General features: G+C 38.9%; 56 protein-coding genes, 2 pseudogenes and 1 riboswitch (1 of these 59 cut by a window edge). Of the genes and pseudogenes, 30 read left to right on the plus strand and 28 right to left on the minus strand.

Translation table 11 applies throughout. The annotated features are described in order from the left end of the window. Positions 1-877: pseudogene (locus ASF99_RS17015) on the plus strand (IS3 family transposase); the annotation flags it as partial. 693 nt (positions 878-1,570) lie between these two features. On the opposite strand, the gene ASF99_RS00175 reads toward ASF99_RS17015, so the two are convergent. The 4 genes from ASF99_RS00175 to ASF99_RS00190 form a co-directional block, all read right to left on the minus strand. Beyond that, positions 1,571-2,473 (minus strand): ATP-binding cassette domain-containing protein, encoded by a 903-nt coding sequence (locus ASF99_RS00175; protein ID WP_055966285.1) that lies wholly within the window; start codon positions 2,471-2,473, stop codon positions 1,571-1,573. Next, entirely contained in the window at positions 2,470-4,362 is a 1,893-nt protein-coding gene (locus ASF99_RS00180) for a hypothetical protein (RefSeq protein WP_156357168.1), read from the minus strand. The genes ASF99_RS00175 and ASF99_RS00180 overlap by 4 nt, the downstream gene beginning before the upstream one ends. A gap of 252 nt (positions 4,363-4,614) precedes the next feature. Further along, on the minus strand, positions 4,615-5,007 hold the full coding sequence (locus ASF99_RS00185) for a hypothetical protein (RefSeq protein ID WP_055966292.1): 393 nt from the start codon (positions 5,005-5,007) through the stop codon (positions 4,615-4,617). Positions 5,008-5,124: 117 nt separating this feature from the next. Continuing rightward, positions 5,125-5,856 carry a hypothetical protein gene (locus ASF99_RS00190; RefSeq protein ID WP_055966296.1) on the minus strand — a complete coding sequence of 244 codons (732 nt, stop codon included), beginning with the start codon at positions 5,854-5,856 and terminating at the stop codon, positions 5,125-5,127. A 1,318-nt stretch (positions 5,857-7,174) separates the two neighbouring features. Here ASF99_RS00190 and ASF99_RS17505 point away from each other — a divergent pair. After that, positions 7,175-7,402 (plus strand): hypothetical protein, encoded by a 228-nt coding sequence (locus tag ASF99_RS17505; RefSeq protein WP_158024773.1) that lies wholly within the window; start codon positions 7,175-7,177, stop codon positions 7,400-7,402. Between the two features lie 234 nt (positions 7,403-7,636). After that, complete coding sequence (locus tag ASF99_RS00200; protein WP_055966300.1) at positions 7,637-7,876, plus strand: DUF1883 domain-containing protein; 240 nt, start codon at positions 7,637-7,639, stop codon at positions 7,874-7,876. 65 nt (positions 7,877-7,941) lie between these two features. Here the strand turns inward: ASF99_RS00200 and ASF99_RS00205 are convergent, their stop codons facing one another. The 4 genes from ASF99_RS00205 to ASF99_RS00220 all read right to left on the minus strand — a co-directional run bounded on the left by ASF99_RS00205 (position 7,942) and on the right by ASF99_RS00220 (position 12,557). Next, a complete protein-coding gene (locus ASF99_RS00205; RefSeq protein WP_055966303.1) occupies positions 7,942-9,045 on the minus strand; it encodes an Abi family protein in 1,104 nt (367 codons plus the stop codon). A gap of 674 nt (positions 9,046-9,719) precedes the next feature. Continuing rightward, on the minus strand, positions 9,720-10,388 hold the full coding sequence (locus ASF99_RS00210) for a DUF1643 domain-containing protein (protein ID WP_055966306.1): 669 nt from the start codon (positions 10,386-10,388) through the stop codon (positions 9,720-9,722). 87 nt (positions 10,389-10,475) lie between these two features. Then, positions 10,476-11,696 (minus strand): HNH endonuclease, encoded by a 1,221-nt coding sequence (locus ASF99_RS00215; RefSeq protein ID WP_055966311.1) that lies wholly within the window; start codon positions 11,694-11,696, stop codon positions 10,476-10,478. 87 nt (positions 11,697-11,783) lie between these two features. Further along, positions 11,784-12,557, minus strand: coding sequence for a hypothetical protein (locus ASF99_RS00220; RefSeq protein ID WP_055966315.1), 774 nt, complete (start codon positions 12,555-12,557; stop codon positions 11,784-11,786). 451 nt (positions 12,558-13,008) lie between these two features. Between ASF99_RS00220 and ASF99_RS00225 the strand changes: the two genes are divergently transcribed. Further along, positions 13,009-13,764, plus strand: coding sequence for a hypothetical protein (locus ASF99_RS00225; protein WP_055966318.1), 756 nt, complete (start codon positions 13,009-13,011; stop codon positions 13,762-13,764). 64 nt (positions 13,765-13,828) lie between these two features. Here the strand turns inward: ASF99_RS00225 and ASF99_RS00230 are convergent, their stop codons facing one another. The 13 genes from ASF99_RS00230 to ASF99_RS00290 all read right to left on the minus strand — a co-directional run bounded on the left by ASF99_RS00230 (position 13,829) and on the right by ASF99_RS00290 (position 26,745). Beyond that, positions 13,829-14,632: a hypothetical protein gene (locus tag ASF99_RS00230; protein WP_055966320.1), complete on the minus strand. Its 804-nt coding sequence runs from the start codon at positions 14,630-14,632 to the stop codon at positions 13,829-13,831. Continuing rightward, on the minus strand, positions 14,629-15,408 hold the full coding sequence (locus ASF99_RS00235; RefSeq protein WP_055966323.1) for a ParA family protein: 780 nt from the start codon (positions 15,406-15,408) through the stop codon (positions 14,629-14,631). Before ASF99_RS00235 ends, ASF99_RS00230 begins: the two co-directional genes overlap by 4 nt. After that, positions 15,405-16,091, minus strand: a complete 687-nt coding sequence (locus tag ASF99_RS00240) for a DUF3102 domain-containing protein (protein WP_055966325.1) — start codon at positions 16,089-16,091, stop codon at positions 15,405-15,407. The genes ASF99_RS00235 and ASF99_RS00240 overlap by 4 nt, the downstream gene beginning before the upstream one ends. Beyond that, on the minus strand, positions 16,075-16,863 hold the full coding sequence (locus ASF99_RS00245; RefSeq protein WP_075643117.1) for a ParA family protein: 789 nt from the start codon (positions 16,861-16,863) through the stop codon (positions 16,075-16,077). Before ASF99_RS00245 ends, ASF99_RS00240 begins: the two co-directional genes overlap by 17 nt. A 647-nt stretch (positions 16,864-17,510) precedes the next feature. Next, complete coding sequence (locus ASF99_RS00250) at positions 17,511-18,587, minus strand: hypothetical protein (protein ID WP_055966330.1); 1,077 nt, start codon at positions 18,585-18,587, stop codon at positions 17,511-17,513. A gap of 1,125 nt (positions 18,588-19,712) precedes the next feature. Continuing rightward, a complete protein-coding gene (locus ASF99_RS00255; protein ID WP_055966333.1) occupies positions 19,713-21,146 on the minus strand; it encodes a hypothetical protein in 1,434 nt (477 codons plus the stop codon). 172 nt (positions 21,147-21,318) lie between these two features. Beyond that, positions 21,319-21,618, minus strand: a complete 300-nt coding sequence (locus ASF99_RS00260) for an SDR family oxidoreductase (protein WP_235515853.1) — start codon at positions 21,616-21,618, stop codon at positions 21,319-21,321. 491 nt (positions 21,619-22,109) lie between these two features. Beyond that, a complete protein-coding gene (locus tag ASF99_RS00265; protein WP_055966347.1) occupies positions 22,110-22,625 on the minus strand; it encodes a DinB family protein in 516 nt (171 codons plus the stop codon). Between the two features lie 79 nt (positions 22,626-22,704). Next, complete coding sequence (locus ASF99_RS00270) at positions 22,705-23,610, minus strand: helix-turn-helix transcriptional regulator (protein WP_055966350.1); 906 nt, start codon at positions 23,608-23,610, stop codon at positions 22,705-22,707. Positions 23,611-24,283: 673 nt separating this feature from the next. Continuing rightward, entirely contained in the window at positions 24,284-24,529 is a 246-nt protein-coding gene (locus ASF99_RS00275; protein ID WP_055966353.1) for a DUF2164 family protein, read from the minus strand. 110 nt (positions 24,530-24,639) lie between these two features. Then, positions 24,640-25,053: an SRPBCC family protein gene (locus ASF99_RS00280; RefSeq protein WP_055966355.1), complete on the minus strand. Its 414-nt coding sequence runs from the start codon at positions 25,051-25,053 to the stop codon at positions 24,640-24,642. Positions 25,054-25,163: 110 nt separating this feature from the next. Then, positions 25,164-25,943 carry an O-antigen polymerase gene (locus tag ASF99_RS00285; RefSeq protein ID WP_055966358.1) on the minus strand — a complete coding sequence of 260 codons (780 nt, stop codon included), beginning with the start codon at positions 25,941-25,943 and terminating at the stop codon, positions 25,164-25,166. A gap of 619 nt (positions 25,944-26,562) precedes the next feature. After that, on the minus strand, positions 26,563-26,745 hold the full coding sequence (locus tag ASF99_RS00290; protein ID WP_055966359.1) for a hypothetical protein: 183 nt from the start codon (positions 26,743-26,745) through the stop codon (positions 26,563-26,565). Between the two features lie 592 nt (positions 26,746-27,337). Here ASF99_RS00290 and ASF99_RS00295 point away from each other — a divergent pair. From ASF99_RS00295 to ASF99_RS00325, 7 genes are all read left to right on the plus strand, one after another. After that, entirely contained in the window at positions 27,338-27,724 is a 387-nt protein-coding gene (locus tag ASF99_RS00295; RefSeq protein WP_055966362.1) for a GntR family transcriptional regulator, read from the plus strand. Then, positions 27,717-28,397: an ABC transporter ATP-binding protein gene (locus ASF99_RS00300; protein ID WP_055966364.1), complete on the plus strand. Its 681-nt coding sequence runs from the start codon at positions 27,717-27,719 to the stop codon at positions 28,395-28,397. Before ASF99_RS00295 ends, ASF99_RS00300 begins: the two co-directional genes overlap by 8 nt. Next, positions 28,394-29,212 carry a hypothetical protein gene (locus ASF99_RS00305; RefSeq protein ID WP_055966366.1) on the plus strand — a complete coding sequence of 273 codons (819 nt, stop codon included), beginning with the start codon at positions 28,394-28,396 and terminating at the stop codon, positions 29,210-29,212. Before ASF99_RS00300 ends, ASF99_RS00305 begins: the two co-directional genes overlap by 4 nt. A 19-nt stretch (positions 29,213-29,231) precedes the next feature. After that, positions 29,232-30,314, plus strand: coding sequence for a hypothetical protein (locus ASF99_RS00310; RefSeq protein ID WP_055966368.1), 1,083 nt, complete (start codon positions 29,232-29,234; stop codon positions 30,312-30,314). 117 nt (positions 30,315-30,431) lie between these two features. After that, positions 30,432-30,532: riboswitch (TPP riboswitch) on the plus strand. 135 nt (positions 30,533-30,667) lie between these two features. Further along, positions 30,668-31,420 (plus strand): 3-oxoacyl-ACP reductase, encoded by a 753-nt coding sequence (locus ASF99_RS00315; protein ID WP_055966371.1) that lies wholly within the window; start codon positions 30,668-30,670, stop codon positions 31,418-31,420. 55 nt (positions 31,421-31,475) lie between these two features. Further along, on the plus strand, positions 31,476-32,780 hold the full coding sequence (locus ASF99_RS00320) for an LLM class flavin-dependent oxidoreductase (protein ID WP_055966373.1): 1,305 nt from the start codon (positions 31,476-31,478) through the stop codon (positions 32,778-32,780). 330 nt (positions 32,781-33,110) lie between these two features. Continuing rightward, positions 33,111-33,407, plus strand: coding sequence for a hypothetical protein (locus ASF99_RS00325; RefSeq protein ID WP_055966374.1), 297 nt, complete (start codon positions 33,111-33,113; stop codon positions 33,405-33,407). Positions 33,408-33,416: 9 nt separating this feature from the next. Here the strand turns inward: ASF99_RS00325 and ASF99_RS00330 are convergent, their stop codons facing one another. From ASF99_RS00330 to ASF99_RS00355, 7 genes and pseudogenes are all read right to left on the minus strand, one after another. Then, positions 33,417-34,001 carry a transposase gene (locus ASF99_RS00330; RefSeq protein ID WP_082486922.1) on the minus strand — a complete coding sequence of 195 codons (585 nt, stop codon included), beginning with the start codon at positions 33,999-34,001 and terminating at the stop codon, positions 33,417-33,419. Further along, positions 33,941-34,246, minus strand: a pseudogene (locus tag ASF99_RS17760) (IS30 family transposase); the annotation flags it as partial. The gene ASF99_RS00330 and the pseudogene ASF99_RS17760, both read right to left, overlap by 61 nt. Positions 34,247-34,636: 390 nt before the next feature. Then, complete coding sequence (locus tag ASF99_RS00335) at positions 34,637-35,656, minus strand: tyrosine-type recombinase/integrase (RefSeq protein WP_055966379.1); 1,020 nt, start codon at positions 35,654-35,656, stop codon at positions 34,637-34,639. A 598-nt stretch (positions 35,657-36,254) separates the two neighbouring features. Further along, the gene (locus tag ASF99_RS00340; protein ID WP_055966381.1) at positions 36,255-37,211 is read right to left on the minus strand and encodes a sensor domain-containing diguanylate cyclase; all 957 of its coding nucleotides are present in this window, start codon (positions 37,209-37,211) and stop codon (positions 36,255-36,257) included. Between the two features lie 216 nt (positions 37,212-37,427). Beyond that, complete coding sequence (locus tag ASF99_RS00345) at positions 37,428-37,877, minus strand: DUF1569 domain-containing protein (RefSeq protein WP_055966384.1); 450 nt, start codon at positions 37,875-37,877, stop codon at positions 37,428-37,430. Between the two features lie 392 nt (positions 37,878-38,269). Next, on the minus strand, positions 38,270-38,572 hold the full coding sequence (locus tag ASF99_RS00350) for a hypothetical protein (RefSeq protein WP_055966386.1): 303 nt from the start codon (positions 38,570-38,572) through the stop codon (positions 38,270-38,272). Positions 38,573-39,028: 456 nt separating this feature from the next. Further along, the gene (locus ASF99_RS00355) at positions 39,029-40,117 is read right to left on the minus strand and encodes a GGDEF domain-containing protein (protein ID WP_055966389.1); all 1,089 of its coding nucleotides are present in this window, start codon (positions 40,115-40,117) and stop codon (positions 39,029-39,031) included. Between the two features lie 307 nt (positions 40,118-40,424). Here ASF99_RS00355 and ASF99_RS00360 point away from each other — a divergent pair, with 307 nt between their 5' ends. The 19 genes from ASF99_RS00360 to ASF99_RS17735 form a co-directional block, all read left to right on the plus strand. Further along, the gene (locus tag ASF99_RS00360; RefSeq protein WP_055966392.1) at positions 40,425-41,399 is read left to right on the plus strand and encodes a helix-turn-helix transcriptional regulator; all 975 of its coding nucleotides are present in this window, start codon (positions 40,425-40,427) and stop codon (positions 41,397-41,399) included. Positions 41,400-41,470: 71 nt separating this feature from the next. Continuing rightward, positions 41,471-42,118: a type 1 glutamine amidotransferase family protein gene (locus tag ASF99_RS00365; RefSeq protein WP_055966394.1), complete on the plus strand. Its 648-nt coding sequence runs from the start codon at positions 41,471-41,473 to the stop codon at positions 42,116-42,118. 116 nt (positions 42,119-42,234) lie between these two features. After that, positions 42,235-42,756 carry a MepB family protein gene (locus ASF99_RS00370; RefSeq protein WP_055966397.1) on the plus strand — a complete coding sequence of 174 codons (522 nt, stop codon included), beginning with the start codon at positions 42,235-42,237 and terminating at the stop codon, positions 42,754-42,756. Positions 42,757-43,396: 640 nt separating this feature from the next. Further along, positions 43,397-43,777 carry a GntR family transcriptional regulator gene (locus tag ASF99_RS00380; RefSeq protein WP_200934657.1) on the plus strand — a complete coding sequence of 127 codons (381 nt, stop codon included), beginning with the start codon at positions 43,397-43,399 and terminating at the stop codon, positions 43,775-43,777. Continuing rightward, positions 43,770-44,450 carry an ATP-binding cassette domain-containing protein gene (locus tag ASF99_RS00385; protein WP_055966405.1) on the plus strand — a complete coding sequence of 227 codons (681 nt, stop codon included), beginning with the start codon at positions 43,770-43,772 and terminating at the stop codon, positions 44,448-44,450. Before ASF99_RS00380 ends, ASF99_RS00385 begins: the two co-directional genes overlap by 8 nt. Then, a complete protein-coding gene (locus ASF99_RS00390) occupies positions 44,447-45,265 on the plus strand; it encodes a hypothetical protein (protein WP_055966408.1) in 819 nt (272 codons plus the stop codon). The genes ASF99_RS00385 and ASF99_RS00390 overlap by 4 nt, the downstream gene beginning before the upstream one ends. 17 nt (positions 45,266-45,282) lie before the next feature. Then, positions 45,283-46,380 carry a hypothetical protein gene (locus ASF99_RS00395; RefSeq protein ID WP_055966411.1) on the plus strand — a complete coding sequence of 366 codons (1,098 nt, stop codon included), beginning with the start codon at positions 45,283-45,285 and terminating at the stop codon, positions 46,378-46,380. A gap of 877 nt (positions 46,381-47,257) precedes the next feature. After that, positions 47,258-47,746 carry a helix-turn-helix domain-containing protein gene (locus tag ASF99_RS00400; protein ID WP_055966414.1) on the plus strand — a complete coding sequence of 163 codons (489 nt, stop codon included), beginning with the start codon at positions 47,258-47,260 and terminating at the stop codon, positions 47,744-47,746. Between the two features lie 358 nt (positions 47,747-48,104). After that, positions 48,105-48,293 (plus strand): hypothetical protein, encoded by a 189-nt coding sequence (locus tag ASF99_RS00405; protein ID WP_055966418.1) that lies wholly within the window; start codon positions 48,105-48,107, stop codon positions 48,291-48,293. Between the two features lie 14 nt (positions 48,294-48,307). Next, positions 48,308-48,532 carry a hypothetical protein gene (locus tag ASF99_RS00410; RefSeq protein WP_055966421.1) on the plus strand — a complete coding sequence of 75 codons (225 nt, stop codon included), beginning with the start codon at positions 48,308-48,310 and terminating at the stop codon, positions 48,530-48,532. Between the two features lie 90 nt (positions 48,533-48,622). Continuing rightward, positions 48,623-49,714, plus strand: a complete 1,092-nt coding sequence (locus ASF99_RS00415) for a hypothetical protein (RefSeq protein ID WP_055966424.1) — start codon at positions 48,623-48,625, stop codon at positions 49,712-49,714. Positions 49,715-49,736: 22 nt separating this feature from the next. Next, a complete protein-coding gene (locus ASF99_RS00420) occupies positions 49,737-52,112 on the plus strand; it encodes a VirD4-like conjugal transfer protein, CD1115 family (RefSeq protein WP_055966426.1) in 2,376 nt (791 codons plus the stop codon). A 12-nt stretch (positions 52,113-52,124) separates the two neighbouring features. Next, the gene (locus ASF99_RS00425; RefSeq protein WP_055966429.1) at positions 52,125-52,430 is read left to right on the plus strand and encodes a hypothetical protein; all 306 of its coding nucleotides are present in this window, start codon (positions 52,125-52,127) and stop codon (positions 52,428-52,430) included. Further along, the gene (locus tag ASF99_RS00430; protein ID WP_055966432.1) at positions 52,397-52,825 is read left to right on the plus strand and encodes a hypothetical protein; all 429 of its coding nucleotides are present in this window, start codon (positions 52,397-52,399) and stop codon (positions 52,823-52,825) included. The genes ASF99_RS00425 and ASF99_RS00430 overlap by 34 nt, the downstream gene beginning before the upstream one ends. A 15-nt stretch (positions 52,826-52,840) precedes the next feature. Beyond that, positions 52,841-54,748, plus strand: a complete 1,908-nt coding sequence (locus tag ASF99_RS00435) for a pLS20_p028 family conjugation system transmembrane protein (RefSeq protein ID WP_055966436.1) — start codon at positions 52,841-52,843, stop codon at positions 54,746-54,748. Between the two features lie 4 nt (positions 54,749-54,752). Next, a complete protein-coding gene (locus tag ASF99_RS00440) occupies positions 54,753-55,064 on the plus strand; it encodes a DUF5592 family protein (protein WP_055966439.1) in 312 nt (103 codons plus the stop codon). Between the two features lie 4 nt (positions 55,065-55,068). Continuing rightward, complete coding sequence (locus tag ASF99_RS00445; RefSeq protein WP_055966442.1) at positions 55,069-55,704, plus strand: hypothetical protein; 636 nt, start codon at positions 55,069-55,071, stop codon at positions 55,702-55,704. 7 nt (positions 55,705-55,711) lie between these two features. Then, the gene (locus ASF99_RS00450) at positions 55,712-57,655 is read left to right on the plus strand and encodes a VirB4 family type IV secretion system protein (protein WP_055966445.1); all 1,944 of its coding nucleotides are present in this window, start codon (positions 55,712-55,714) and stop codon (positions 57,653-57,655) included. Then, on the plus strand, positions 57,655-57,671 hold the beginning of the coding sequence (locus ASF99_RS17735; protein ID WP_055966448.1) for a lysozyme family protein. It continues 1,090 nt past the right edge of the window; only the first 17 of its 1,107 coding nucleotides appear in the window; it begins with the start codon at positions 57,655-57,657; its stop codon lies off the right edge, out of view. The genes ASF99_RS00450 and ASF99_RS17735 overlap by 1 nt, the downstream gene beginning before the upstream one ends.

Below are 57,671 nucleotides of genomic sequence, written 5' to 3' on the forward strand. Positions count from 1 at the left end.
CCATCAACACCGTCATCCGCATCGCACAGATTAAGAATCTCGTCTGCCCACTATGTGAGATTGCCGGAGTGACCGCAGTGGCTATTACGCTTGGTTGAACCGTGCCGAGGCGGATTCCCTTCGGGAAGAGCATGATTATCTAGATGCGACACTCCTCAAGAAAATCCATGATAGCCACAAAGGCAAAGTCGGTTATCGGAGGCTGTACATGGAGGTGTTCGCTACCCTCGGTTTCCCGATCAACCATAAACGGATTCTTCGGCTGATGCGCAAATATAACACCGTGACCAAAATCCGGAGGATGAACTCTTATCACAAGCTCTCTCGGGCGACGCACGCCGCGTCGTGCCGAACCGATTGAACCGCGAGTTCCCGGCAGAGCGAGCCCGGGAAGGTATTCGTGACCGATATCACCTACCTCCCTATCGCCTCCGGCGAGAACGTCTATCTGTCTTGTGTGAAGGACGTCGCCACACGCGGGATCGTGGCACACCAATTGTCCATGAGTCTTCACATGGACCTCGTCTTTCAGACGATGAAAAAGCTCGAAGAGCATCTCCAAGAGAAGCGACATCCCGAGGCGATGATTCATTCAGACCAAGGCTTTCACTACACCCATCCGAGCTACCAGCGACTCATTGGCGACCTCGGACTGGTTCAGTCCATGTCCCGTCGGGGCAACTGTCTCGACAACGCACCGATCGAATCGTTCTTCGGTCATTTGAAGGACTATGTCACCAACCGTTCGTGCGAATCAATCGAGGAGGTCCGAGAGATAGTCGGGGACTACATCAGCTATTACAACTGCGAGCGCGGTCAATGGAACCTAAAAAAGATGACCCCGAAACAATATCGGAACCATCTGATCGCAGCGTAGAAAACTTGGTCTTTTTATTAAACTGTCCATTTTACGGGGCTCAGTTCATTAAAAAGGACAAGTCATTTTTGATTTATACTTATTTAAATAAATGGAATTCTTCTTTCAATCGTTCTCAAATATTTTATAGAAATCCATGTGCATATACTTAAATAGATCAAAGTAACAAATAAATTTATAATAATTATTTTGATGGTAAATTGAGTATCAAAATAAAAAATATGTGGCCATGGAATTAATTTCCCACCCGTCAACCCCTCTGATCCACAGTACATAATTACTATTAGTAAAGACACCTCAACACTTTTAAAAAGTATACTACTTAAAAATGAAGTAATTGATAGTATCAAGGACTGAGTAAATAATAATAAAAATAAGCTGATAAAAGAAAAACTTTCGCTCTTAATACAAAATATAGTAACTAAAATAATGATCAATAGTGAAAATAGGCTTATAAAATAAGCATTATATTTAGCAATTTTTTGACTTGGTAGTTGAATCATTATTTCTTCTGAATTTTCATGATAGAGACTGTACACTAAAAGTGACGACCATAATGAAATTGACGGAACAAAAATGATCTGAAGAACTAAAAAGAACTGTGCATCAAATTTAGAGTTATAGAAACCTAAAAGATAAATCATTAATGATAAAGCTATAATAATAGGAATATAAAAATTAAAGCCAATACTTTTAATTTGAAATTTCACTAAACTGTTCACCACCTAGCTCTTTAATAATAGATACATAACCATCTACAAAACGAGGATTTACTGCTACCGCGCCTCCTGGATTTTCTGTAGAAATAATTTTCACTTTTATTGTATCTATATTGATCTCATCAACTTCAATAACCATATATTTATTTAATATTTCATTTAAACTATCATGATTTATTTTCATTTCCCAAACTAACCCTTTCGCATAGCTAGCAAGCGCTTGGGGGGTTGATTCAACAAGTAATTTCCCCTCTTTAATGATCCCTACTTTTGTACATAAAAATTCAATATCTTCTACAATATGCGAAGAAATAATTACAGTTTTTTCTCTAGAAAGTTCCTTCAATAAGTTTCTAAAACGTATTCTTTCGTAAATATCTAATCCAGATGTCGGCTCGTCAACTATGATAATTTGAGGATCAGTTAAAAATAATTGTGCAATCCCAAGTCTTTTTCTCATTCCACCAGATAAATTTCCAACTTTTTTAGTTTTTGATTCAAGTAAATTTACTTTTTTTAGTACATAATCAATTCTCTTTGCTCTTTCATCACTATTTTTTAACCCTTTAAGTATTGCAATATGATTTAAACAATCTTGTACAGTTGCTTTCGGGTATAAATTAAAATCTTGTGGAAGATAGCCAATCAGATTCCGAATGTCTTTAATCTTCTTAGGTTTTATACTAAGATCATCTGAATGCTCTAAGTCAATCGTTCCATTATCAACACTAATAATGCCTGCAATAGCTCTCATCAATGTTGTTTTTCCAGCACCGTTTGGTCCAATTAACCCGTATATTCCTTCAATATTTAGTGAAACATCATCTAAAATACTTTTTTTATTTTTGATTTTTGAAATGTTTTTAATATAAATCATTTGTTACCTCCTGATTTAATCAATTGATTTTTTAATTGATACCATGTGAGTTCTTTGTTCATCATTAAATCGTTCCATCTTCTTAATAATCTTGCAGCTTTGTCATCATCACTTGTGCTAATAAAGTTGATTATTTCTTCAATATATTTTTTATTTTTTTTAGATTCATTGTCATATACTTCACTGATCCAAAAATCACCTTCCGAATACTCTTCTTTTGCTATTTTATGCATTTTATTAATGTAATTTGTTGTTAAGACATTAAATATGATTGGAATATTGTCATTTTCGGTATAGTTATTTTGTATTTTCCATGTCATAGCACCTACGAGTTGATATGAAATATCTTTGCTCATGATATCAAAAGTTAATTTATTGTGATGTTCATAAGGACTTACTAAAATAAATAGATTTTTGTTTTTTTGGTACCACATAGTTTCTGTAGGTAAAACATCATTTGCGCCTCTTCCAGGTACAATATAAATATTTTCAGGAAATTTATAAGCTTTTTTATGAAAAACTTGATTTATAAGATTAAATGTCTCTCTTAATTTGTCAATGTATTTAGCTATAGTCTCAATATTATTTTCCCAAGTAATCGGGTACACAACACGATAATTATTAATGGTTTTGTCTTTGAGCTCACCATAAATAATGTTTATCCCGCTATCACTTGTTATTTGATACGTATTATTGTTTTTTTCTCCAAGACTATCCATTAATTGAACGTTGCCATTCAATTTTAAATTGAACTTTATTTTTGATGTATCATACACTGATAATCGCGTATTTGAATTGTAAACACTTTTCATTGCAGGATTTACTGATTTTACAGGGTACCACGAGAAATAAAATGGTAAGTATGCATGTGATGCTTTAGCTTCCATAAACGGAGATGAACTACCTTTATAATTAATAACAATGGACTTTGTCGGTCTATCTAAGTAAATTTTTAAAAAGTCCTTATCTTGCTTAAATCTAACTACTTTTCTCTCCTCATCTTTTATAGAAGATACAGAAAATTGATGATATAAAGAAAAAACTTTTTCACCCTTTTCTTCGTCTTTAAAGTAAATCTTCACTTCGCTTTTTAACTGATTCTCAATGCTCAATTGAATATCGTATTGTTTAATGTCGTAATCAAAGTTCTTTAACGAGTTTACTTTTTCAGGAGTATAGTTGTAATAGTAATCCAACTCGTTGATATTTCTTTTGTTAAATTTTTCAGGTGTAATTTTTTCATTTTTTTGAAAATTTGAAAATCCTACTACTAACACCGGTATAATGAGCGTTAGTGCTAAACTTTTTTGGAATTTAAAAAACGAATACGAATTATTAAATAATTTGATTGCTATTAATAGAAACAGCATTAACGTCCAAACGTATTTATTTGTTAGATCTCCTTGCGGAAATAAAAACCCGCTTAATGCGTTGTAAGACATTTGAGGATTATCAATTCCAAGATGAATAAAGGCAGGGATCTCTTTCACGCCGAGTATATTAAAAAATGGTTCTAAAACATAAACGTTTGTAGGAGAAAGGACCAGCCATATTAAAATTAGTACGGAATAATTAATTTTACTATTTGAAATTTGTCCGATGTAAAATCCAATTAAAGAAATAATTAAATTTGGGAAGAACCAATACAGCATAATAAATTTGATTGAGTTAACGTAGATTTCTGATTCTCTGTATCCTGAAAAATAGAATATCATCAATATTATCAGTGTAGATCCTACTGAGAATAAGATGTTATTTACAAATACAAAGAAATAATTTGAAATACTTTTGACACTTATACTATTAGGTATCGAGCTAAAAAAGTTATTAATATCTTCTTTTGTTTCAGTAATTGCAGCATGATAACCTAAAAAAACAAATACTAGCATGCTCCCCTGTATTAAGAAAGACGACAATTGTAGAAAGTTCCCGGGGTTAGAGATCTCGGACAACGTGTATGTATAGATCATTATTGATAGATAGATAAAGCCAAAAAGTGAAGATACGATAAATAATGGATTTTTGTAATTAATCTTTGAATAAAATACGAATGAATTTATGATTTTCTTCAAATTATTCACACCTTCTATATGAAATTAGTATAATAAGACCTTTCTAATTATTAGAAAGGTCTTATATCATTAATCTGTAATCTTTACAGTTCCGCGGATATCTTTAGAACTATATTCTGCCCATGCTTCTGCGTAATATGTGGATGGTGCTGGAGAAAATGATGATTTTACCTCTGTAACAGGGCGAGCATAGCTAGTATGAACAGTTGGATCAGGTAAAACTACAATACTTTTTTTAGCGTATCCGATTAATTGGAATGGTCCTCCACCGCTATTAGTTACTGTCATACGTGACGAGCCATCGTGAATATTAATTTTTCCGCCCTCAGCACTTGCTGTATAGTTTAGTGATGCTGTAGATGTTGCTGCTGAAACACTCGTTGTTGCTAGTAAAACTGCCAATGCACCTAGTGCTAACATTTTAGGTGCAGTTTTTTTGTTGCTAACTGCTAAATTAACCATTTGTCTATTTCCTCCTTTTAGTTTTTATAAGAACGTTGTCTTATGTCTTAAAAAGAGGTAATTTATACGATAATAACAACTTGCTGATTAAAATGTCGTTTTTAATTTTTTATTACATTAAACTAATGGATTTGTTTCTTTAGTATCTACTGGTGAAGTTTTAGTCATTGCAGATTCAATTTCAACTGAAAGTTTCTTCTCATTTTTTCTTTCCTCTTGATCTAAAATAGTGACAGTTTCTCTTGAACGATCATTTAGCCACTCGATTTGAATTTCCCTTAAAAAACTAATCAATGTAGCCACACGATCTGCATACAAATTAAAAAATGGCTCACAAATTTTTAAGATAGCATGTATCACTAAGGCGGCAAAAAAATAGATTACAAAATATAAAGCTAATGTTTCATTAGTGACTTGCCCCTTATTGGAAAGAGTCGAAATTAAGGTGACGCCTAGAACGACGAATGGAAAAGCGACACCTAACTGTTTCTGATTTCCATCTCGCTCTTCAGTTAATGTTTTTATAAGTACATCAAGTTGAGCACTGTTAACTATACTTTCTTCATTTAACTGTTTTTTTAATGCTATTTTGTATTCCTCATTCTTATTTACAAAAAAATCTGTTTCTCTTTCTAAATAATTAAAGTAACGATATGTTCCTATCGCAAAACCAGCTGGTAGTATCCATGAGACAAGAAGTACAAAATAATTAGATAATAGTGGGATAAGAAGAATGCTCACTAAAAAACCACATAATAAAAGAATACTAAATAAAAACTCTTTCGTTTTAAATCTCTCTTTAGTCTTTGGATTGTAATTATTTTGATGGAATATAATCAGTTTTCGCATTTAATCAGCTCTCCTTGCACATGTATTTTTAAGTTCACATTTAAGTAGATTGTTTGACGATTAATTAAACCATCTATCATTCTGACTACTTGCACTCCTAATTGATGAATCGGCTGATCGATAGTGGTAATATCGATTGCTTCAGTAATCAATTGATTATCAAATCTGTCACAGCACATTTTTTTGGAATCTTTATCTTTAACAGTCTCGCTTGGTGAATGATTCCTGCTGCCACATAATCGTTTCCGACTAAAATTACTCTAATGGATATACTTATAAAATACATTTTTACGACTTTTTCCAACACTGCTATCTGAATTTCTTAAACAAAGCGCTACGCTTTGATATCTACTCTCCTAAAGGTGATTCATGGCTAGTTCAATTCCATCGGAATGATCAATGTATATTTGAGAATGATCTCCTTCCGACCACTCACATGATACTATCGAACCGAATTTACTGATTTCCGGCAAGGCTGATGCTGAAGTCACTATTGAAGCAACCATTAGCCCATCAATTTGTTTGTATCGTAATTGGTCAAACGAATGGCCTCTAAAACAGCTTCTCTTTTTGCTCTGTTACACAAAGATGATTATTTAGTACGCGTGGTACAGTGGATCGTGATACGATAGCTAATCAATCAATTTTTGTTATTTTTTCCATTAGACCCCTTTCTCGTGTCAATTTTTTGGTATTTTAATCATATCAAAAATGCGAGACACTATATCAATTAAAATATCTAAAAAACAATGGACGAATAACGTTCCGATACCACTTGATCCATTTAAAACGCGATACAAAAGACTGTACACTCTCCGCATGTCTTTTTTATTGCCAGCTTCCAGCTTGTTCGCTTGCTAAGTTTAATCATAAATTCATCATTAAGAACAGCAAGTAAAGAAGAGCATATATACAAAGCAAGTCCACAACTTATTATCAATATCCCAATAAAAAAATAATAATCAGCTAGTAGATCGATTCTCTGAATCAATCTCATTCGTAATATGAATATTTAATCCATCTACTAACAAACAAATAATGAAAATATGTATAAAACTTAACAGATTAGATATACCTTGTTTAATTAGACCATTGGTAAAAATCAGTTCACTCCCTATTGTGAACACTCAAAAACCAATACTCATTCCTATATTTCGCTCTAATGCGATATTCAGTGTATCTCAAGGTGCTATGTATACGTGGAGAGTGGAGAACATCAGAAGGAAAGAAAGTCAGACTACATGAGTTATACGATTCAGAAATCCAAAAATGGTCGCTTGATAATATTTGCGAGAAAGTAAGACAAGTTCCGGGAACGTTGATTAAAGCTGCTGCTGCTGGAGATATCACTATCTGTATGAATTTTGATAGCGAACATGTAGATTTGGAAGTTGTAAGAAAAGTAGGAAAGTTGATTGGCGCTCGTAATATCATTGCGATGATTGATCGAATTGATACGGCTACTATGTGTGGTCAAAATCTGAAGAAAAATGAGGATAATAATTTATGGTATCAAAGCAAAGGTTATATGGCTGCAGGATCCTAATACAATTGATCGCCTCATGCATAACATTCGATCGATTGGTTTCAACGAATCAAAGATTTGGAAGTTGACTTCATTTGTTTCACTTCGTGAAGCGCACTACTTGAAACAATTAAAGTCTCGAGAAATCATACCTTTTAGTTTTGTAAATGAAACTAAAATCAGAACACACTTTAAAGCCTCTAATCCTGAATTAGTATTAACATAAGCTCATTACCATTCAAAGGAGGTGATAATATGGATCGAATTCCTTATGTGGATACAGACTCTACATTAACTGTTAGAGTGGAATTGCAACATGCAGCAGATGTGTTTTTAATAGATAGCATCAACTATCAACATTATAAAAGCGGCCGACGTTTTAAGTACTTTGGCGGTCACCAAACAAAATCTCCAGTAACCATATCTGTACAAGGCGCTGGAAGGTGGTATTTAATCGTCAACGGAAATACAAGGTATAATTATCAGTTCTTTTAACAAATAATCTATAACTACGGTTTTCTCATAGAAGTAGACAGTCGAACGAATAAAACTGCCTACTTCTATGATTTTTCTGGTATTTCATTAATAAGTAATTTCGCTTTCGTTCCATCAACAAATCCGATTTTGGAAAGTAAAACAGAATCACTCTCATTAGACTTTGAATACAATTCTTCGATTTTCTCATTCCATATGGTGTGATCTTCATCAGTCATCACCATAAAAAGTCTTCTCATAAATAATAAGTGAATTATTAATCTCTTATCGTAATGAAATCGTCTTAGTTCTTCTATGTACAGTTTGTCATTCTCATGTTCTTTTGGAATCAAGTTGAAATTAGTACCGTAAATTTTACCTGTATGCGATACTACGTTTCTTAAGTGTCTTAATGAATCAATCCAGCTTGCTAATAAATCGCCTAATAGCCTATTTTCTTTGGCATTCGAAGTCATTTTTCGAGCCACAAGAGTTTTATACTGAGGAATCAATAAGCTATAGAATGTTGAAAGACTACCTAAAGTCATTAAATCAAACAATAACCAGACTGGTGTAGCACCATAATTCTGTTCATGATGTTTAATCGCTTCATGCTTTTGTTTATTAGCTTGGATCGTTTTATAGAAATTTTCATATAATTTATTAACTCTAACTACTCTCTCCTTCTTAGTTCTAGAACGTTTCCCTTTCTCCTCGAAATAAATATCTTCATCTAAATAAAATTGAGCAGGTTGAAAATTATCTGATTGATAATTTTGAGCTAATATATCGATAATGGAAGACCGCAAGAATACTTCTAGTCTAGAAATCAAGTCGTGTAGCCAACTTCTTAAGTAATGATCGTAACTATAAGTTGCTTTCACCGCAGTAAAGCTTTTTTCAATGCCTTTACCAAATAAATCATTTGAATAATATTTGAACGTGTAATAATTTACTTTTCTTAAAAAATCCTTACATTCATTCTCTTCTTCCAATGTGAAAGACATATTATCTCTTTTCAATTTTTCAATCATTTCTTCTATTGAATAAGGAGATTTCATAAGAAGCTTTGTTTTTTGTGGTTGATCAAAATAAAAATTAATTTTGTCAATGTCTCTTACATCGTAAAGCTCATCTGTATAAAATAATTGTTCAACATCTACAAATTTAATTTTTTTGGAATTATCCATCTTTAAAAAACTCCGCCTTGAATTTTGACATAAAAAAAGGCCAACTGTGTTTCGCATTGTTAAGAGGCGTTAGTTGACTGCTGTTACTTTTATTATACTTTTATTCAATCAAAAATCAACTGTTTTATTTGTTAGATACTTTTTACGTTCAAAAAATTGTGTATTTAAAATCACACTATTTCTAAGTACATAAAATTTTAAGCTGTTCATGAGATCATAATAAAATCAGCTATTTTAAACTAACCTTTTATTAGCATACACTATTATTAAACTTCTAGAAAATAAAAAATAGCTTAATTTTTCGACATCGAAATGTATACTTTAATTTATCTTATCATTTTTTGATTAGATATTTGAATTATGCTATTTTATATGCCTTTGTATTCTTTATTAATTTCTGTTTGTATAAATAAATAAGATTCTTATGCACAAAAAATGTACAACCCTTTTCATGAATAGACTATGATACCTATTTATCAGATAAGGGGAATTTTATAATATATATTCACATATAAAAGATAAGTAATTTTGGTCTAGTATCAATAATACATCTACCGATCATTCAAGTAACATTAAAGAAACGGTGCTTGTTTCCTTTATCAAATATATGAAAGACTCACGGTACCCCATATTATCAAAGATAAAAAAATCATTTGAAAAACAGCTCATAATAATTAAAAGATCGCATTTAGATTTACTCTTATTGGTCTATGAATTAGTTGGTAAGGTGGTCGTTGATTTCGATGTTTTGGCTGACCCATTTGACTTTGTGCAAAGCAATATAACTTCTGATGATTTGAATTCAGTAAATTCCTGAATTTATTCCCCATTGCTTCAACGCCATATCTACCTAGATCGCCCCAAGCTAAAAACACAGTATCAGCCCACTCTATCGCTTCTTCGATTGCCTTCTCATTAATAGTATCATTGATAAAGTGATCTTCATTAAGAGCTTGAGAGTCGGGATTGATAATTGGGCTCATATTGACAATTGTAAGACTACCCGCCTTAAAATACTTTTGCGCATATTTTGTCATAAATGTTACTGTTGGATCGCTAAATCTTTCATTAGCATGACTAGGATTCATCATAACTACGCTAACTTTCTGACACTCCTCATTCGTCTTCCACTTAATATGTAAACTATATCTTTTTATCCCGTCTTTACTAAAAATAGCCTTATGTTGCGCATTTTGAATGCTTAACTCCTGATCCTTGCTTTGCAAGTCTATTTCAAATGTACTTCCTTGTTCATGAATCCATTTTTGTAACTCTTCGTAAAATTTAGCTTCTGTCATATTATTAGATAATCGAACAGAACCCTCTAATAGCAGCCGATTCATCATTTTTCTCCTTTGATTACGAACTATCATAATATATTAATATTTCAGTTGACTTAAGAATTTTTTGATTAAATAATCCCTTTGAGATTACCTATAATACAAAAGAAGCTTTTTTAACGGTATGGAAATTCCGCATTGCTTCATTCTGCCAATTCTTTGATCATATAGTTTTTTTATTATTTCTTTGCTTTGAGTAATGCTTTCGTGATGAATTCGTTTATGACAAACTGGGCAAAGCATTACAATATTAGCAGTTACATCTAAGCTATACTCGAATTCGTCTTGAAACTCCATTGGTATTAGATGATGTGCTTCGACATAATTTTTATTTGTCACTTTAGAAATAAAGTTCTGGTGTAATGCATCGTATTCACAAGTATAGTCGGAAGCAGTTAAAGCCTTTTTGACAATAGATTTACTTCTGACCCACTTTTGATTTGATTTCATATTATTTATTCTGATCCGTTGAACTGGAATATCTTCATCTTCAGGATCACGATGTGGCAGTTCAATACGTTCCATTGCCTCTTGATCCTCTAATTTGCCTAGGGATGTAAATGTGATTTCTTTGGATAAAAGTAAGCACATCATATTGTAAAAATACAAAGTGTTAATTATTCTTTTAGCATTACTAAATTTGTTTAGATGAATGCCAGATTGTTGAACCTCCTGAAGGTTAATAGGAATAAATGTAGCTATTGAAGAAGGGAAAAATCTATAGCTACCCGTATAACCGTTTTGGGTTGGAGAAGAATATTTAATTACTTCTTCTAAAACGGCAGAAGCAATTAAGTGAGAGTTCCACTGAAATAATACAAGCGATCCCCGTTCTATATTCATTCCAGTTTTAAATTGATACAGTTCAGAAGGGAGTGTATGTTGAAACCATATTTGAACTTCTGCAGTAGTTTTATCTCTAAATGTTAAGTCTTTATTAGACATTGGTAATATTCGAATGCTATCGCCTTTTGAATACGGGAAAAGATTTATTAAATAGTATGGATTAATCCTTACTTTTTCTGTTCCATAAACGGTTTTCCAACTTGAGTTATTTCTATTAGCATCGTTAGCTAAACGTGTAAATTCGGAATGCAGGTTTTTATTCTTTAAAATAAAGTAATTCTGACTTTTTTGTCTACTAAATAAGCTAGTCATTGCATAGTTAAAAGAAGCGGTCTTATAACTCCCTCTAGTTAAATCAAAAAGTTTTTCTCCAATTTCTGAAACTAGGTATTCATTTTTCCATAATCGCTTGTCTTCTTTAATACTACTCAAAAACAATTGAAACAGTGTGTCTACATTCGACAATTCTTATTCACCTCAACTTACCGTGTATTTTAATACACTTATAATACCCATATAGATTAAAATAAATTGATAACTTAGACATCTACCTTAGCTTGAATAACCGATGACATGCTTAGACACATCTTCAATCGTTTCCAAGTCAATTAAATCAATATCTAAAATGTACATTGTATTTAGTCTTGGATTAAATATTCCTAATTTGGATAGTCCATCAAAGCGGTCTTTAAGTTTTGAACGACATCCCATTAAGTAATAGATCAATAATTGTAGTGTATGGTCAGTAGTAGGGCTACTTTTTAAAACTTTCATTTCCCATAGAGCATGCGGAGTTAAATAGTCTGCATCCCCATTAGTAATAATATCTGTATAACCACCCTCAAAACTAATTCTTTCTTGGTTCACCGGTCCATACTCTTCAAAAAAATGAAGGCTTCTCGCTACCATTGTTTTGATATTCTGAATCGTTGCATCGTCTGGATTAATCGTTTGGACAGGTACATACGTATGTTTTCCAGCACGTGCTACGCTCTCATACCCACATAATCTACACGCATTAAAAATCGATTCTTCATCTAACCCGTGTATCTCCGATCGTAGTTCTCCTGCGTATTCAAGCTCTTTTATCATCAACGCTCCAGATATAGGGGAAGCAAAGGCTTTATGATCACCTTGACAAAAGCGAGTCAAATAATCTACGACAATGCCAATCAGTGATGGATGGATGTTCTCATTTAAAGACAGCTCAATTCCATCATCAAAACATCTTCTATTAAATGTTTTTGGAGGAATATAACCACCTCTGGGTTGCTTAGCAGAGTTAATTTTTTTTATATCTTTAATGCGTTGTGTGACGGATACCATATATATCACCTCAATTTAAATATAGAGACAATTTATTATTATTTATCTAATTCATCTCTTAATCATTAGTATACCGATTACTATGCAATTTGTATGGATAATCCTTCCACCTCGCCTTTTTTGGCTATAGGTTGTGTTTTATTAATGCTCAGAACACGATGAAAATATGCTAGAAGTAATTTCTACGATAAACAAAGAAATTACTTCTAAACTGTAGATGCTCCGCATTTAAAATAAATTGATTTGTATACGTTCGATTTCGAAACGCCATTGAACATAACACCTACTAATTACACGAACTTATGTAATCTGCCCTTAGTAATCAAAATGCAGCTACTTATTCTTATAGTCAGTTTTTAGCTCGTTCTTATGATAATTTCTTTTAGGTTAATATGTTGAATTAGCACATGATATACTGTCTATAAACATTTAAGTTGAAAGAGGTATACATATGTCATCCAATGAAATGAAAAATAAATCGTTCCGTCTTTCTGAAGACGTTACTGACAAAATTGGTGAATTAATAAAAGGACGCCAAATTACAACCAATCAGTTATTCGAAGAGTTTATTGTACTCGCTGAACAAAAGAAAATTGATCCAAAGCTCACTGAAGAGGATGCTGTATTAGAAGCATCGCTCAAACAGATTACGCTTCTCTTTCAAGAACGTGCAGCACGTCTTGAAGCGTTCCAACACGAAAATCAACGCATTCAATCTCGTCATCTAGAGACAGTCACTAAGTTAGAGTCAGAAGTACTCCAAGCAAAAGAAAACTTAGAAGCAGAATACGTAGAAAAAGTCTCTAATCATCATCAAGAACTTCAAGACATGAAAACAAAACTGGAACAGACAGAAAATGAATTAGTTCAGGCAAGAGATCAACAAGAAAAAATAGAAGTATCTAAAAAAGAAGAAATCACATCATTAAAACGAGAAGTATTTCACTTAGAAGGTAATCTTACTAAACTCGAAGAAGAACGCGATCAATTGTATCGTCAGAACAAAGCATTAACTGATCGAATTGATGAATTAAAAGCACGTACCGAGCGTTCCGAACAGTTAGAAGAAGAAAACCGAAAACTGTCGTTAGCGCTAACCATTGCGCAACGGGATCAAGAATCATTCGAACGACGCCTTCACGAACAAGTTGAGCTAGCTGTATTACGAGAGCGTACACAATCATCTCTCGATAGTGAAAATGAGTAATCGATTAAGCTGAAATTATCAAAAGACCGTTCTACTGAGATGTAGGACGGTCTTTTTCATCTAATTACGTGCGTAAGTATTGTTCTAAAGCTGCTCGTATGATTTGATCCGGTTTCATGCCTTGATCTTGCGCTCGCTTTTTTAGCGTTTGGTACAATGGATCATTTTTATCGGAGAAATCTACGTGTACGCGTGCTGGTTTTGGCTGTATAGGAGTTGCATCAATCACGCTTTGTTCTTTACGCTCATTCAGCATTTTTTTCACTTCACGTAATTGCTCACGTGTCATTTCATAGACCGTGAACTCCCCATCGTTCGTCGTATACTTTCGTTCTTCTAGTAAGGCGACTTTTGGATCCTCTGGCCATGTTAATAGTTCAGCTAATTTAGAAGCACTAAAGTCCTGTTGAATCGCCTTGTCTAAGATAGTTGGTCCAAATACATTCCAAAATGAAATAAAGCGATTGACTTGAGGATGAGACATTCCGATTCGATTTAAAAATTCTTTCCAACTTCCTTGTTCCTGCTGAAACGCTTCTTTAGTGTCAGCGTCACGGAATACTTCATTCGCATGTGCTAAAATACGACACTTTTCAACAAAACTTGTCGCTTGAATCGTATCAATATGATTGTAGTACTGAATAATACCTTCCATGTCTTCCGGAAGACGTTTTGATAGCACGCGTGATAAGCCGATAGCTGGAAGCGACTGATACGGATTTGACATCGCAGGCGCAGCAAATTTCTTCACCGCTTCGACTTGCTCTTCCCGTAACGCTTCTGTTCCCTGTTCTTGAACCGTTGTTTCAGCTACTGTGCTCTGAAAGCTTTTGAATGTTGCTTGTCCTTTTTTACGTCGACTGCTCATAGGGCAAGTACCTCCTCTGCTAACTGTAAGTAAGCATCTGTCGCTGGACTCTTATGGTCAAGGACAGGACGTGCTTCTCGTTGTAAGGATTGAATTTTTACGATGTATGGGATTGTCGTTAGTACAGGAATTCCAACTTCTTCCCCTAACTCCTTTAACTCGTCCACAGTCGTCATATCTCCTTTAGAGCGCGCATTCACCATTGTTGGAATAAACGCTGAGATATGAATATCTTCCTTGTATCCGTGTCTCATTTCTTCCAATTCTTCTGGAGCTGTGTACACAGCATCCATCGAAAACTTCTGCATCTGTACCGGCATGACGATCCGGTCCTGCGCAACAAGAGCACAACGTGCGTACGGGTTTAAAGCGGACGTTGATCCCGGGCAATCAATTAAACAAATATCAAATAAGTCCTCGAGTCGCGCTAGTTCTTCAATCAACCGGTATTCGTACCCCATCTGACTCGTCAGTCCTGTAGGAGAAGCAGAACGGCGCGTGGGTACTAAATGAATGATTCCTAATTCATACTCACAAGTGACAATGACTTGTTCGATCGGTGCATATGAGGGATCGTGCTCTTCAATCAAACAATCGAGCAATACTTTCCCATCGTAATCATCGGTTAAGCCAAGTCCATTCGTTGTCGAAGCTTGGTCATCCGCATCAATGACGAGAACGCGTAATCCTTGTCGAGCATACGCATGGGCGAGGTTAATCGTGGTCGTTGATTTACCGACGCCACCCTTTCGGTTATATAAGGCAATTTTCTTCACTGTTCCTTCTCTCCTTCCATGATTTCACTACGATCCTCTATAATGTCCCGCTGAATCGTCTCTTCAATCATCTTTGAAATGTATTCACTAATGCTTAATCCTTTAGCACGAGCTAATATATGAATCTGTTCTGATGTTTCTGTCGGGACTCGTGTAGAAAGGACCGTCGATGTCGCTTCGAGTGGCTGGAACGACTTTACTTTCACTTTCGCTGTAGTTGATCGCGCAGCACGAATTTCTCGTACTGTCGCACTGTCTAATGACTTCCGACCTTCTTCTACAGGTAACCCATTTAAAATGATGTCTTCTGGATCATCGACATACATCAGTTCGAATACTTTGGAAGCCGGTAACGTTTGGAGTTGTTCTTCAAATGGTTCTAGGGTGTCAAACGCTTTAACATATCGGGAGGCAAGTGAATTTGACATGTTGACGACTTCTAAAAACGTGCGCCATTCTTGTTGATCGTGCATTTCAGATTTAGCAATCGACAAGCGCTTACCAATCTCGAAAACAGAGATCGTTTGAATCTTCGCTAATTCTTTAATCTCGACTGCGAGATTTTCTAAATCACGGGAAACCGGTAACTTCTGAACGACAGAACTCAGATCAGTCAATCCACTCCGATAAGGATGTTGGTCTTGTGGTCTTACTTTATGAATTTGTTTATTCCGCGCTTTCATGTTTCGGACCTCCTGTCATCAAAAGTGCTAGCTCACGAAACGGCTGTGCCAGTTCTATGCCTTCTTTCGACTTGTACTGTAAAACACTCTTTCCGCTATCTGCCGCTTTCTCAATAAAAGCAGCGCGTCGTACAGAGGGAAGTACGTGTAATTGTTCTGTTGTTGCCAACTGTTCCATCGCTTCTGCGTATTCGCGATCGCCTTTTAAACCAAGATCGATTGCGACTGGCATAATACCCGATAGCTCTAGCGAAGCATTATAATACTTCTTCACTTGTCGAATGGTTCGAACCGTACTTCCTAACTGATCAAAGACGAGCTTTTTCGGCATAAATGGGATAACCACCTCATCTGCACACGATAAGACGACTTTAGATAATTCATTGATTGAAGGAACTGAATCAAGAATGATCCAATCAAACTCATGGGCAAGAGGAGATAGTAAGTCTTTTAATAGAAAAATCTTATCTTGTTCAGATATTAGATTGATTAAACGTGCATTTCGTTCATTGGAGGGAAGAAGACTAATGTTATGTTTTTCATCATCAAATAAGATCTCTTCAATCGCTAATCCTTTCGCTTGGACGTCGTACAGCGTCATGTATTGAATCGTGTCCGACTCTTTCAGCATTAACTTACTTAATGATCCCTGCGGATCTAAGTCAACGAGAAGCGTTCGATACCCGAGCTCCCCAAGGGCATGACCCATATTGAGCGAACAAGTTGTTTTCCCGGATCCTCCTTTTGATATGTAAAACGTCATAATATTCATTATCTCTCCCCTTTCTTCATTCATCATGGCACATGAAAATTATAATTTCAATAATTATCAGTATTCAAAAGATAATATGAACGTATTTTTATGTATACATTATTAAATAGCCTGTAAACATTTCGACATCGAAATGTTTACAGGCTATTTAAGCTTTCCTACTTAGATGTTTTGTCTACGCTTTTAAAATGCTTCTCCATATTTTAATTTTATTCTTCATCATAATACGTCGTGATCTACCAGATTATTATGATTCAACACATTGGAAGAGATTAAAAAGATTAATAAAGAATTAATAAGAATTAGAAAAAGACTTTATCTCCTCAAGCCTGTAACACCAACAAAAACAAAACATTTTACAATTCGAGAAACGAACAGCACAATTTGTAGAAATTCAAAGAGTGTTGTTTTTTATGAATTCATTAAATGATTTTGTTCAGAAACTATTGAATAAGCAACTCAAAAAACTGTTTTTTTGACAATAGAATTTGTTTTTTTTCCTAAATAGTATGGCATATTCATATTGAGTTTGGAGGGATCAATAAAATGAGTAGTTTTACAATGAAATTGATCAGGATAACTTAAAACAACGCGGAATTGTTGTCTTTTCACGACTATTTTCAAAAAAAAGCATGACAAATAGACCATCATGCAATGGCCATTTTTTCCGATACGACTCGGAGTTGTTCATTTAGATAGAGAATTGGTGAGTCAAAGAAGAGGCGATAGAGTTCTGCATCTTCGAGACGTTCCCCGTATTGATAGAAATCGTTTCGAATCGAACGAATGACTGCATCACAGGCAGCAAATCCGTACGTATCACTCAACGACTGCAGCGATGTTTGCGGAACTTCTAATGCATCAAAATCTACGTAGTCACGGGCGACTTCTCGAAGATCGAACCAACTGATCAACGTACGCGCCCGTTCCGCTTCCCGGATACGCTTACTGTTAATTTGGTCTTCGAGTTTCACGTGAAACATTAAAGGACGTGTTACGGTATGTATGCGCTTCTTAAGCGAGACATTCTCTTTAACAGCAGATAAGAAATCTTTCGTGTTCTCAACTAAATGCACATTGAAAAACTGCGATAGTTGATCGAGCATGCCTTTTACAGCCAAACGGTGTCCACAGTAACGTGGTAGGAATCCACGTACTTCATCATAGGTTAAAGTCGCTTTCTCCTGCGATTGAACATTTACGTCTCGCTCTACTTGCACAAGAGCACGTAACGCGACACGAAGGATATTCACATGCTCAATATCCATCAGTTGGCGCACCATCCCACACCAAAGAGACGTATAACCGGTCTTCGATGTATACGTACCATCTTCTTCAAAAAGATCACGGTAGTTCTCGAGATAATCTACGAGTTCAATGGTAACGACTCCGGAGAAATGAATCGAATAACGAATTAGTCCAGCTGATTCAAAAAGGCGTAGGTTATTGTGTAACGATCGAACTGACGTACGCGCATAGTGAGCCAATGCTTCACTTTCCATCAACGAGAGAACGCCTTGATCATCGCAATGTGATAAAAGCGTCAACAAATGCCGAATACGAGATTTTGTCCACTTCAATGCCAGGAAAGGTCCTGGAATGTTATAGTGATGCTGTTCATATAAAAAACTGTCTTGACGTTTTGTCCAACGTGTCAAGCCGCTCATCGCGATCAGTAATTTATTAGCGACCAATACATGACGATTTTCATGTTTAAATGACATACCTACACCTCCCCTACTCTGAACTATTAGTACTAGTATCCTGTTCAGAAAAGGAACTGTCAAAAAGTGATTTCGGTACGGTCAAAAACGACCAATGTTCTAAAAACGTTGATATGAAGCCGTTTTCAGGTATAAAAAAGATGTCATTACAGTACGGTCAAAAACGACCAGAATCTCTAAAATCCTTATATGATGCGCTTTCTAGAGGTTTTTCTTGATTAAATTCATACATATAGCGATGCAATATGTCATTCTGGTACGGTACATAACGACCAAATGATTAAAAGTGTCATTTCAGTACGGGATAGAGCGACTAAAATGTCTAAAAGTGTCGTTTGAGTACGGTACATGACGACCAAATGGATAAGTTAGTCGCTTTAAAATAATTTTTAAAAAGTGTTCTAAACTGCAAAAAGGTCATTCTGGTACGGTAATCAACGACCAAAACTATAGAACTGTTGTTTTGGTACGGTGATCGACGACCTAAATCGATGAAGTGTTGTTTCAGTACGGTCAAATCCGACAAAAATGCTAAAAATATAAGAAAAAGTGCTGTTTCAGTACGGTAAATAACGTCTAAATTTAAAAAATGGTCGTTTTCCGACACGATTCGACATGTACAATCAATAGATGTACTGGGGAATAAGACATCCAATTATACGTGAGTTCTTACAACAAGGAGAAAAACAGAAAATTAAACAGAACATATGTTCCTAATTTGTTGCTTATTGCTTCATATACGACCATTTATATTGGTACTACTTTACAGATCTTTTAAAATGATCGTTTATATAAATATATGAGTGTGATTATCAAAGTGTACATGAGCATGGCTGAGTGCTTAATGCTGCTTATCTTTGATTATTGTATTGCTGTTAAAGCGATCATAAAGCGACCATATTTTTCAATGGCAACATGACACGATAGCTAATCTCGATTTAATAGGACAAAGACAATGTAGATTAAGGATATGAGGAAAAACGCTTATTTACCATCATATAGTTTTAAGGAAAATCATAACTAGCATTCAAAAGAGCGTACGAGATTCATGATCTCATACGCTCTTTTATTTGAATCTATGAAGAATGGAAGAAGACTACTTTCTATTGATCTGCTTGATATTACTTATAGGAGAAGGGCATTGCGGCGATCATCATGTTCCCAGCGTTCCAAGGGATGGAAGTATAAGAAATAGTAGTCACCGGACCGATGCCAATCTTGAATGATAAAATCAAGTTCTTTGATACGATCCAAGTTAGTTTCAAGCTCTTTCAAGTTTTCTGCTTTTCGACTCTTATTAAATCGAATCGAGTGTGTAAACTGCCGCCAATGTCGTTTCGCGGGCATTGCTTCGTTTAACTGATACGAGTTAAGTCGTTCCTTTTGAAGTACAAAGGATAAATGATAAGCGAACGTTCCTTTTAATCGCTCAATTTGTTCACCATAGATGCTAATGATCTGTTGTTTTAATAAATCATCATAGACTTCCTCTGAGACAGTGACGGTAATTTGTGTGTCCCGCTTAACAGATGAAGCATTACTAATTTTAACCGAGGAGAAGAGACCAAAGATCGAGAGGTCCCCTTCCTCATTTCTAACAGCTACGCGATAATAACCGAGTTTTACAAGACGTTGGGTTGTGAGAGTATAGCTTTTCCCGCTATCGTTTCCATAAATCTTTTTGACAAGTTTTGAGATTGGGAAGACGATCTTTCGACTCGTTTGAAACGTCACATCGCGATATGACAGAATTTCGTTAAAGGCCTCAAAATCACGAGCATCAAGATCGGGGACTTTACCGTCGAGTTCTGCAAGAAACTCGTTACTGACGAGAACCGATAAATTCGTCGGTATACCTTGTTTGTATTTAGGAACGACAGCGGAGAAGTCGTGGAGATCAAGAGATAAGTCCGTCAACATACCTTCTCCTTGATTGAACTTTTCCGTCGTATTTTTCATGCGATCAGCGATTCCAAAGAATGGTACCGTAATTGAGGTAGAAGTGGCAACGTGTGCTTTTGGTTGCGCACGTTTCAATTCCTTCGCAACCTCGCCAATAACCATTAGAATATCGGTCCGCATTGTTGTCGTTTGCTGATTCTTCGTTTTTTGTCCCCAGTGCGGATACGTATGAATCAGCAAGTTGTTATTTTCAGCCCATTCTTCAAGTTCCTGTATGTGTTCTTGCATCAATTTCTCAACACTATCAGCGGAGAACTTTCGCTGGAAACCTTCTTTTCCCGCAATGTCCCAGTACTCTAAATACATCTTATGAAGTCCTCGTAGTTCTTTCATCGGACCTTTATTCTCAACGTAGTTTTTTACGGCTGCCCGTACCCAGCGCCGTTTTAATTTCTTAAAGGAATAATAGCGAAGCTTGGTATAAACATCTTCTTCATTTTGAAATTCATAATATTCTTCGTAAAGTTGATTGACATAAGCTTCGACATCAATAATATCGATAGAAATCAGTTGTTCGGTGACATCGTTTTCAAGCAATGTCTTCGCTGCTTGAGATACAACAAGTTGTCTATGTTGGACGGATGAGGTAGAGTCCATAATGCACGCCCCCTTAATTCGATATAGCTAGCATAGCATGTCTGAAGAGTAGTAGGGAAATTAGATAAAAGTGTGCGCCGGCGCACACTTTTTGAAAACAGATATCGATTTAAATCTGTCTTGTGTCGTTTAAAAATTAAAGTGTTTGACCATTATCCATCACGAAGACTTTTCATGTTATGGATGGTTGTGTCAACTGGAATAGAATAGCCTCTGCGATATCCTCCGGTGTGGAGATTCTCTTTAAGGGAAGGTTACCTGCTAAACCATGCATCCGTTCCTCAATCCCAGCCCACCAATGCGTGGCGACCGCTTCAGAAGAGATACAATTAACGCGAATGTCAGGTGCGAGTGAGATGGCAAGTAAATCTGTCATTGTATGAGTGGCCGATTTCGTAATGCATAAGGAATGAAAGAACCGATACCGTATGCTCTCCAAGATGACGATTGCATCTTCGAATTGTTTTTTCATGTGCGGGATGACAGCCTCTAAGAAAGGGAACATACCTTTTACATTAACTGCAATGTAGGGACTCTATATTTTTTCCGTCACCTCATTCACAGGAGTTTGAGAAGTAATGCTTTCGTTGCTCACTAAAAACTAATCCTCCCAAACATAGAGATGGTATAAGAGATTACATCTAAAGCCTCACGTTCTTACGAAACATCAGTCTGATACGTATAAATTGGGAAAACATAAAGTAGATAAGGTTTCACGTGAAACAAAACTGTATATACTGCGAAGAAACCTTTTAAAAAAAATGAGTTGATCGATGAGAGAATAAATTAGTTGATGAAACATGTATGAAACGAAATTGCGCCTTCGATTTTTATTCTTAGGATATAGTTCGTGTATCTTCAAGGCTTACCATAAATCATATAAGCAAAAAAGTGTGCGCCGGCGCACACTTTTTTGCTTTAAAACAGAATTTCTAATTGCTTACTAACTATTAATACGTCCCTTCATAATGTAACTGTTGTGTCTTCATACCAAAAAAGAGAATAATCCATCATGAGTGAAGTTTCATTTTGTTCTCTAAGCATGGTAGTGATATTCCCTAAATGGTACGTCCCATGGTTAGATACGTGTAAGAGAATTTCTTCAAAGGTTGTTTGCCGCGTACCAGACCAAGGGTTGTTTACATCTATCATCACAGTGAGGTCTAAGTTTTTGTTTAAGAAGGTTTGATATTTTGATCCGACATTTTTGAATGCCATTTTGAATTCTTCAATTGTATATTCATCAGTGAACGGTATTTGACTCATCGCATCTTGTAATGCTTGTTGAAGATCTACTTTTTCTAGAATTTGAATCCACATGGTATCAACAGCAAGAATATGGCTAAGTGTTTTAGCAATACTGGGATAAGAGCTTTTTATCTCATTTTTTAAAACTTCTTTCGGTAATTCATTTAGATGATCTAACATCGTGTTCATTGCCCATTCATGATAAGAAATCATTGTTTTTCCCGCATTCATTTAAATCGCTCCTTTAATAGTAGTAGTATTTGTTGTCTAACTACGTTGATTATAAAAAAGGATATATGACAACTGATTGTCATATATCCTCATATAATCTGACTATTTTTTTAGCTTCATTTTTTAAAACATCCTGTAAGTACAGAGGATGAATAACAACGACTCCTGATCTAAAACTTAATAATATGTTGATAAGCCATTCTGCATTTAAGGGTGTGGGCAACATCAATGTCACGGTAACACTCCCATCTTCTTCTTGAATCATCGATTGATGGTTAAAATAATTCAATATTAAATGGATGGATTGAGGATGGACACGTAGAATGATACGTTCTCTTGGGGGATCAACTAATGGACTCTCTTTCGGTAAAGAATGAGAATCCATATTAGAGGTAGTCAATCTCTGAAGATGAAGGATATGCGATACTTTAAATTCTCGATAGTCATTTCTTAAATGACAATAAGCGTATAAGTACCAAGTCCGGAATTTATACTGTAGAGAAAGCGGATCGACCTCTCGCGTAGTCTGTTCATTTTGAGCACTAATATATTGAAAGCTAATTCGTTTTGATTCTTTAATGCTTTTTTGTAAATCAATTAAATCAGAAGGATCAACAGAAAAATGCGTTAAATCAATGTGTAAGTAGTTCTTTTGTTCTTCTTCTGTGAGAATAGATAAGCGATCAAGTGTTTTTTTGAGATCTTGATCATTTAATTGATCCGATAAGCTTTTTACTAAAGATAATACCTCAACCATAGAAGAAGTATCTAAAAACGTTTTATCCCATTTGTAGTTCTCCATAATACCAAATCCGCCGTTTGTTCCATGGTATGAGGTAATTGGAATACCGGCTGCACTGATCGTTTCGATATCTCGATAAATCGTTCTTTGAGAGACATTTAATTCCTCGGCTAATTGTGTCGCAGAAATAGTAGAGCGATGTAGTAATTTAAAAATAATAGCTAGTAAACGTTCAAGTTTCAATGTATTCTCCTTTACGCTAAGCACAATAACGGTTTTATTATGTATTTCTTCTTTTAAGTATATAAGATTTATTTACAAAAAAAAAAACACTTTAATAACGTTAAAAAATACAAAATAAAAAGTATGCGCCGGCGCATACTTTTTATTATTTCACTCACCATAATCTTAATAAAAATAGTTAATATACATTTAACCCGAAATGTTCATTATACCTATTCCATTTTATAATGCATTGGGTAGTAAAGCTTAAGCATCTAACACTGTAAAATAAAAAACGGATATTTATAAAAAAATGTATACTCCATCTTGGAAATCTAAAAGCAAGGGTTTCGTTTAAGAATCAAAGTATGTTAGAATTCAGGTCAATTCAACTATACATTTTAGTTCAGCTAAAAGGAGAGTGGCGGAGATGGATCAGATCGCATTCTTAGAAGTTTTAGGTAATATCTTTTTTATCATGGTCGTTCTCTATTTTATCTATAAAATGATTCAATATATTCGATTGAAATGATCCTACAGTACATATAGCTTAGATTAAATAAGTAAGATATAGTGATTTACATAAATAAAACTCTGTATGATATGTTTTGCATAATAGTAAACAAAAATTAAAAAGTGTGCGCCGGCGCACACTTTTTAATTAGAACAGAATGAAATGATGTCTCTATCATCATTATTTAGATAGTGGACGTTCAAGCGTTAACAATTCATCATCTAATGAAGAGAATTGGTTTAACACCGCTGCATGAGCATCTTGTATCCCCACATTATAAAAATGAACGGCAATCGATTCTTTGATGAAATCCAAAACACGTTCTGCGGCGAACTCGGATAATTCTTCATCGCGCTCTTCTAGGAAAAAATCTTGAATGGACTGAATAATTTGTTGGTGCTGTTCTTTATTAAACCGATCAAACATGACGACACTTCCTTTTGCTTTAATAATGTCTAACCTAAAAAAAACTATACGGGAGGTCGTCTTGAAATCACAGACTATACTTTGGCAAAGAAAAATGTACACGCCTTTGATTAAAGAGTTTCTTTCAATTTTTGCAACATCCCATACCAGCCTTGGGACATGAAATTACGAACTTGACCTTGTGGTTGCTTTACCTTCGGGACAAGATCATTCGCATTTTTCCAACCGCTATGATTCACCGTAAAGATTGTAAGGTCATTCATTGTACTTAAAGAAAAAGTTACAATCCATCCATCCTCATCCCAACGGAATGACAATTCTTTCTCTGGCAGTACGCTGAGTACTGTACAAGGAGATGGACCAAAAGGGGATTGAAGATGAAACTCATATCCTGGACGTGCAATGAGATCATTCGGCATAAACCATTGTGATAGAGAACGAGCGGTCGAGATTCGATCCCAGACCTCTTCAATAGGAGCTTCAATGGAGACCGAATGATTGATGTCTTCTACACCTTGATTCATGATATATTACCACCTAATCATTTTTTATTGATTTCATAAAGTAAAGTTGGATAAGAAAAAAAGATACATGTATGAAAAATACGACATGCGAAAAAGATCTGACAAAGAAATCAGTTCCAATCACAAGCATTCCCGTCGTTATCACGGTCTAAGTCATGAGGATCGTTGACAGGACCTCCGGCAGCCAGATAAAAATCTTGAGCAGCCTGTGCGCTTGAAAAATCACCACAATCTCGATCTGCGCCATTCGGATCGTATTCTAACTCTGTTGCGACTTCTTCTTCTACATATTCTTCTTCAGGGATTTCCTCGTACTCCTCGTCAGCAAGGTTTTCCGATTCTTCCATCAAAGTTTCAATACTTGCTAAGGATGACTGGAGTTCATCCACTTTCTCTTCGGCCGCGATTCGTTTTGTCTCTTCTTCTTTCAATTCACTTTCAAGGGCAGAACGTTTGTCTGCTTCCTCTTGATAACTTTCAACCGCTTGTAGGCGTAATTCTTCCTTGCGTGTTAACCCCTCTTTCAACTTTTTTATTTCTTGTTGCTGTTCTTTAAGCTTACGTTGTGTATTTTGCAAAGATGTTTTCAATTCCGTCGCTTCTTTTTTAAATGCAATTAACGTTTTCGAGTCTTTTGAAGAAGACTTGATTTCTGCATTTTGCGTCTCTGTTCCTTTCACCATATAGATAGAAATTGCAAAAGCGATGAAAACACCTAGCCAAACAACAACCACGGGATATTTGACAGGACTGCGAAGTCTTGGTTTGAAGTAGAAATATAGACCTAAAATAGTGATAAATAGACCAATGATACTCCAAAAGGTGATGGTAAACAGTAAAAGGTATACAATCGCAATCACGACAAGTAGAATTCCTCTACGAATCTGCATATATTCACCTCCTTTTTAATGAAATGTATACGTTATTTTTATTTTACAGCTTAGTAAGAAAAAAACATTAAATACGCTAAATTTTATTTTCTTTTCATATATTTTTCGAATTAAAGATAACTTTGTTAAGAGGTAAAGTACTAGTTTTTACTGATCTAGCGATAGGGATACATAAATTAAGTAGATGTAAGTAATTATTCAAATCATCATTAGAACCGATATCTTCTAAAATAAATGATGTGAAATAAGCCAAAATCACCTTAAATCTATTTACATGTCTTAAATCTTTAGAAATACAAAGTAAAGAATTAGAATGTCATGGGTACGTCAAGCGTAAGTCATTGGATGTGGACAAAAGGAGTGGAACGGACGAACTGTATTGTTATAAGACTCAATTAAGATAGAAAAATTTTTAAAAATTGAAAACAGCATGTCATAAGGCGATGAGAAACCTTGAGCCATGCTGTGACAATGGTCGATTATCTGAGAAAACACGATTAAATTTCTAGATGTAATTAAATATTTCAAAGTATGTTCAAGATTTGATCTATCAACACAGGTGAAAGAGAACTGCCTCTTATGTATGAATCCTGTGCTTACTCAGACATAGTAAAGACGGTTATTTCAAACGATCTCTGTCACTTTTAATAAAAAGACTAAGTATATTGATGACCAGTCCGATAAAAGAAATCGTCAGACCAAATTTTGTGCCTAACAGATAGCCATACCCAGTTGAACTGTATGCGATCATGATAGCGACTCCAAAAAGTATAATTGCAATTCCTAATAGTGAGTATTTCATTGTATACCTCCTTATATTAGGTCAAAGACCTCTAAATTTTACTATAGCGTATTTGAAATAGACTTCACTATTTTCATACTAATTGCATAAATAACAATTTATCTCATCGATAGGTGTGTTGCAAAATAAGAGGACTGAATAGACGATTTCGCTTGTTTTCAATCCTGTGCTCATACTTTTTAAAACAAATGAGATAGGATACCTTCTTATAAATTCGTAACCATAATAAAAAACATACTTATTTAGTAAAATATTTTATTTAAGTAATTTCGCTTAATCTTTTAATTCTTTTTGTTTTTGAAAAGAAAACTATAACATGTTGGTTTGCTATAAATTGATTAGAACATCCAGCGATGCCTCCATATTTCTCAATCCTTTAAATGGAGTGATTTAAGGATTTTTTTATTAATTCTATATTTTAGCCTTTTATTAAAAAGCGAAATTTTTATCATAAACAAAAGTAAGTCATATCAGTTATTTAAAATCAAACTGAAAGATTTAAAAAATAAGCGTTGACTTATCACTGTACTGCACATATCATACAGTTAAGAAGTGTATTATTGTTTTAATACAACGTTCATCAAGAGAGGTGATGTTATTGCATTTTGATCAACGTAGCCCTATTTATCTACAGGTTCTCCATTGGTTTAAAAAACGAATCGTTATAGGTGAATTCAAAAGAGGAGAAAGTATCCCTTCGCGTCGAGCATTAGCAAGTGAGCTTAAAATTCATCCTAATACCGCGCAAAAAGTATATAAGGAACTAGAGGAGCAGCGGTTGATTACAACCGACCGTAACGTACCGAGTAAGGTGACGATGGATCAATCCATCATTGATCGAGCGCGAATAGAGCTTCTTGAAAATGCAGTGAAGCAATTCGTAGAGTCGATATATGCGATCCAGATTCCATTAGAAGAGGTCATCATTAATTTTGAAAAAGAATACAACATTCGAAAAAGGAGTGAGCTAGATGCTTGAAGTCCGTGGATTACGAAAATCATATGGTCGAAAAAAGAATGTCCTGAACGATGTATCGTTCACTGTTCCATTAAATCAACTTACCTGCCTTATTGGATTGAATGGAGAAGGCAAATCCACCATTTTGAAAGCGATCATGGGCTTAGTTCCAGTGGATGCTGGAACAATCAAAGTGGATGGGAAAACGATACATGATTCCATCGCGTTTGTACCCGATCTTTCAACAATGCCTGGATACATGAGTGTCGGAGAAGCTATCGCTTATATGCGCGACTACTATCCGGATTGGAACCAACAAGTAGCAGAGGAACTGATGGGGTTCTTTAAACTGATGGCGACAGACCGCATCGCCAATTTATCGAAAGGGAATAAAGCAAAGGTTAATCTATTGATTGGATTTGCGATGAATCGACCTTACTTACTGCTCGATGAACCGTTGGCTGGGATTGATTTATTTACGAAAGAACAAATTGCGTGGATCTTCTCTAGTCACTATATGGAAGGGAAGGGCATCTTGATGACGACTCATGAGATTGCAGAAGTGGAACATCTCATCGACCGCGTTATTTTTCTTCAGAACGGGACCATCATACAGGAAGATGACTCGGAAGAGATGCGTGAGCTTTACGGGAAATCAGTACAGGATCGAATGAGGGAGGTTTATCAGACATGAAGAAATTCTTTATGCTATCAAACGAGGAAATCAAGCGAAGCTTCAAACTATACCTTTCGATATTGACGATGTTAGTGATTGTTGAACTCACATCGGTCGTATATCAGGTTCTTCATTATCAATCCAAGCTGGAGGATTTGATGAAAAAAGAGCGACTTACGGAAATGGAAGCTGTTGATCAACTGAATGGACCTTTGACGTTTGGCGATGCGACCAACTACTTCAAGTACATGATTGCCATCGGTATCATGTTCACGATTCTATATGCCTTTCAAATTTGGTACCGCGATTGGTATGGCGAGTCCAAGTACATCTACCGTTTATTGATGCTACCGGGTAAACGCATCACAATCCTCTTATCCAAACTGACAACAGTATTGGTATTTGTATGTGGTTTCATGGGCATCCAGTGGATCACGATTCTTATAAGTCGTCGACTCTACGAATGGTTACTCCCGGAACATTTACAAGCAGCGTCCAAAATCATCGGGGAGTCAGCTGCGTTGAACATGCTCTATACCTTCAATGTGATCGATACATTCGTCATTCTAGCGCTCGCACTCTTCGTCATCACGATGGTCTTCTTGTTCGTCTTGACGGAGCGGTCCTATCAAAAAGGGAAAGCTTTGCTGACGATCGCAAAGGATGTAGCGCTCTTGATCGTACCATTCATTGCATTACGTTACTTATTTGATTTGACTAGCATGCTCATTCCGAATCAACAGGTATTCGTCTATCTTTCCTTTATTCTCATCTATTTTATATATATAAGTTGGAAATGTGTTCGACTACTGAACCATAAAGTATCTATTTAATCATTAGAAGGAGGAAGTCATGAGACGATATAAGGAAATGATCATCGTAGGAAGCATTGCTGGCGTCACCTTACTCAGTTATTTTGGTTACGCTGCAAGCATTAAAGGATCGGATTATGAAGTCGAGAGTATACGAAAAGAAAATGCAGATGCTCTTAAAAAAGTAAACATCGAGATTGAAAATGGAGACATCAAGCCTACTCGATACAATATCCAATTGGACGGTCAAATTCATAGTGAGTCGCAGAACTATATCACAGGGTTGTTCAATAGCTATGCTGCAGACTTCCCTGCTGATTTCTATCGATTTCTTTCTAAGGAAGACGTATTTACTAGTGAAATGGGCTCGCGAACATACGGAATTGAAGTAAAGGCATCTCAGTTGAACTATCATTCTTATGACAGAAGTACACAGAAACAGTTTAAAAAGACGCTTTCTCATCGTTTAACGGTACCGGATCGTGAAATGGCTGACATCCGTGTCTTTCATCAAGACGGCATGAACGTATACGTCCAACGGGATGATCATGGAACAAAGGAAAAATCGACGGTGTTATTACTCAACCTTGCAAAAGGAAAAGTGGAGCCGCTTCAATCCGAGCAACTTAAGACTAATCAAGAACGTCATTATGTAGCAGTGAACGACTATGGAATTGTCTATCGTGAAATCGCATATGATGCGGAAGGGGTAGAAAAAGATAGCGCTTATTATCTAGATAACGGCAAAGGCATCAAACGAATCAAAGCACTTGATGCGTATGCAGCGGAAGGGAACTTTAATGCTGCTGAAAACAGCCAATCACTAATTGCTTACGGAGCATCTGACTCAGAAAAAAGTAAAAGTATTAAATGGAGCACCTATGACTTTAAAACAAATCAAGTCAAGCAACATAAAGTGGAAGGGCAGCATGCTTATCGCTTCAATGGCTCCTATACGATGATTGCGCAGGGAAAGCTATACCATATCGCTAATATCAATGATTCAGATTTCCAAGTCACGGTAGTCGATACGAAAAATGAATCGATTTCGTATCAAGGAATCATCAAAGATAAAAATGCTAAAAAGAATCGTTTGGTACAGGATGTCACTGTATCGGAGTAATCGTGATGGACTCATGATTCACCTCGTTTACTCGCTTCATAGAATACTAGAAATGAATTTATCTGTCAGAATCATTGACAGGGGTTTTCAAGACCACTACAGTGAAGATAACTTAAATAGAATCACTAGGGGTGTTATTAAACTGAGATGAGTAGCTACTCAAACCCTTTGAACCTGAACTAGGTCGTACTAGCGTAGGGAAGTGTAAACTCTGATGAACAAGCGGAGACGATGATATCGTTCTTTGCTATGTGATTATTTAGACGTGCGCAACTTTCCTTTTGGAGAGTTGCGTTTTTTGTTTACTAACTTCGCTATTTAAGTTGCAAAAATGGATGAGGGAGTGGACAAGAATGAGCAGAACAGTATTAGTGACAGGAAGTAGTCGAGGACTTGGGGCGACGATTGCAAGGGTGTTAGTGCACAACGGATTTAAAGTGGTGATCAATTACTTTAAAAGCAAGGATGCGGCAGAACAACTTGTGAGCGAACTGGGAGTAGAGAATGCAATTGCCTTGTATGCAGATGTCACGAAGCGGGAAGATGTCGAGAGCATGATGCAATCCGCAACAGCACATTATGGTCAAATCGATGTTGTCGTGAATAATGCGTTAGTAGACTTCAAATTTGATCCGGTTGCGCAAAAATCGTTTATCGATTTAGAGTGGGAAGATTATCAAAAGCAACTGGATGGAACACTTAAAGCAGCGTTTCACATCATTCAAAGTGTTCTGCCACAATTTATAGAACGACATAGCGGTAGTATCATCAGCATTGGAACAAACCTCTATCAAAACCCAGTCGTTCCTTATCATGAATACACAACAGCAAAAGCAGGTCTGATTGGCTTTACTCGAAACCTAGCCGCGGAGTTAGGTCAATATGGCATAAACGTGAATGTCGTCTCCGGTGGGTTATTGAAAGTCACAGATGCGAGTGCTGTGACAACCCCTGAAGTATTTGACTTAATTGCCCAATCGACCCCGTTGAAAAAAGTGACGAGCCCAGAAGAAGTGGCTCAACTGGTTGCCTTTTTGGCATCAGAAGTAGCATCTGGGATTACCGGTCAAAACGTAACAGTCGATGGTGGGTTAACGATGAATTAAAGCGGGCGTTTTAAAAAATTCTCAGCTTGTAAGAGAAGGGATTCGTGAACAGAAGATGACGAACAGAAATCAGTTAAATATCGGCGTTTTGTTATATGGATGTGGTCATCACCAAGCCGCATGGTTGATGCCTGATTCTGCAATTGAAGAAATCGGAGAGAGTCGCTATTATCAGCGTTTGGCTCAAATAGCGGAAGGCGGATGTTTAGATGCGGTATTTTTTGCGGACAATCAATCCTTTCCGGCTACCAATGCGACAGATTTACCTGCCTTTTGGTTGGATCCTTTAATTAATCTAACGGCTATTTCTCAAGTGACGGATCATATAGGATTAGTCTCTACGATATCGAGCACGTTCTCCAATCCGTATACAGTAGCAAGGCAACTTCTAAGCCTTGATCACGTAACGAAGGGGAGGGTAGGCTGGAACTTAGTGACCTCGATGACAGATTGGGAAGCACTAAACCACGGAATGGATGCACTTCCACCGAGGGAAGAGCGGTATAAAAAGGCGGACGAATTCGCTACATTGATGGAGAAGCTATTTTTATCATGGGATCATGCGGCTTTTCTCGCGGATCGATCAACTAACCGATTGATTGAGCCTGAAAGAATCCAACCCATCCATCATGCCGAATCCTACTATAGCGTAAAAGGTCCCTTGTCTACACCGTGTAGTCCTCAAGGGAAGCCAGTAGCGATGCAAGCAGGGGCGTCAGAACAAGGGATTGCCCTTGCAGCAAAACATGCGGATGCTGTCTATTCTGTGTCATGGAATTTTAAACAAGCCCATGCTTTTCGTGAAAAACTCCATAAGAAAATTACACAAACTGAATCACCAGATCGAAAGATTAAGATATACCCAGGCTTAGTAACGTATGTTGGTAAAACAAGAGAAGAGGCACTAGCCAAAAAAGCCGAACTAGATGAAAAATTACCGGTTGAAAATGCGTTGAAACAATTGAGTTTCTTTTTGCAGCAAGATTGCTCCACATGGGATCTCGAAGCAAAGATTCCGACCTTACCATCGATCGAGGAATTTTCCGGACCCATCGGACGCTATCGAACGATTCTAGAGATTATCGATGATACAGATCCGACGCTCAAAGAACTATTAGGCTATTTAGCAGCAGGAGGAGGACACCTAACATTGATTGGTACTCCGGAAGAAATTGTGGATCAGTTGGAATTTTGGTTTAACGAGGGAGTAGCAGATGGCTTCAACTTGATGCCGCCGTCACTACCGTCAAGTTTAGAAGATTTTGTAGACATGATCATTCCTGAGTTACAAAAAAGAGGATTGTTTAAAGTGTCCTATCAAAGTACTACATTTAGAGAGCATCTAGGTTTAATCGATTAAATTAGATGAAAAGTTTAGTTAAATTCCGAAAAGATTTCGAAGAAAGCCTTGAAGATCAAATATGAATCGGCGTGACTTAAGATTTACGAACTTTAAGATTTAGATGAAAGGAACGATACAAATCTCAGTGTTGCAAAATCTCGAATTGGAAGCTCAGCATCCAGAGGAAATTGAATTATATCGTGAAATCTCAGAGGCGCGATTATCGCGCTGTAAAAATATAATCACACTGATTTAAATGTTAAAAAGCGACATTTGTAATATGATAATCACAATTTTTAAAATTAAAATGCTATATTTTTCTTATACTAATTAAAGGGGGAGTTTTGTTTGGCTGGTACTTTTGATTCTTTGAATTCAATTTTTTACTTGTTAGTTTTTCTGGTTTTATTAAATGTAATCTTCTTGGTTATTCCATCTAAAATTTCGTCTTTTGTATACATATCATTTAATACAGTAGTCCTCGCCGTCATTTCAATCATGTTGTTTTTCAAAGCGGGTTCTTTAACTGACGATCTAAATAAAGATGGATCAAGCGTGCCATTTTATTTAACTATTATCATTGGAATTCTTGTTATTATTGCAATTCCATTAGGTCTTAAAAACAAAAAAGTGAAGAACTCTTAAGTTCTTCGCTCAGATTGTAGACAAACCCTCATTTCGTGATCGGAATGAGGGTTTGTTGTATGTACTCCCTATTAAAACGTATTGAAGACATGGATTCCAAAGGGAATCCCAGGACCAATTCGCAAGCTTTTTGAGGTTCAAGGCAATGAAAGTAAGCATCGCTTGAAGCGTCGTTTTTTTCAGCCCTCGATAGCGGCTCCAACGCATGCCATGCTTCTCTTGGGTGTCTGTGAATACACGTTCAATTGTTTCCTGGCGTTTTCGATACAACACACGATTCACAACTGTATGTCTGAGGTGCTCCACTTCATCCATTGCCTCTTGCCAGAGATGGCGATGGATGACTTTTCTGTGGTCGCGACACTGTGTACATTTGGAGAGAAGAGGACATGTCTCGTATACAAAAGGATTCGAGACATATTCACGGTACCCGTCTCGCGACGTCGTTCGGTAACGGAGAACTTGATTGTTTTCACATAAATAACAGTCATAATGTTCGTCATAGTAAAAGTCTTTTGTTTTTAACATTCCTTTCACCCCCTCTGGGGCGCGTATAAATAACTTGTTTGAGAAGATGATGGGCAATCTAAACATTTTCTTAGTCGATTGTTAATTCTAGAAAGTGCGTGATCTAATTCTGTCTTGTTGATCATTCCGAAGTTACTTCCCTTTTAGAAGGACTCACAGAGAAGACCGTTGTCATTCTCGTTGCTGCCACGTTTCCATGAAGAATAGGGATTCGCGAAGTACATCGGGATTCCCAGGAAATCCCGTATCCTTTCATGACAGCTGAACTCCTTACCCCCGTCCGTCGTCATGGTTAAGAACGTCCCCGATGGGAGTTCGATGCAAGTTCCTGTGTTTGTTAAAATACCTAAAGAAATAAATCTAAGACCTAATAGTGATGATGTTGTTCTTACTGATTTATGGATTTAATTTTGTGGTATGTGCAAATTCTTGATTGAATTACGTATTCGGTAGCAGACTTAGTTTGAACATATGCAAGCATTGAGCAAATTATGAACCTAAAGATAATTTTTTTATAATACATGTTATGAAGGTGTATTCGACTATCAGCTATTACATCTTGGTTCAATTGGTTCTATTAATATCTTTTTTCAATATTTGCTCATACCTATTTTTATCAACAGTGTTTCAAAGAATGCTGATAAAAGAGGACTGGGATTGATTGCATTACCTTAAAATAAATCTGTACAGTTTTCAAAACTTCAATCGTATGGTAATGCTTTAACGTCAGCTTTTTTTAACTGTTGAAGATACGCATTCGTAGTCATGATAGATTCGTGACCGGAAAGGTTCATGACTTCATATAAAGGAATACCATTCGTTAACAGCTTTGTGATAAAAGAACGTCGAAACCAGTGCGGTGAATTTTTTTGTGATGTCAATTGTGTTGAGGATAACTGGGCAATAAGTCTTAATGCTTCGTACGAGATAGAAGAATCTTTAGAACGAATATTAAAACAAATATAAGGATTCATTACTCCTTCAATTTGCATTAATTTCTTTAGCCGGTCGATGAGATGGATTGATTTTTGGGATAACGGGATGCGTCGCCACTTACCACGCTTCCCCTTAAATTCAATATAGTTATTAGTAGAGTGCTCTTGAACCTGGCTGAATTGCAGTGCTAGTAATTCACTGGCACGCATCCCTGTCGTCAACAACAGATAGCCCATTGTCTCATTCCGCAGCTGCAAAAGCTCGCGATGCTTTTTCTGTTTTACCGTGTGACGGAAGGCGAGAGCGATCGCTTCCATCTCATCGAAATCGATCTCGCGACGCAGCGGCTCCGGCTTCATCTGGTCCTTCACCTGTACTGACAGATCACGCGCGTGATAATCATTAACGTGTAGAAAGCGCAGGAAACGCCGCAACATGGCGTTGCGTCGTTTGACGGTCCGCGGTGCATATTGGTCATGAACGTCTTTTAAGTACTCGTGCAGGTTGAGGATCGTCAGCTGCTTGACGCCCTGTGTCTTCGTCACAAAGAAGCGGAGAATATAATCGAGATCTTGTTTGTAGGCCCGCTTCGTATGCGGGCTTTTTTGACTATAAATCGGAAACAACTCCGTCGCCCAGAACAGTTCGAAGATCTCAAGATCGCTCAGTGCTTCCATATTTAAATGATCGTTCTCAAGCACTGCGAGTAGCTTTTCCCGGCTATCGGCAAATGCCAGTACTGCTTCTTCTTTAATCACGATTTCGTTCATTTCTTCTTCGTTCATCAACTATCCTCCGATCTCTCTGCTCAACGCTTCCTCTTTTGACACCTTTTTTGTTCATTTGCTAAGTAAAACATCGATTATTTACGTATTACATTCAATTATGACTGATATACATGCGTATTTAAAATGTAATCGAGTAATTAATAATTGTATTACATCATTTATCCATATTCAGTATAACAAACAACTACTTGTGATAACAGCTAATTATCACAAGTAAATTAATTAAGGGTAAAAAGGTGACATAACACGATTATTGATGAAAGTGAAGACTGGACGTATTTTAAAGTCCTAGTAAAGGTTCCAGTTAGTGCAACTATTTTTTGTCTCACTAAAAAGAGAATACTATTTATTTTGAGACGAAAGAAAAATCAATGACTTATATCCTATATGATTGCCTAAGGGATGAGAGTGAGCAAAGAAAACACGAGGATCGGTAGAAGAATACTTATCTGTTAGTAGAAATTAATTGAAAGCTACATATAAAATAACATTATCGATGATGGGTGCTAATAAACTAACTTACTTCCTTTTATAGTTGTATGAAACAACTATAAAAGGAAGATAAGAAATTTTACTAATGGTGTATCGTAATCTTTTAATTGGTCAATGCTTTATAAAATTGATATGTGTTCTTCCCAGAAGCCTTTGCTGCATACAAGGCAACGTCTGCTTGTTGTAAAAGCGTTTCAACAGGTTGGTCATTCTCTTCGCTATACATTAAGATCCCGATACTCGTTGATACACGATAGGCAGATTCCCAGGTAGAGAGACTCATTAGGATGCGTGCTGCTAACTGTTCCCACTCTTCTCGCTCCCCTTGATGAGCGAAATGAAGAACAAATTCATCTCCTCCTAAACGAACCGCATGGGCATGAGGATATTCTCCCGCAAACTGTTGGAGTCGTCGAGCTACTTCTTGTAGGACACGATCCCCTACTTCGTGACCAAAGACATCATTAACATGTTTGAATCCATCCAAATCTAAAAAGAAAAGTGCTCCGGCATGGTGAGGGTGATCTTCGAAATATTTGCTGAGATAACGTCGGTTGTACAATCCTGTCAATGCATCTTTCCAAGCAAATCGTTCTAACTCTAAATAGTAAAGAAACAGACGGACAATGCGTTGCAATAGTTCAATATTTCTTTCCTCGTATAGGCTAACTTCGTCATTGATAGCGCATAGTGTACCGAAAGCCTCTCCATTCGTCAGTACGATTGGCATTCCGAGGTAAGATCGAACATTTGCTTGTTCAAGCGCTTCATTTAATCCTGCAAGATCCTCTTCCGCGGGTATGTTTTCTAACACCAATGGTATTTTTTTCTCGAAGTCTACTAAACTACATAATGAATGGTTTAGATCGAGAATCATGCCATCAGTCATGGGAATGTCGGCTTTTTTGTTTGCAATTTTAAAAATCAGTTGCTTCTCTTTCTCGATCGCTGATAGATACAGCATTTGATGAGGTAAAATCTCATGTGCAAATTGTAATACATCATCGGCCAGTTCATTAAAATTGTTATACATCTGCAATTCTCTAAAAGATTTCGTCATTTTAGCACCTCACTTGTATGGATTAGTAGATCAACCTCTCTTGGTTAGCTTTAGTATCGAGCAACTTAGAGTATATTTTTTATCTACAAGCTAATTCAACTTTATCGTTAACTTGAATTAATCCTAATGAAGCAGTAACTAAAATTTAAAAGATGAGAGTCTTTTTAAACTATTTTTATTCCATTAAATAAAAAATGAGGTAACAAAAGAAAGGGTCTACACACCAAACTGCTGTAAGTGATGATCAAGGTGTTTAAAGATTCCTTTCCCCCATTCCTCAGGAGTAAGCCTTCCGAAAAAAGGATGTGGATGAGTCGTACAACTTTCTGGACCGCTCATTTGGAAGATTTTAATTTTTTGTTTAAGTTTGTTCTTCTCATTTTCAAACTCTTTTGGATCAACAATCAAAATAGTTGGGATAGTAGACATATTCTTTGGTAACGGCTTGTCATTGTAAAAAATCGGTTTTGCTACTTTTCCTACAACGAAACCTAACCAACTTCTTGTTGGAGTAGAATATCCCATGGCGATGTCTTGAAAGGCGGAGCAATGAGCTAGCATTTGAGCGACATCCATCGCTCCCCACTTAGGTTGAGAGTTCTTATTTAATTTATCGATACGATTTAAGATTTCTTCCGTGCATTGAACATCAAAAATATTATCCATAAAGACCTCCCCTAGCGCATAAAAAAATGAATATGAACGTTTTGATATGTAGTAGTACTTCGACATTTATTTCATACCCACCTTCCATATTTTTCATGTTTTATTAGGAGATTGAACGTAAAAAAATTTATGTCATACGGATACCATAATCAAAAAAAGATTTATTCATCGATTTTGATGATAAACCTTCCTTTTAAATTTCTATTCGTGATTCAATTCTTTTACTTTTAAAATTTAAATACTAGTATTGTTTACATTGAGACTATGAAAAACAAGTGATATAGATGTAATGATAGAAAAAGCCCAATCTAGATAGACTCCTGAACTCCCCCCTTCGGTTTACTTAGAGGTGGTGGATTCCTGAGTGATTCGACCAATCGGTCGAAACGTGATCAGGCTAACTCCGTCGCTCTGGCGGTTGAAGAAGCTAAGATACGTTCTGCTCCTTGTTTGAGATTCGGTTCTGCGTTCATATCACGGTCGTGATGGATGTGGACGGACACACCCATCTTCAGCAGTTTGTTGATGTCCTGTGCAACGAGCAGGGAAACGAAGTATTTGCCTGAAGCGGTGCGTCGGATCGTCGCGTTCAGAATTCGTCCTGCTACCAGCTTCGAGTTCGCGAAACGTACCCACTTCAGATTTGGAAGTTTAATCATGTTGCCTAAAATCGAGACTTCCGGAAGTTGAGACATACCTTGGATGTTCGGCTTATAGAATTGGACAGGTTTCGCTTCGACTTGAAGCGTAGGCTTACGTTCTGCTTCTTGAAGAAACGAGCATCAATCATCTGCCAGATGCTTGATGCTCGTTTGTACGGACGTACTATCGACTTCTTTCAACAACGGAAGTAAGAGCCGTAAGAGAGCCCTTTTTCCGGTCTCTTAGTAAGTCTCTTCCCACTTCGATAAGAAATAGTTGAAGACAAAGCGCGAATAACCGTCGTCTTGATAATCAGAAATTTTTGCTCTTTCGTCGGGTGTAGTACGAACTTGTACGCGGAATGCTTTAACATGATGTGCACCTCCTTTCCAGATAATGTACTCGAAAGGGAGGTTGGCGATTCATCTCTCACTATTACTGGGGCTTCATCCACGACGTTTAGAAGTGGGAGTATTCTCACCTAATTTAGATAAAAATGAAGAAACCGGTTATATAGATTTAAAGACCTGATTTCGTCCGCGATGCTTCGCTTCGTACAGAGCTGCATCTGCACTTCTTGTTACTTCCATGAAGCTGACAGATGTTCGTGAATCACATGAAGAGATCCCGATCGATAGGGTAACATGAATGTACTCTTCCTGATGGATATGAAAGCGTGTCGATGCACAAGATACTCGAATGTCTTCTGCCAATTGATCTGTATAAGAAATGTGTGTTTCAGGGATAAGGAGCATGAACTCCTCTCCTCCATATCGACCGACGATACCATTATGCGGCGTGTGTTCTCCGAGCAAATCACTGATCTGTGATAAGATTTTGTCTCCTTGGTCGTGTCCATATTTATCATTAACGAACTTGAAGTGATCGATGTCAATCATCATGACCGTAAATGAGGGATGGGCAATCATAAAGTAGTCCACTTGATCTTCAAGGGCACGACGGTTATGAAGCCCGGTTAAAGAATCCGTCAGTGCTAATTCTTGATGTAGTCTCACTTGTCCATAATGTTGTTTGACATAATACAGGAATGAATGGATGATGACGGCTACTGAGGCAATATAAAAACTAAATAAAATCGCATTTTCCACAAAAGAATTCATGTCGTTTTCACTGATGTAGACGAGTGGCAAGTGGATAAGTAAACAGCAGGTGATAATAAGGGGGAGTGTCTTGAACTCGTCTCGTAATAAGTGCTTTAACAGTAAGACAATACTCAAGATGACGGTGTAAGTGATTAAGATCCAAGGGAATAGAAAAAACTCATCGTTCGTTAAGGTCACAACTTGCCACATCAACAGAATGAACCATGTGATGATCCCGTAACTTGTCCCCCCATAATAGAGGGCGATGATTAGCAGGACGATCGAGAAGTCGAATGTAAAACCGCGAAACGAGATCTCGTTAATGATTACCCAATAACAGGCAATCAGTGCTAAGATGATCACGAATAAGTACTTTTTCATAAAGGTAGTAGTATGCGACTCGATTGTAAGACGTTTGTAGCAAAAAAGAGAGAGTAGCACGAACAGTGCAATGAGCGCTAAATTGACTATTAAATCGTTTACCAGATGAATCATGACGAAATCTCCTCTCTTCCTAAAACCTCCCTATCTCTGCCGTTGATTTTTGAAAAATGAATCATATTAAGTAATAAATACCCATCTATTTCTTTTTTACGCCTAGTTCTAAAGTGCTTCTGAAATAAATCTTAGAACCCTTCTTTTTAATGCAAAATAGGTGAGATGATGCATTTAAAGGAGCATTTAATAAACAGGAAAATCATTCAAAACTGTATGTTTATGAGATAGATAGGGAACATAGCTAGCCTACATCATAAAGTTAAATGAACTAAAAAATGACAAAAATAAAAAAGAGGCGAGAATTGTGGCAAAAAGCGATAACTTACTTGCTATCTTATGGCTACTACGAGAAGGAAATAAAATCACGGCAAAACAAATCGCTGAACAGCTAGAAATGAATGTGCGGACCGTCTATCGGTACATGGATACGCTCTCCATGAGTGGAGTTCCTATTGTTGCTGAAACGGGTGTGAATGGCGGATATACTCTTTTGAATCATTTTGTAGATGCTCCTCTCTACTTTGATCAGGAGGAACAGAGTGCCCTTTACCATGCAGCGATCTTTGCTGAAAAAGCAGGCTATTACGGAAGTACAAGCTTACAGAATGCCATTTTAAAAATTAATCGACATTCGAAAGTAGAGGAGACGGATGCACTGCAGCTTCCGATTGATGCACTTGAAGTAGCGCATGAACATGTCCCATTAACTGCTTCCGCAGCACGTAATCTCTCCCGCATCGAGAGTGCGATTTTAAAGCGATTCAGTATCGAGATTATATATAGACGCCCTAACGCTGAAAAAACTGAGAAGCGTAGAGTAGATCCCTACAAGATTGTCTATTGGAAAAGTGCCTGGTACGTGACAGGACATTGTCATTTGAGAAACGCGATACGTAATTTCCGAGTAAACCGGATTGAACAATTGACTGTGACTGATCATCTCTTTCTCCTACCCGAATCATTCAGAGAATCAGATCTCTTTTTGACCGAACTCTTACCTAGCAGTGAAACGAATGAATCGAAGAAAATTGATCTTGTCATCAGAGGAACCGAGACAGCCATTGAAGAGCTTAGTCGTCACTGGTACTTGAAGAACTGTATCAAACAACAAGAACAGCGAGAAATTGTCTTTTTCATTGAGACTTCTGTGCTAGAAACATACATACCAGGCTTACTCATTACATATGGAACGGCAGTACAGGTACTCTCCCCTACGGAGGCTAAGCAACTGATTGTCGAGCGCCTTTTGGAACTAGTAGAATTTCATTCTCAAACTTGATCTTTACTGACGGTAGGTGTCAGGAAGACCATTCTAAAATAAGCCTATGGCATATTTAGGAGAGTGGAAAAATGACAAAGCAGATGTATCTTTATGTCTTCGATTCAGTATCGGATTGGGAATACGGTTACGTAATGGCTGAATTAAAATCAGGCCGGTACTTTAAAAGGGGTGAGAAGCCCTTACATGTCATTACTGTCGGTGTAAGCCGAGATACGATAACGACGATGGGCGGACTTCGCGTTAAGCCTGATATCACAGTTGAAGAAATGAACGTGAGTGAACAGGACTTAATCGTGCTTCCAGGTGGAGAAAGTTGGGGGCATCCAATACACGACCTTATGTTAAAACAAGTTGATAATGCCTTCAATCAAAGGGCATTCATCGCAGCAATTTGTGGTGCTGTCCATGGCTTGGCAAAAGCTGGTTACTTAGAACATTTCCATCATACGAGTAATGACCAATCTTATCTTGAAATGATCTATCCAGCATATCGAGGAAACACGTTGCATCAAAACGGTTCTGTCGTCAGAGACGGCCAATTGATTACGGCTTCCGGTGTGGCCCCGCTCGAATTTGCAAGAGAAACAATTGGCGCAATGGATGTCTTTCAACCGAATACGTTAGAAGCATGGTATCAGTTGAATAAAACAAACGATGCTACGTACTTTTATCAACTAATGTCGTCACTTCAAACAAAAGAAGGTTCTACAATTTAAGTATGAGTACTACGTGCTCTATTGAGATTTTATCAATAGCTGTGTTGTCGACAACTTTCGATGTTTGATATCAATTCAATTAACGCTCTAAGTAAGATAAAGGATGGTAGATAAGAATGGACGATTTTTGGATAGCGTTAGCACATATCAATGAACAACTATATGTACCCTGTGGATTGACGCCACATGCTATACGCGAAGAAGTGCAGAATGCTACATATGGAGCGGGACGATTCTATATCGGGGAAACTTCCGTTCGCTTTCGAGTTGCTAAAGTGACCCCCGCTAAACTCGGTCAGTTTGTAGTGATTTGGGAAAAGGATACACTGAATAAAAATCAACCATTTTCAGAGGAAACGGCGATGGATTTGTTAGTTGTGAATACGTTCACTGACTCGAATCGATTTGGTCAATTTGCTTTTCCGAGGGAAGTGTTAAAGGAACATAAGATCCTTAAGACGGATAAGACGAAAGGAAAAATGGCAATTCGTGTCTATCCGAGTTGGGACCAACCAGCGAGTAAACAAGCCATCGCAACACAAAAGTGGCAATTAGACTATTTTATAGAATTTGAAAGTCCCAATTCTCTATCGAAAGATGATGTACTTCGGCGTTATTCAAATGCTGCTAGAACGTAAAATGTTCAAACATAAGTCACTTGATGCTGATCGCGATAATCTGGTCTGCACATTTGATTATTGAGAGCAAGAAGAGAGCGCATTCTTTATGATGTGCATTCTCTTCTTTTTCGTATAAATAGCTATCGACTTACTTTAACTCAAGAAATAGTAGAGAAATCCCAACAAAATGAGAATAATCGGTAAAAAAATGAAGTACATCCACGACATGTTCTTAGCTGAGGCTTTATAGTCGTATTGTTCTTCTGAAGGTTTTTGACCAATTCTTAAGGTAAAGACAAGACCGATAAGGCAAATAACTAAAGCAATCCAAAATAACATCATCATATGTAATCATGCTCCCTTCATTCTAATCATAGCAAAGATGACGAACAAGAAACATCACATTACTATTTTGCAACTTAACAGTTCTACCAAGGAGTAATTAATTTTTGTAGTGTAAGGATAACGTTTCTTTTATTAATAGTATGTGAACTACAAAAGCTAGCGGAGAGTATGTTTACTCTCTTGTGCTGGGAATTTTGAAATGATTATTGGAAATTCTAAAAAAGAATGATTGACTCAATGCTGTACTATAGTTATGATACAGTAATTGGATGTACTATTGTTTTAATACATTGATTATTAAGAGGTGAATTACTTGGAATTCGATCAGAGAAGCCCCGTCTACCTACAGGTCATTCGTTGGTTTAAAGAACGGATTGCGACTGGAGAGTTTGTTGGTGGACAGGAAATTCCGTCCCGACGCGCCCTTGCTGCAGAGTTAGGTATCAATCCAAATACGGCACAAAAAGTATATAAGGAAATGGAGGAACAACAATTGATCACGACAGAACGAAATGTACCAAGTAGAATCACGACTGATCCACAAGTCGTCGAACGTGTACGCTCCGAATTATTAAGTGAGGCAGTCGCACAGTTTGTCACAGCAGTACAAGCGATTCAAGTGCCACTTGATGAAGTCATGTCGACGGTTCAGAACGTGTATCAAACCAACGAGCGAGGTGAGTTGGATGCTTGAGGTGCACGGCTTACATAAAAAATACGGACGAAAGCGTCCTGTACTTCAAGGCGTATCCTTCACGGTACCACCGAACCAACTCACTTGTCTGATTGGTTTAAACGGTGAAGGGAAGTCAACGATTTTAAAAAGTATCATGGGGCTCATCCCACTGGACGCAGGGACGATTGTAGTAGATGGTGAGATGTCGCGTGAGCGGATTGCATTTGTCCCTGATCTCTCGACGATGCCTGGTTATATGACTGTTGGGGATGCAATTCTTTATATGGAAGACTTCTATCCAGATTGGAATCACAAGACGGCAGAAGAATTGATGGCATTTTTCAAACTCCTGTCAACAGATAAGATTAGTGACTTATCAAAGGGAAACAAAGCGAAGGTTAATTTATTACTCGGTTTCTCGCTCGATCGTCCCTACTTGTTGCTAGACGAACCATTAGCAGGTATCGATCTCTTTACGAAGGAACAGATTGCTTGGATTTTCTCAAGTCACTATATGGAAGGACGCGGCATCTTAATGACGACGCATGAGATCGCAGAGGTCGAGCACTTGATTGATCGAGTTATTTTCTTACAAGACGGTAAAATCATCCATGAAGATGATGCTGAGGAGATGCGTGAGTTATATGGAAAATCGGTTCAGGACCGGATGCGTGAGGTATTCCAGCGATGAAAAAATTCATATTGTTATTGAATGAAGAATTAAAACGCGGAGCTAAGTTTTATCTGATTGCTCTTGTTGGACTAGTAGTACTAGAATTTATTTCTGTCGTCTATGAAATAAAGAGTTATCAGTCTAACGTCGAAGAGTATATGCGTGTGGATCGTATCTCACAAATGGAAGCAGTTCGTTTAGCAGGTGGTCCTTTTAATTTTGGTAATGCAACTTCTTACTTCCAGTACATTATTGCCATTGCCATGATGTTAATACTCTTACTCGCTTTCCAGATTTGGTATCGTGATTGGTTTGGTGAGTCGAAGTATATCTATCGATTACTGATGTTACCTGGGAAACGTACTGCAATCTTGATGTCGAAATTAACTGCGGTAATTCTAACGATTGCGAGCTTCATCGGCATTCAATGGATTGTTCTCTTATTAAGTGGGTCACTGTTCAAATGGTTAATGCCTGAAGATTTAATGGAATCCAAGCGAGTGTTTGGAGAGAATAGAGTTATAAGCATGTTCTACACGTTCAATATTGCGGATACGTTTATTATCCTTTTGGTATCAACTCTTGTTGTTTCTTTTGTTTTCCTCATTATTTTGATTGAACGTTCTTATCGTAAACGTTTAGCAATCCTGCATGTAGTGTTGGATGTTGTATTGCTCATCGTTCCTCTTGTAGGACTTGTTTATTTCTTTGAGAACACGCATTTTCTATACCCTGATCAAATCACGACGTTTGTTATTGGTTACTTCCTTCTTTACTTTGTCTATGTCTATTGGAAGAGCATCCGGCTATTGAATCATAAAATCTCTATTTAAGGAGTGAAACGAAACGCATGCGACGTTATAAACATGTATTAGCAATCGGTGGATTGAGTCTGATTACGATTGGGAGCTATTTCGGTTATGCTGCAATGATCGATGAACCAGAATACGTCGTCGAATCTGTACAAGGAAAGGCAACAGATGATGCCGTAAAGGATCTTCACATCGAACTTGCAAGCGCTCGAGTCAAACCTAATTTATATGATATAAAGTTAGATGGCACAATCAAGGTTTCTGAACAAAATTATTTAACCAGCTTATATGATTCGATTGATATTAACTACCCAAAAGATTTTTATCGTTTCATTCGGGGAACAAATGTATCCTCTAGCGAATATGGCACCTATACATACGGAATTGAACTGAAGTCCGATCATATCAATTATCAATCCTATGATGAAAAAACTAAAAAATATACAAAAATACGATTCCCTTATGCTACAACCAACAGTCATCAATACCAAGATAATGAGAATGTGTTTCAAATACTTGGTCACACCAAAGAACAACTCTATATTGCACAGAATGCCTATGGTCCAAGTAAAGATATGAAAATTCTACGTCTTGATATCAAAAAACGCCATATAGAAGAAGTACCATTTATATCGCCGCCTCCAAAACAAAATCAATCTCGTACACTTGTTTCTTCAAATGAATTTGGAACACTATATATTTTAGAAACAACTGATGAAAATGATGTGATCAATAAGTTTGATTATTATCTCGATAATGGGAAATCAGTTAAGAAAATTAAAGCATTAAATAAGTTTGCATATAATGGTTCAATGGATTTAATCTCCGACAATCGTCAATTATTACTGTATGATTCACCTGAAGACCACAGTAAAGACATCGTATGGAGAATTTACGATTTTAAGACAGACAAATTGAGTGAACATCGAGTAACTGCTAAGTATCCAAATCAGTTTAATCGTACACAAATCTTTAATACTGACGAACGATTATATCAAGTATCTCCTGTCGAAAAGTCAAACTTCCAAGTGACCGTCATTAATCTACTAAATGATTCGATTGAGTATCAAGGAATCATTCGAGACAAAAACGGACTAAAGAATTTTAATATACATGATGTACGAATTGAAAACTAAAAAAACTAGGTGAAATTCAATCTAAATTTTTTGAATAACACTAATTAAGAGCGGAGTCCTATTAGGATCCGCTCTTTCAGTTAATAAGCATACAAACTCATTATCTATTAACCAATTCTTATTGGTTTATAAATGCTTGATAGTCCTACATATACGTTCCATTGAGAAAAAGGTATTTGTATAACATCAGCTTTTAATTATAAAAGTAGAAATCGTCGTGTAAATTTTCTTAAGCATGCTTCACTAACACTTAATCCTCATCGGCATAGATAGCATCCTTTCCCCTTCTTCAATCTTGAGGGCGGAGACGGGGCTAGGTTGTAATCAATCATTGCTTCTAACATTTCTTTGAGGACCTTTTAAGCATGTTTGACATCTTCTAAGAGTGTCTCGCCATCAGAGTATAAACATTCTCTTGATCTAGAAATCGAACGAGATAGCAATAATCCTCCAGATCAGGTGTGACGACAGCGTAGTATTTAAATGTTTGCATGGATGTACCTCCCTAGTGATGTCTTATGTAAATCGTCGAGTGACATGGAATAGGGCACGTCCGAACTGATAATAGCTATATTTTATACAAAAACTAACATTTAGTCGTGAGAGTAATCACAAAAACCAATTCTAGGGCTAGATTTTTAATCAAATACACTACTCTATCGGGATAGCCTATTTTACATTTTGAATACATATTTACCTTACTTTTTAGAAATGCATCAAAAAGATGCTGCTATCACTATCTTCGTCAAAATTCGACGTTCGTAATAGCTTTGACACATCAAAATAACAATTGAATTAACAGAATAATCTGCTATATTCTAACTATCACCAGGAAGACATTGTCATATAGCATTTCTCGAAGGAAAGGAGCATGTTTATGTACCGATTCGGAGAGTGGTTAAGACGTGAACGCCTAGAACATGGTTGGAGTCAGGTAGAGTTAGCAGAGAAGACGTATGGAGAGATTTCGCAGGCAGCCATCAGCGCCTACGAGCGGAATCGCTCACTTCCCTCTATACTCGATATCCAGATCCTTGCGACAGCGTGTGAACAGACATTAGGATCTATTCCTTGGGACGATTTCGACTTAAGGATGGAGAAGAAGCGAAACTGGTCCAACCTAAAGCACGAACGCTTCGATCTAGCAGAACTGCCACTTGCGGATTCCGTCCGCACGTTTGACGGTAAGACCTATCAGCTGCACGGACGAATTGCGATCGAACAAGAGAGTAAAGAGACGCAAGAAATTTCGCAACTCTATTACCGAATCCGTACGGTCGTCGGAGAGAATCAAGTGATTGCAAAACGAAAGCATCCGAACGATGAACTGATTCACGTATCACGTCGCAGACTAGTTCACCAGTAATAAATGCTTTATGAATACGTATCTACTTATGAAATATCACGAACCAATGATAATAGGAATAGGATTTGATGATCGTAGCAGCATATCGCTAAGGACAGTCCCTCCAATCATATATTGGCGTGTCCCTCCCGAGTGACCGGGTGAGCGGGATATACGCAAAAATGGTTTGGCGAGAGTCACCTAAAACTCGCCCACAGGTCACGTCATCGTTAAGGGTCATCGAAAAACCCTAGACAGATGTCCGGTACCGGATGTCAGAGTTCGTGGGGAAACGTGCTGAAAACCCACCGCCTGCTCGACTCCGACTGTCCTTAAGGATGTGCTGCTGCACATCGATCTTTAGGAAGGAGTGTACGTTATGCCGACACGTGAACAGAAGCAGAACAAGACCTTTGCCGAGAAGTTGCTTCGAATCCAAGGGAAAGACTATGAGGAGTGGCTCGACGCTCAGCATCAGCTCATCATCCAGGAGAACCAGGAACTGATCTTGGAAGCACTCGACTCAAAACTGAACTTCACATCACCTGCAGCCACTTCACGGGATTGAGAGGAGGGAAACAGATGGGATTGAACGAGACAGGACTCAGCTTGCTCCAGTTCTTTCAAGGGCTCGCCGTTATTTCGGCAGCCATCGCCTTCGCAATTGCTGGCTTCTACTTTATCTTCGGGGGAGACCGAGGGCGATCAAAAGCAGTAAGTTGGCTCGTCGGCGGTGCTGTTGGCCTAATAATCATTATGGGGGCCGTCGCGCTCGCTGAAATCGTTAACGAAAAAATCAAATTCTGATTAAATAGTACCGCTTAGAATGTCATTCCGAACTGAATGGCTTTTTTTATTGCCCTCATTACGATGTCTTGCTCCAAAGGAGGAGAATGTATGCTCTTCGTCCGTTTCACAGATGTACCGAAAGAGACCTTTGCTAACTATGAGCGTCTCCCGTATGAGGAGGCGCTTTTATTATCGACTCAAGTCCATCAAGAAGCCCAGCAAGCGAACGAACGCTTCGCGAGTGAGTTTCGAATCTTCGATGATGCTGACCAACTCGTCTACAAAGGAACGTTCCAGTTTGGTGACCCGATCTATCCAAATCTCTATTTGCAGCTGAAGGACCGAATCCCGCGTATCCGGATTCGGAAGGAGGATGCAACAAAGAAGATCTTATTGCTCGAGAACTTGGAAAGTTTGACACCAGATTCCTACAAAACGATGACGGCGTCAGCGATCCAGCAACAGCCGGATGCGACACACATCTCCCGCTTACGTCGCGGACAACGTCGTCTTGTTTATGGCGTCAGTGGTGTCAGCCTCTTGCTCCTTAGTACGCTGTCCGTTGTCCAACTCGTTCAGCCGGATCCACCAAGCGGTGTCGAAGCGGAAATATCTGATTGGCAACCGCTCTATGAAACAGCGTTAACGGGAGAGACGGGTCCACTCGTCGAACGGCTCGAAAAACGAAAGTCGCTGAACGATGAACAACAGCAATTCCTGATCACACAATACATCGAAAAACAAGACTATGATCAAGCCGTCGACGTGACGAATGACCCGATCGATGTCGAGACGATCATCATGCAGTCGAAACGATTCGCGACCAATCGTCAGGATACGCTACAAGCCTTCCAAGCCGTTTATCCGACGGACGAAGGATCGTTCGACCTTGCTATCTTGCAGAAAGATTATAAATATGCCATCTCGCTTACGGGCGTCGAGATGACGACAGCCCGTCAGGAAGCCAAAACACGTGCCTACATCGCATTGAAAGATGTGACGAAGGCTCAAGAAAGCGTCAAGACGATCAACGACGAGCAATTAAAGAAGCAAGTCGCAACACTTGTTCAACTGGACGAAGAGATTCAAGAACTCGAGGATCAAAAGCGACAGTTATTGAAGAAGAAAGATAAAAAAGAGTTAAAGAAGCTAAACGAGTTGCTCGAAGCGAAGCAAAGACAAAGTAATAGAATTATTTAGTGAAAGTATGGTGATTGAAATAATGAATAAACCACAGTCATTACAATCTATTCTTTCATCTACCTGGTTTTGGCACTGTTTTGTCTTCTTGATTGCGTTACCGACGGTTTTGTTCTTCGTACTCAATGTAACATTTCATTTCTTACAACAAACGATCAAAAATCTCTTCCAAGACAGGAAATTGACGACCGACTCTCCACTACAGTACGAATCGAGTTGGTGGACAACGCTCGCTTGGTCGACCTCCATCGCTTTCGCTTTGTTCGGTGTCTGCTTCCTCTTAGGAGGATTTCTCTTATTAAAGTATTGGCTCAACTTCCGTGATCTCAAGGCTGCACAGAAAGGAAGTGCCCGCTTCACGACGTTCCAAGAGCTGAAACAGCAGTATCGCGATGTTCCGGATCGTAAGGAAACATACAGCGGATTTGGTGGTGTCCCGGTCGGCCGTTACCGCGATCGTCTCTACATCGATGATAGTGCCGTCAATAATCTTGTCATCGGGACGACCCGTTCCGGGAAGGGTGAGACGTTCGTCTTCTCGACGATCGACCTCTACAGTCGTGCTGAACGCCAAGCGAGCCTGATCATCAATGATCCGAAAGGTGAACTATTCGCCGCCTCCAAAGAGACGCTTGAAGCACGCGGCTATCAGGTCGAGGTCCTGAACCTGATGAATCCATCGCAATCAATGTCCTATAACCTGTTGCAACTGACAATCGACGCGTATTTGGACGACAACTATTCGCTCGCTCAGCAATATGCTCGTTCGGTCGCCTACATGCTCTATCATGACCCAAATGCAAAGGATCCGTTCTGGAGTAACTCCTCAACGGACCTTTGCACCGCCCTGATTCTCGGGTTATGTGAGCAAGCCAAACACGAACCGGAGAAGATCACGATGTATAACGTCGCTTTGATGTTGTCCGATCTCGGCTCACGGACGATCATCGATGGAATGGGAAAGGAACAATCGGCACTCGACGCCTTCTTCGCTGCCTTTCCCGAAAATCATCCGGCACGCATGCAGTATGCGACGCTTCATTTCTCCGGGGGGCAGACGCGCGCAAGTATCCTCGCCAATACGAATGCTAAGCTCGGGATTTTCACGCTCGATGCAACAGCACGTTTAACGGCACAAAATTCCCTTGATATGAAACTGATTGGTTTCAACCGTTGGATTCGCGGACGTGCCCTTCCCTTGTCACGGTTGACGTTCTACTTTCCAAGTGGGAAACAACTCGCCTTGACGACGGACGACGACGGGAGTTTTGTACTCCATCACGAAGAAAACCTTGAGGTGGATACCGAGATCACCGTAGAAAGTGAAGGACAGCAGTACACTGTGTCACTCTCAGGTTTGAGAGGCGAGACGTACGGTGTCTTCGACTGGACTACAGATGCACCAATCGACATCCGGGAGATTCGTCAGCATCCGTGCCCGGTCGCCGTCTTCCTGATTGTTCCGGACTATGATCCGACACTGAATGTCATCGCCTCACTGTACGTCAAACAAGTCTATACCTCCCTCGCTCGCGTCGCCTCGCAAGCGTCGAGCGGACGTTGTGAACGCCAGGTTATCTTCCTGCTCGACGAATTTGGGAACATGCCAGCGATTGAAGGGATGGCGAACATCATCACCGTCTGTCTCGGCCGGAACATCCGCTTCAACCTCGTCATCCAGTCCTACGCCCAACTCGAGAACCTCTATGGGGAGGATTGGAAGACGATCGACGGGAACTGCGGAAACACGCACTACCTACTGACAGCAGATGAGTCGACGGCAGAATTGATTTCGAAGAAGCTCGGGGAGCAAACGATCGTCACAAAGTCGCGTTCCGGACAGACGTTCTCTCTCTCGAAGTCGAAGACGGAGAGTGTCGATGGTCGGCGCTTGCTGACGGCAACCGAGGTGATGGGACTGAAGGAAGGCGAGATGTTAATCATCCGCGTCATCAAGCGGCAAGATAAACAACAGAACCGGATCCAGTCCTATCCCCTCTTCTTGACCGGACAGACAGCGATGAAATACCGCTATGAATACTTGGCGGACGACTTCAATACGGACCGTTCCATCAATGATCTCGTCATTCCCTGCGCACATGCCCATCTCGACCTGAATACACTTCGTGTTCCGTTCCATCTCGGCGCCTCCTCAGTTGCATCGAAAACAGTTGAGACGGATAAGGAGACGCCTGACGCAACAGAATGGCGCGTTTGCGATGTCCTGCAGCCGAAAATTCTCCGCTCGATCTTTGAGACGACCGAATACGATACGTTATCGATTGATCTGTTCGAGCAAGGCATTGAGGATAGGACAATCCCTGTAACCGACAACCAGCGTCACTTTTTGAAGACGATCATCAGTAAACGACTCGAGAAACTTCGTCATGGCGTTTAAGGAGGGCATCATATGACAGAACTGACACGCACGGAACGCGTCCAGCGCGAACTCCGCGTCATCGCGACCATCATCAAGGAGAATAAGAAGCGCCTCCGTCGCGGAGAAGTCTTAAACATCCAGACCCGGGACGGATTCCTGGTTATATTTGAGGAAGAAGACCCAGACTCAGGCGACCGAAAAACTGTTACGCTTATAGACACATTCGATTTCCGAGTCCACGTCAGTAATGGTGATCTAACGGATCCGGAACAGGTGTCATTAACGGAAAAAGGGGTGGAGGCATGCAAGCGAAACGAGTACTCTCCGGACTATTGATTTCCTCTGCGTTACTTTTAGTTGGTTGTAGTGAAGAAACGTCGAAAAGTACATTAACTCAGATAAAAGATTCTGAAGTTGATAAGATGATGAATGGTAAAAAAGACGGTATTTTATTAGTTGTAAAAGAAACTGATGGAGAATTTGAGAGTTACGTCAATAAGATTAAAAACATCTCTGAAGAAAAGAACAAATCAGTAAAGATGTACAATACATTTCAACCTGATGGAAAAGAACTAGTTAACAGAGATACTTTTGAATACACATCCGAATTAAAAGGAGAGCGTCTATACTTCATTAAGGATGGTGAAGTACAAGACGAGCTAAATGTTAATGTCCTTACTGGAACTCAACTGAACGATGAAATCGAAAAATTTATTGATCAGAACAGTTAATAAGGGGTGAATCTTATGACAGATTCCGAGCTAATTTCAAAGTTCAAAGACCTTGAGGATATTTTTAATCTCAGTAATCTTGTAAATGATGCGCTAAGGACTGTTGGATGGATATTAGTTCGGGGACTTGCTGTCATAATTGATGGATTGGAAGAAGTAACGAACAATATCCTGTTAACAAAGACATTCTTTAATAATCCAGAAGTGGTTGAATTCGTTCAGACGATTCAACCTTTTTTGTTCGCTATTTTAGCTGGTAGCTTTTTATTTACAGGCTATCTGATCATTTTTCAAAAGAAATTCGATCGCGAAGGGTTCTTAATCAATTTATTTATCACACTATTAATTCTTGGGTTACTTTCCCCGACCATGATAAAAGTGAATGATTTTTCTGATGAAGCGATTGCTCAAACTAAGTCCAGTGATTTGTATAGCGAAAACGACCCTACGATTTCAAATAAAATTTTGCTTCAGAACATTCATGATTTAGTACTCTACGATAAAAAAGAATTTAAAGTAGCTGATCAGAAAGAAAAAATGAATAACATACCTGAATCATTAGTAAAAAACCTGAGGGTCAATGAGGTGTTTGATCAAAATGATTTTTCACTATCTGACACAGGAGTTAAACTTTCTGAGAGTTTTGTAATGTGGGACGGACAAAAAGCTGTGTTAGGCGAACTCGATCAAAGCGGTGTTGAATGGAACAACCAGTACTACTATCGCTATCATCCGAACTGGCTGACGATTCTTGTCACCCTTGGCGTGATGGGCTTCACCCTCTTCTCGATTGCCTACAAGCTGGCTCGACTTTCGTTCGAGCTGGCTTTTAATTATGTCCTGGCGATTTTAGTCGCTCCCGCCGACCTGCACAGCGGACAAAAGACGAAGAAAGTCATTCAAAGCATCCTGAATACATTCCTCGTCATTATCTTGATTTTCGTCTCGATTAAGCTCTACACGATTGGGACGGCTTATTTGGCTGATACACTCGACGGTCTCGCCTACTTGATCGCCTTGATCGCTTTCTCTGCCGCCTTGATTGATGGACCGAACATGGTCGAACGTCTTTTCGGGATTGATGCGGGTCTGAAACGTGGATGGGGTGTCGCACTCGGGGCGTATGCTGTCGGGAAAGGAACGGCAAAAGTCGGCGCTCGTGTTGCTGGACAGACGATGAAGAGTACATCACGCCCTACTACACCATCTGCCTCAGAAGCTGCCAGTACGAAGTTACCACCGAATCCGCCATCAGGTGGTGGCACACCGACGGGTCGTCCGGATCGTTCGTCTAACAGTGTGCCAGTTCGTTCGCAAGCACAAGAGCGAGCTTCACGATCAACTGGACAAGAGAACAAACGCATTAAATCCACTGATTTATCGACGCACGACACGAATTTGGAGAGTCCGACTGCAACAACATCAAAAGAGTCCATGCCAAGCCGTTCGAACTCCATCTCACCACAATCACCTGCGACTACTCCGTCATCATCGCAAACGCCTGTTGCACAACTGAAGATGCCCGATGGATCGATGAAGGAACAACCAACTACTTCACCTGATGCGTTCAATACCTCTGAAACAACTGTCGCATCGCAACCTACTTCACCGTCGGAACAACCGATTGGAACACGTGCACCTAATCCATCTTCTATTCACTCAGGATCAACATCTAACACGACACCTAAAGAGATATCACATACTCTACCCTCTTCAGGCGCGAGCAATTCTTCACCTTCTATCACTGAGTCGCAAGAGATATCATCCGGAACACAGCGGCAACGAAAGTCGATCTATCAGACACTGGAGACGACGACACAAAAAGAACTCAAGCACATCGAACAAACGCAGACACGTGTGACGTCAGAATCGTCCCGGATGTACTCGACCGATGTCCCGCGTCTAGACCCGAAAAAGGAGTGAGACCATGCAACAGCGCAAGTACCGGATTCCGAACGAAGTCACGACCGAGCTGAAGATCAATAAGATGCTCTATCTCTATGATTTACTCTTTCTCGTCGCTTTGATCATCGTCCGGTTAATTGCCCTACCGTTCATCCCGGACGCCTTACATCTTCCATTCACATTCTTCCTGGTCGCGTTCGGACTCTTCCTCGTCATCCGCCCAACGACGAATCCAGAGAAACGGATGATTCACGTTCTCTATTACGCGCTGATGAAGAAGAAAGACACGTATATCGCATTGACCGACGGCAAGGATGAATCGAAAGGGGCGTGATGGCATGAGTTTATCGGAAGAGAAACGATCTAAAACAATTCCGACGACAGACATTACTTGGCTCGATGAGATGCAATTGACGAAACCACCAGCACGGAAGGAAAAACGCATCCGGATCCCGCCATCTGTCGCTTCTCTGCTACCGATCGTTGATGCCACAGCGCTCGATGGTTTCGAGATGCAGGATGGAACATACTGCGATATCATTCAGCTGACTTCAAAGGATATCTATGGGTTGTCCGAAACCGAGAAGGACCATGACATCTTCTCCCTCGCCTATCTGTTGCAGGCGTACATTCATCCGTTAAAGGTGATTCCGCTCAATACACCGCTTAATCTCGAAACACAGAAACAACGCATCGAACGACAGTTGCGGCAAAATCAAAACGCCGCCTATCATCCGTTTTTGCAAAAGAAGAAGCAAGAATTGATCTACCTCGAGGAGCATCGCACCAATCGCGATTATCTCCTCTTTTTTTATGCCCCGGATGAGGCGATGCTGCGGGAACGGAAGCATCAATTGACGAAACTCCTTCGACGCAGCAACCCGATGGTCGAACTGACACTCGAACAGAAAATCCATGTGTTGTTCCAGCTGCACAACCCGAATACGAAACCGACCCAGGACGGAAAGGAGTGATGGCGTCATGTGGCGTACGCGTTTCCTACGGAAGCAGGATCCAGAGACAATCAAACGACAGGATGGTTACAACCCGACTTTTGTCCAAGTCATCCAACCGCAAGGCGGACTCCGCTTCGAACCGAACTATGTCCGGACCGGTGATGGCTATCTTGCCTGCCTCCATGTCTATAAATATCAATCGACCGTCTACGACTTCTGGCTCGAACCCATCCTCAACCTCCCCGGTGTCCTGACGACGCTCGACATCGGGACGGCGGATAAACGGGAGATGATCCGGACCATCAACAAGTCGATGGCCGAGCAGAATACGCGCTTCGAGAACGCAAAGGACAACGTCGACCGGATCGATGCGCGGGAAACGTACAAAGAATTGAATGAACTCTATGAACAGATTACGCAAGGCGAGACGATGAAGTATTTGCACCTCCGGCTCTATGTCAAAGCGAAGACACTCGACGTACTCGAACGCCAAGTCCAGGATGTGATGGAGGAACTCGAGGCACGGAACTTCCGTGCAACCGTCTTCCTGAACGAACAGGAATGGGAATGGCAGAGTCTGTTCCTCAGCTACGAGCAACAACAAAAACTACCGAACCGACGTCGCGGCAAAGAGATCCCTTCACTTTCAATCGCGGGTGGTTATCCGTTCCACTTCACGTCGCTACAGGATCCGACGGGAACCTACTATGGGACGACTGACACGAACGGGAGTGTCATCTTCGACTTGTTCCATAAGGACAAACAACGGAAGTTCTACAACGCCTTGATGATCGGCAAGATGGGCTCCGGGAAGTCCACGTTGCTCAAGAAGACAGTTCTCGATCAAGCGATCAAAGGGAATCACGTTCGCATCTTAGACGTGACGGGCGAGTTCTCCGACCTCGTCCGGCAACTGGGTGGGAAGGAGATTGCACTCGACGGATCCGCTGGACGGATCAATCCGCTCCATGTCTATAAGACGGTCACACATGCCGACGGCTCGGCAGATGAGGCGCTCTCGTTCATGCAACATTTGTCGAAGATTGCGGTCTTCTATCACTACATCAATCCAGCAGCTACGCAAGAAGAAGCGAACGAGTTCGAGATCCTACTCCGACAGCTCTATCTTGAGAAGGGACTGTGGAACGAGGACGGTGACGCGCCGATCACGACGCACCCAGCAAACACCTATCCGGTCTTCTCTGACTTCTTAGCGCTCGTCCGCTCTGAATTGTATGCGGACGATTCGCGGACGACGATCCGCGAGACGATCAGTACGAACCGTGTCCGCCGTCTTGAGAACATCGAGCTCGCGATTACGAACCTCGTCCACAACTACGGCAACATCTTCGACGGACATTCCTCGATCGAGCGATTTGACGAGGAAGCGATCGTCTCATTCCCGCTACGCAACCTGACCAATCTGAAAGACGAAATCTTTCAGGCACAGGTCTTCAACCTGATGAACATGCTTTGGGACGGGATGATCCTCAACGGTGCCGGACAACTCCGTAGCTACAATCAAGGCGAGCTGTTGATCGAGGATGCCTTCAAATATCTGATTGTCATCGATGAGGCGCATCACCTGATCAATACACGCGATATCGCACAACCCGCCATCCTGTACCTGCAACAGTTCATGCGGGAAGCACGGAAATACTTCGGTGGTATCTTCTTCGCTTCCCATTTGATCACGGACTTTGTCCCGACCGGTTCGAAGTCGGAGAACGCAGAAAACGTCAAGACGTTGTTCCAGCTAACGCAGTATAAGTTCATCGGCGAACAGGATGCCGAGAGTATTCCGACGATCCAGACCGTCTTCGACGGACAGTTGACGGAGAGTGAGACGCGGTTGATCCCGTCGCTCGAGACAGGACGGATCGTCCTCAGTATCTCCGGTGTGAAGACGCTGATTTTCGATGTCGATGTCTCACCTGAGGAGCTGACCCTGTTCGGAGGTGGTGCCTGATGTGGAGTACGCTCCG

Source organism: Exiguobacterium sp. Leaf187, from assembly GCF_001423925.1.
Taxonomy (GTDB): domain Bacteria; phylum Bacillota; class Bacilli; order Exiguobacteriales; family Exiguobacteriaceae; genus Exiguobacterium_A; species Exiguobacterium_A indicum.

What these genes read in the sequence shown, in the direction of transcription:
- ASF99_RS00175 (WP_055966285.1), bottom strand. Translation starts at nt 2,473, where the DNA reads ATGATTTATATTAAAAACATTTCAAAAATCAAAAATAAAAAAAGTATT.
- ASF99_RS00180 (WP_156357168.1), bottom strand. Translation starts at nt 4,362, where the DNA reads ATGCTAGTATTTGTTTTTTTAGGTTATCATGCTGCAATTACTGAAACA.
- ASF99_RS00185 (WP_055966292.1), bottom strand. Translation starts at nt 5,007, where the DNA reads ATGGTTAATTTAGCAGTTAGCAACAAAAAAACTGCACCTAAAATGTTA.
- ASF99_RS00190 (WP_055966296.1), bottom strand. Translation starts at nt 5,856, where the DNA reads ATGCGAAAACTGATTATATTCCATCAAAATAATTACAATCCAAAGACT.
- ASF99_RS00200 (WP_055966300.1), top strand. Translation starts at nt 7,637, where the DNA reads ATGGATCGAATTCCTTATGTGGATACAGACTCTACATTAACTGTTAGA.
- ASF99_RS00205 (WP_055966303.1), bottom strand. Translation starts at nt 9,045, where the DNA reads ATGGATAATTCCAAAAAAATTAAATTTGTAGATGTTGAACAATTATTT.
- ASF99_RS00210 (WP_055966306.1), bottom strand. Translation starts at nt 10,388, where the DNA reads ATGAATCGGCTGCTATTAGAGGGTTCTGTTCGATTATCTAATAATATG.
- ASF99_RS00220 (WP_055966315.1), bottom strand. Translation starts at nt 12,557, where the DNA reads ATGGTATCCGTCACACAACGCATTAAAGATATAAAAAAAATTAACTCT.
- ASF99_RS00225 (WP_055966318.1), top strand. Translation starts at nt 13,009, where the DNA reads ATGTCATCCAATGAAATGAAAAATAAATCGTTCCGTCTTTCTGAAGAC.
- ASF99_RS00230 (WP_055966320.1), bottom strand. Translation starts at nt 14,632, where the DNA reads ATGAGCAGTCGACGTAAAAAAGGACAAGCAACATTCAAAAGCTTTCAG.
- ASF99_RS00240 (WP_055966325.1), bottom strand. Translation starts at nt 16,091, where the DNA reads ATGAAAGCGCGGAATAAACAAATTCATAAAGTAAGACCACAAGACCAA.
- ASF99_RS00245 (WP_075643117.1), bottom strand. Translation starts at nt 16,863, where the DNA reads ATGAATATTATGACGTTTTACATATCAAAAGGAGGATCCGGGAAAACA.
- ASF99_RS00250 (WP_055966330.1), bottom strand. Translation starts at nt 18,587, where the DNA reads ATGTCATTTAAACATGAAAATCGTCATGTATTGGTCGCTAATAAATTA.
- ASF99_RS00255 (WP_055966333.1), bottom strand. Translation starts at nt 21,146, where the DNA reads ATGGACTCTACCTCATCCGTCCAACATAGACAACTTGTTGTATCTCAA.
- ASF99_RS00260 (WP_235515853.1), bottom strand. Translation starts at nt 21,618, where the DNA reads ATGAAAAAACAATTCGAAGATGCAATCGTCATCTTGGAGAGCATACGG.
- ASF99_RS00265 (WP_055966347.1), bottom strand. Translation starts at nt 22,625, where the DNA reads ATGAATGCGGGAAAAACAATGATTTCTTATCATGAATGGGCAATGAAC.
- ASF99_RS00275 (WP_055966353.1), bottom strand. Translation starts at nt 24,529, where the DNA reads ATGTTTGATCGGTTTAATAAAGAACAGCACCAACAAATTATTCAGTCC.
- ASF99_RS00280 (WP_055966355.1), bottom strand. Translation starts at nt 25,053, where the DNA reads ATGAATCAAGGTGTAGAAGACATCAATCATTCGGTCTCCATTGAAGCT.
- ASF99_RS00285 (WP_055966358.1), bottom strand. Translation starts at nt 25,943, where the DNA reads ATGCAGATTCGTAGAGGAATTCTACTTGTCGTGATTGCGATTGTATAC.
- ASF99_RS00290 (WP_055966359.1), bottom strand. Translation starts at nt 26,745, where the DNA reads ATGAAATACTCACTATTAGGAATTGCAATTATACTTTTTGGAGTCGCT.
- ASF99_RS00295 (WP_055966362.1), top strand. Translation starts at nt 27,338, where the DNA reads ATGTTATTGCATTTTGATCAACGTAGCCCTATTTATCTACAGGTTCTC.
- ASF99_RS00300 (WP_055966364.1), top strand. Translation starts at nt 27,717, where the DNA reads ATGCTTGAAGTCCGTGGATTACGAAAATCATATGGTCGAAAAAAGAAT.
- ASF99_RS00305 (WP_055966366.1), top strand. Translation starts at nt 28,394, where the DNA reads ATGAAGAAATTCTTTATGCTATCAAACGAGGAAATCAAGCGAAGCTTC.
- ASF99_RS00310 (WP_055966368.1), top strand. Translation starts at nt 29,232, where the DNA reads ATGAGACGATATAAGGAAATGATCATCGTAGGAAGCATTGCTGGCGTC.
- ASF99_RS00315 (WP_055966371.1), top strand. Translation starts at nt 30,668, where the DNA reads ATGAGCAGAACAGTATTAGTGACAGGAAGTAGTCGAGGACTTGGGGCG.
- ASF99_RS00320 (WP_055966373.1), top strand. Translation starts at nt 31,476, where the DNA reads ATGACGAACAGAAATCAGTTAAATATCGGCGTTTTGTTATATGGATGT.
- ASF99_RS00330 (WP_082486922.1), bottom strand. Translation starts at nt 34,001, where the DNA reads ATGTTTAGATTGCCCATCATCTTCTCAAACAAGTTATTTATACGCGCC.
- ASF99_RS00335 (WP_055966379.1), bottom strand. Translation starts at nt 35,656, where the DNA reads ATGAACGAAGAAGAAATGAACGAAATCGTGATTAAAGAAGAAGCAGTA.
- ASF99_RS00340 (WP_055966381.1), bottom strand. Translation starts at nt 37,211, where the DNA reads ATGACGAAATCTTTTAGAGAATTGCAGATGTATAACAATTTTAATGAA.
- ASF99_RS00345 (WP_055966384.1), bottom strand. Translation starts at nt 37,877, where the DNA reads ATGGATAATATTTTTGATGTTCAATGCACGGAAGAAATCTTAAATCGT.
- ASF99_RS00350 (WP_055966386.1), bottom strand. Translation starts at nt 38,572, where the DNA reads ATGTCTCAACTTCCGGAAGTCTCGATTTTAGGCAACATGATTAAACTT.
- ASF99_RS00355 (WP_055966389.1), bottom strand. Translation starts at nt 40,117, where the DNA reads ATGATTCATCTGGTAAACGATTTAATAGTCAATTTAGCGCTCATTGCA.
- ASF99_RS00365 (WP_055966394.1), top strand. Translation starts at nt 41,471, where the DNA reads ATGACAAAGCAGATGTATCTTTATGTCTTCGATTCAGTATCGGATTGG.
- ASF99_RS00370 (WP_055966397.1), top strand. Translation starts at nt 42,235, where the DNA reads ATGGACGATTTTTGGATAGCGTTAGCACATATCAATGAACAACTATAT.
- ASF99_RS00385 (WP_055966405.1), top strand. Translation starts at nt 43,770, where the DNA reads ATGCTTGAGGTGCACGGCTTACATAAAAAATACGGACGAAAGCGTCCT.
- ASF99_RS00390 (WP_055966408.1), top strand. Translation starts at nt 44,447, where the DNA reads ATGAAAAAATTCATATTGTTATTGAATGAAGAATTAAAACGCGGAGCT.
- ASF99_RS00395 (WP_055966411.1), top strand. Translation starts at nt 45,283, where the DNA reads ATGCGACGTTATAAACATGTATTAGCAATCGGTGGATTGAGTCTGATT.
- ASF99_RS00400 (WP_055966414.1), top strand. Translation starts at nt 47,258, where the DNA reads ATGTACCGATTCGGAGAGTGGTTAAGACGTGAACGCCTAGAACATGGT.
- ASF99_RS00405 (WP_055966418.1), top strand. Translation starts at nt 48,105, where the DNA reads ATGCCGACACGTGAACAGAAGCAGAACAAGACCTTTGCCGAGAAGTTG.
- ASF99_RS00410 (WP_055966421.1), top strand. Translation starts at nt 48,308, where the DNA reads ATGGGATTGAACGAGACAGGACTCAGCTTGCTCCAGTTCTTTCAAGGG.
- ASF99_RS00415 (WP_055966424.1), top strand. Translation starts at nt 48,623, where the DNA reads ATGCTCTTCGTCCGTTTCACAGATGTACCGAAAGAGACCTTTGCTAAC.
- ASF99_RS00420 (WP_055966426.1), top strand. Translation starts at nt 49,737, where the DNA reads ATGAATAAACCACAGTCATTACAATCTATTCTTTCATCTACCTGGTTT.
- ASF99_RS00425 (WP_055966429.1), top strand. Translation starts at nt 52,125, where the DNA reads ATGACAGAACTGACACGCACGGAACGCGTCCAGCGCGAACTCCGCGTC.
- ASF99_RS00430 (WP_055966432.1), top strand. Translation starts at nt 52,397, where the DNA reads ATGCAAGCGAAACGAGTACTCTCCGGACTATTGATTTCCTCTGCGTTA.
- ASF99_RS00435 (WP_055966436.1), top strand. Translation starts at nt 52,841, where the DNA reads ATGACAGATTCCGAGCTAATTTCAAAGTTCAAAGACCTTGAGGATATT.
- ASF99_RS00440 (WP_055966439.1), top strand. Translation starts at nt 54,753, where the DNA reads ATGCAACAGCGCAAGTACCGGATTCCGAACGAAGTCACGACCGAGCTG.
- ASF99_RS00445 (WP_055966442.1), top strand. Translation starts at nt 55,069, where the DNA reads ATGAGTTTATCGGAAGAGAAACGATCTAAAACAATTCCGACGACAGAC.
- ASF99_RS00450 (WP_055966445.1), top strand. Translation starts at nt 55,712, where the DNA reads ATGTGGCGTACGCGTTTCCTACGGAAGCAGGATCCAGAGACAATCAAA.